Below are 56,875 nucleotides of genomic sequence, written 5' to 3'. Positions count from 1 at the left end.
TGGGCATCGCGGGCCTTCCGTTCACACCGGGTCGACGGTGCCGCGATCGTACGCGTTCCCGGGGGCCCGTGGCCATGGTCCGGGGCGGCCGTCGCGGGCGGCGCCCGCCCCAGAAAGTAGGTGAGGCTCACCTTAATTTTGCCCGTAGCCCGCCGGGATGGTTAAGGTGAGGCTTACCTATCGACCTAGCCTCTGGAGTAGTAGTAGTGAAGCGATTCCCCAAGATCGTCGCCGCGGCAGCCGCCCTGGTTCTGGCCGGCGGTGCGCTCACCGCGTGCAGCAGCTCCGACGCGCAGACCGGTGGCGCCCGGGGCGAGGGCCCGAGCAGGGTCGTCCTCACCAGCCACGCGGCGGCCGACACGCTCGCCGAGCTGGGTCTCGAGGAGCGCGTCGTGGGCCTGCCCAAGACCGGCGTGTTCCCGGCCGCGCTCGAGACCTACGCAAGCGATCAGTACACGGACGTCGGCAGCCTCAAGGAGCCGAAGATGGACGTGATCGCGGAGCTCGGTCCGGATCTCATCCTCTTCGGCGGCCGCACGCAGGCGTTGGAGCCGGAGTTCGCCAAGATCTCCGACCAGGTGATCGCGGGTGACCCCGACACCTCGGGGACGGTCGCGTCCAACCGTGCCAAGGTCGAGGAGATCGCCGCGCTGTTCGGAGCCCGGGACGAGGCGACGGAGCGGCTCGACGAGATCGACGGGAGGGTGGCCGCCACCCGCGCCAAGGCCCAGGACGCCGGGACCGCGCTGGTGCTCATGACCTCGGGCGGGAAGGTCACGGCCTACGGCCCCGGGACCCGTTTCGACATCATCTTCAACGAGCTGGGGATGGAGTCCGCCGGTGACGTCGCCGCGGAGGGCAGCCACGGCGCGCCCCTGAGCTGGGAGCAGATCGCCGAGCTCAACCCCGACCACGTCTTTGTGATCGACCGGGACGCCGCGATCGGCGCCGAGGGACAGGCGGCCTCCGCGCTGCTGGACAACCCCGTCTTCAACCGGACCTCCGCCGCGGAGAACGGCAACGTCCACATGCTCGACGGCCAGAACTGGTACCTCATCGGCGGCGGACTCGGTGTCCTGGACGCCATGATCGCCGAGATCGACTCGGCCGTCTCCTGACGGCGGAGGGGATCCGGTCGTGACCGTCTCCACGGTGGCCAGCCGGCCACGGCGCACGCTGCCGTGGCCGGCGGTCGGCATGGCCGCGCTCGTCGTGGCGCTCGTCGCCAGCGTGTTCGTCGGCGCGGCCGACATCACGGCGTGGGACGTGGCCACCGGCGGACTCACCGAGGCGCACCGCGTCTACCTCGTCGAGGCGCGGCTGCCCCGGACCGCGGCGGCAGCCCTGGCCGGGGCGTCCCTGGCGATCGCGGGGCTGCTCATGCAGTTGCTCACCCGCAACCGCTTCGTCGAACCCTCCACGGCCGGAACGGTGGAATCGGCCGGGCTGGGCCTGGTGGTGGTGGCGATCCTCGCGCCGGGGGCGCCGATCGTGGTCAAGATGCTCGTCGCCATGGTGTTCGCGCTCGCCGGGACCGCGCTGTTCCTCGCGTGCATCCGGCGGGTCGCGGTCTCGGACTCCTTCGTGGTGCCGCTCATCGGGATCATGCTCGGCTCCGTCGTGGGGGCGGTGGCGGCGTTCCTGGCGCTGTCGCGCGACCTGCTCCAGATGCTCAACTCCTGGATGCTCGCCGACTTCTCCGCGGTCCTGGCCGGGCGGTACGAGTTGCTCTGGCTGGTCGCCGTGCTCGGCGTGCTCGCCTACATCGCCGCGGACAGGTTCACCGTCGCGGGGCTGGGCGAGGACGTGGCCACCGGACTCGGCCTGGACCACCGCACCGTGGTCGCCCTGGGGATGTCCATCGTCGCCGCCGTGGCCGCCGTCGTCGTGGTCACCGTCGGCGCACTCCCGCTCCTCGGGCTCGTGGTCCCCAACGTGGTCTCCAGGGTGGTCGGGGACGACGCGAGGCGCGGCCTGCCCCTGGTGGCGCTCCTCGGCGCGATCACCGTCCTCGTCTGCGACATGATCGGGCGGTCGCTGCCGGGTCTCCTCGCCGGCGGCTCCGCCGGGGCGGGCGAGATCCCCGTGGGGACCCTGGTGGGGATCATCGGTGGGGCGGCCTTCCTGGCGATGATGCTGCGGGCGGTGCGCAATGGCTGAGGCCGTCACGCTCGCCGGCGGACCGGTGGGGCGCACGCGCGACCGGACACGGGCGGAATCCGACCACCGGCGCCGGTGGCTGGTCACCCTGGTGTGCGCGGCGGTCGCCGTCGCGGCGCTCGCCGCGCTGATCCTGACGGGTCTTCCCGAGACCGTCGGGTCCAGGGCGTGGAACTACTCGCTCGGCCGGTTGTCGCGTCACGCCGTCGCGATCGTCCTGGTGTCGGTGGCGGTGGGCGTGTCGACGGTCCTGTTCCAGACCGTCACCGGGAACCGGATCCTCACTCCGGCGCTCATGGGCTTCGACTCGCTCTACCTGCTCGTCCAGACGATGCTCGTGTTCCTCATGGTCCCGCGACCCGAGGCGATCGCCGGTGGGCTCATCAGCGGCGGGCTCACCGGGTTCCTCGGGCAGACCGCGATCATGGTGGTGGCGTCGACCGCCCTGTACCTCTGGCTGCTCGGGGGACGCCGGACCGACATCCACCTGCTGCTACTGGTGGGCGTGGTGTTCGGGGTGTTCTTCCGGTCTATCTCCTCGTTCTTCCAGCGACTCCTGGACCCGGCCGCCTACCTGCGGGTCCAGGATGCGATGTTCGCCAGCTTCCGCGGCGTCCAGCCGGACGTGCTCGTGGCGTGCGGACTCATCGTCGCCGCCTGTCTCGGCGTGGTGGCGGTGCTCGGCCGCAGGCTGGACGTGATGCTCCTGGGCCGGGACCCGGCGGTCGCGCTGGGCGTCGACCACCGGCGGGTGACGATCGTCGTCCTGGTGGTGGTGTCGTTCCTCGTCTCCGCCTCCACCGCGCTGATCGGGCCGGTGATGTTCTTCGGTCTCATCGTCGCCAACGCGGCGTACGCCCTGCTCGGCACCGCCCTCCACCGCTTCACCCTGCCCGTCGCGTCGCTGCTGGGCGTGATCGCCCTGGCGGGCGGGGAGATGGTCCTCGGCGCCCTCGGCGTCGAGTCCGCCCTGAGCGTGGTCATCGAGTTCGTCGGTGGCCTGCTGTTCCTCTTCCTGCTCCTCACCAACCGAGCACGCTGACGAAAGAAGGACGTCATGTCCCTACTGCAGTTCCGCCGCCGGTCCGACCGGATCGGTGCGCCCGGGTGGACGGCGCCGGACTCGCCCGAGTGCGGCATCGAGGTGGAGTCGGTGTGCGCGTCGTACGGCGACACCCGGGTCCTGAACGACGTCACCGCGCGCTTCGCCCAGGGTGGCGTCACGTCGCTGATCGGCCCCAACGGTGCGGGGAAGTCGACGCTGCTCGGGGTGATGAGTCGACTCCAGGCGGCCGACTCGGGGCACGTCCGGGTGGACGGGGTCGACGTCTCGGTCAGAGGCGGCCGGGAGCTGGCCCGACGGCTCGCGGTGCTGCGACAGGACAACGCGGTCTCACTCCGCCTGACGGTTCGCGAACTGGTGGCGTTCGGCAGGTTCCCCCACAACGGCGGACGACCCACCGCGGGCGACACCGAGTACGTCGACCGGGCCCTGGGCGCGATGGAGCTGGAGGATCTGGCCGACCGGTATCTCGACGAGCTCTCCGGTGGTCAGCGGCAGCGCGCGCACATCGCCATGGTTCTCGCGCAGGACACGGAGTACGTCCTGCTCGACGAACCGCTGAACAACCTCGATCTTCGGCACGCCACCTCGATCATGCGACTGCTTCGCCGGACCGCGGCGGAGCGGGACAGGACCATCGTGTTGGTGATCCACGACATCAACATCGCGGCCGCCTACTCCGACCGGATCATCGCCATGAAGGACGGGGAGATCGTCGCGGACGGGCCGCCGGCCCAGATGATGCGGACCGACGTGTTGCGGCGCGTCTACGACATGGAGATGCAGGTCGCTGAGGTCGCGGGTCGGTACGTGGCCCTGTACTTTGACGGCGAGGACGAGTCGGCAGGGGTCCGCGCGGACGCCGTCACCGCCTGACGGGCTCGCGCCCGGGGGGCACGGAGGGGAGTCGGGATGGCACCGTTGTCCGTCGTCGCGATCGTCCTGGCGGGGGGTGCGGGGTCGCGGCTGAGCGTGCTGACCCGAGACCGCGCGAAGCCCGCCGTCCCCTACGGGGCGGGATACCACCTCGTCGACTTCGCGCTGAGCAACGCCGCCAATTCCGGTCTGCGTGACGTGTGGGTGGTCCAGCAGTTCCATCCCGTCTCGCTGGGGACCCACCTGCGCAGCGGCCGCCCCTGGGATCTGGACCGGCTCGACGGTGGCCTGCTCGTCCTGCACCCGTCGCAGGGCACCGACCGTGACGGCTTCCACTCCGGCACCGCCGACGCGCTCTGGAAGCAGGTCGAGCCCCTCCGACGGTCGGGGAGCCGGGTCACCGTGGTGCTGAGCGCGGACGCGGTGTACCGACTGGACTACGACGAGGTGGTCAGAGACCACCTGGCGTCGTTCGCCGAGGTCACGATGGTCACCACCCGGGTCGACCCGGAGGATGCCGGCCGGTATGGCGTGGTCCGCGTGGCCGACGACGGCACCGTCCTGGACTACCGGTACAAGCCGGACGACCCGCAGGGCGACCTCGTCTGCGCGGAGGTCTTCGTCTTCAACACCGCGGCGCTCATCCGGCACCTGGAGGCGGCCGCGGAGGACGTGGCCTCGGCGGGCGGGCCGGCCGACCTGGGGGACATCGGGGACACCGTCCTGCCCGCGATGGTCGGGGCGGGCCACGCGCGGGAGTGGCGGCACCAGGGCTACTGGCGTGACGTCGGGACCATCGGGTCGTACTGGGCCGGGCACATGGACCTGCTCGGCGACGATCCGGTGCACATGCTCGAGAGGGCGGACTGGCCGCTGCGCACGGCGTCGTCGTACACCGGTCCGGCCAGGACGGGTCCGGACGCCGCCGTGTCCGACTCGCTCCTCGGGTACGGAGCGGTGGTGCACGGGACGGTCGAGCACTCGGTGATCGGGCCCGGTGCCGTGATCGAGCGGGGCGCGCTGGTCCGGGACAGCGTGATCCTGCCCGGCGCGGTGGTGCGGTCCGGCGCGAGGGTGGACACCGCCGTCGTCGACTCCGGGGTCGTGGTCCCGGACGAGGCCCGCATCGGCGAGAGGCAGACCGGTGCGACGGAGGCCACCGCGAGGGTGTCGCTGCTGGGGCAGGACGCGGAGGCGGCGGGGGAACGCCCCACGGGCTTCGCGCTGGCGGCCGGCGGGATCCACCCGATCGAGGACGAGGACCCCCGGGTCTGAACAGCGGGTGTCGGGTCACCCTCCCGGCGCTCTCCGGGCCCGGTCCGCCGCTAGGCTCGGCCGTATGCGCTTCGGACTGTTCCTCCCCCAGGGGTGGCGACTCGACCTGGTCGACGTCCCGCCCGCCCGCCACTGGCCGGTGATCTCCGCCCTCGCCGCGCGCGCGGACGCGGGCCCGTGGGAGTCCGTGTGGGTCTACGACCACATGCACACCGCCCCGCTCACCACGGGGGAGGCCACGCACGAGGCGTGGAGCCTCATGTCCGCGCTGGCGGCGGTCACCTCCCGCGTCCGGCTCGGCCAGATGTGTACCTGCCTGGGGTACCGCAACCCCGTGCTGCTGGCGAAGATCGCGGCGACGGTGGACCACATCTCCGGCGGCAGGGTGGAGATGGGGATCGGCGCCGGCTGGTACGAGCACGAGTGGCGCGCCTACGGGTACGGGTTCCCGTCGGCGGGTGAGCGACTGGGCATGCTCGACGAGGGGGTGCGGATCATGCTCGAGGCGTGGCGGGACGGCGTCGTCTCCCTCGACGGGGAGCACTTCCAGCCCGACGGCGCGATCGTGCAGCCGCGGCCCCTGCAGGAGGGGGGCATCCCCCTGTGGATCGCCGGGGGAGGGGAACGCAAGACCCTGCTCACCGCCGCTCGCCACGCCGACTACACCAACTTCGACGGCACTCCCGAGGGCTTCGCCCACAAATCGGAGGTCCTCCTGCGGCACTGCGCGGACGTGGGTCGGGACCCCGCCGAGATCACCCGGACGGCCAACTACAACGTGGCGATCGGGGAGACCGAGAGGGACGTCGCCGACCGGCTGGCGTTCCTCCGCGACCGGATGGCCCGCCACGTCGGGGCGGACGAGGCGGATCGCCAGCTCGGCGCGTACCGCGGGCTCCCCGCGGTGGGCACCCCGGAACAGATCGTGGACAAGCTCGGCCGGCTCAAGGCGATGGGCATGGAGTACGGGATCTTCTACTTCCCCGAGATCGCCACGGACACCTCGGGGCTGGAGCTCTTCGAGCGCCACGTGATGCCCGCCCTGGCGTGAGCCGGCCCGCCCGCCGCGGACAGTCCCGCACCATCCCCCCAAGCACAGGAGCTCGCGACCACACATGAAGAACATCGACTATCGAGAACTGCCCGCCGAGGCGATCCTCGAGCACGTGACACCGGGGATGCACATCATCTCGCCCATCCAGAACGCGGCGCCCCCGGCCCTGCTGCGCGCACTGGACGCGGGCGCCCCGGGGCTCGAGGACGTCACGATCCACCACATGGACCCCTGGGAGTCGTTGCCGTTCATGGAGGGCGCCTACCCGGGCAGGCTCCGTCACGTCGACTACTTCCTCGGGCCCGGCTCCCGGAAGAACTTCCACGCGGGCGACTGCGACCTGGTCCCGGTCGACTTCGCGCAGGTCCCGGCGACGCTGCGGGAGTTCAGCCCGCCCGGGCTGGCCATCACCGCGGTGTCGGAGATCGACGAGCACGGGTTCTTCTCGATGGGGACCAACGCCGACTACGTGGCGTCCTTCATCGGGCAGGTCCCGTTCTTCGTCGAGGTCAACGCCAACATGCCGCGGACCTTCGGGCGCAACCACATCCACATCTCCCAGGTCGTCGGGGTGACCCGCAACGACACCCCCATGATCACCTTCGACTCGCCGGTGCCGGGCGAGATCGAGAACGCGATCGCGGACGTCATCGCCGAGCGGGTGCCGGACGGAGCGTGCCTCCAGCTGGGCGTGGGAAAGCTCCCCAACGCCTTCCTCTCCCGGTTGACCGGTCACAAGAACCTCGGGATCCACACGGAGGCCCTGTCGGACGGGGTGATGGATCTGGTCAATGCGGGGGTGATCGACGGATCCCGCAAGACCGGTCGTCCGTTCAAACACGTCACGACCTTCGCGGTGGGGTCGCAGCGGCTGATGGACTGGCTCCACAACAACCCGTCGGTCGCGATGCTGCCCGTGGACATCGTCAACGATCCGAGAGTGATCGGGCAGGAGCACAATCTCTACTCGGTCAACGCCACGAGCGAGGTCGATCTCTACGGGCAGGCCGCCTCGGAGACCATCGCCGGCAGGTACTGGTCCGGCGCGGGGGGACAGGCGGACTTCGCCCGGGGGTGCACGTTCTCGCCCGGTGGCCACGGCTTCATCGTCACGCCGTCCCAGACGTCGAAGGGCATCAGTCGGATCACGCTGTCGCTGACGCCGGGCAGCCCGGTGACGACGCACAAGAACATCATCCAGAACGTGGTCACCGAGTACGGGATCGCCTCGCTGCGGGGACGGTCGGTCTCCCGGCGCGCCGAGGCCCTGATCGCCATCGCCCACCCCGATCACCGTGAGCGGCTGAGCAGGGAGGCGCGCGACGCGGGCCTGCTCCACCGGACCGTGCACTAGACGCCGCCCGGTGCGGCAGGATGAGCCGATGATCGTCACGCTCACCGGAATGGGCCTGTCGGCTGCCGCCGGGCTCAACGCCTACATCCCGCTGCTGGTGGTCGCGCTGCTGGCCAGGTTCACCCCGTTCGTGACCCTGCCGGCCGAGTACGCGTGGATGACCAGTTGGTGGGCCATCGGCACGGTCGCGGTGTTGTTGGCCATCGAGGTCGTCGTCGACAAGGTCCCCGCGGTGGACACCGTCAACGACGCGGTCCAGACCGTGATCCGCCCGCTGTCCGGGGGACTGACCTTCGCCGCCATGCAGGGGGCGGAACAACTCGACCAGTCCGCGTGGATGGCCGAGCGCCCGTGGATGGGCGTGATCCTCGGGGTGGTGGTCGCGCTGCTGGTCCACAGTGGGAAAGCGGTGGCGAGGCCGATCGCCAACACGGGATCCGCGGGGACGGCGGCCCCTGTGCTGTCCACGATGGAGGACGCGTCCTCGCTGGGGCTGAGTCTCCTCGCGGTGTTCGCGCCGGTCCTCGCGCTCGTCGCGGTGGTCTTCCTCCTCGGCGTCATCCTCTACTCCTGGTGGCGGGCCGCGCAGTGGAGGCGTCGACGCCGCGCGCGGGGAGCGGTGGCGCGCCGGAGCGAGGGGGGTTACCTTCCCCTGGAACGTGACCCCTGACACCGGAGGCGGCAATGGACCTCATCATCTGGATCATCATCGGGGTGGTCGCCGTGGTCGTGCTCGTCGCGCTCATCGCGCTGGCCACCAGGGCCAACACCAGGAAGAAGCTCGCCGCGGCCACGGAGCTGCGGAAGGACGCCCGCGCGCGGGAGCGACTGCTGGAGCGCCAGGACTCCGTGGCCCGCGAACAGGAGCACCGTGCGGGTGCCGCTGAGCAGGAGGCCAGGGCCAAGGCCGAGGAGGCAGAACGCCTTCGGGCAGAGGCCGACGAGCACCGGGCCACGGTCGACGAGCAGCTCCGGGACGTGCGGCGGATGAAGCAGCACGCGGGGGAACTCGATCCCCGACACCGCGCCGGTGATGACGGTCGCGAGGCCGACCACGCTGAGGCGGGTCGGGCGGAAGCGCCCGGTCCCGATCGCGGCGGCCGACACTCCGCTCCCGACGGGTATCCGGGGTCGGTCGACGGACCCGGCGGGGACCGCGCGGTCGACCGGGACGACCCCCCTCGACGTCGCAGCTAGTCGGCCGCGACCGGGGCCCTCAGGCCGTCACGGACGCGCGGAGCGCTCGCCGAACAGGGGACCGTACAGCGCGCCCGCGATGAGGGCGCCGACGATCGGGGCGACCCAGAACAGCCACAGCTGGCCCACGGCCCCGTTGCCGTTGAAGAACGCCACGGCGGTCGAGCGCGCGGGGTTCACCGAGGTGTTGGTGATCGGGATCGAGATCAGGTGGATCAGGGTCAGCGTGAGGCCGATCGCGGCGGGCGCGAAGCCCGCGGGGGCGCGGCGGTCGGTGGCGCCGAGGATCACCCACACGAAGACCGCGGTGAGCACGATCTCGATCACCAGGGCCGAGAGCAGGCTGTACCCGTCGGGAGAGTGGGCCCCGAACCCGTTCGCGGCCATGTGACCGGTTGCCTCGAAGCCCTCCTTGCCGCCGGCGACGAGCAGGATGAGCGCGCCGGCGACGAGCCCGCCGGCCACCTGGCTGACGATGTACACCGGCGCCTTGGCCCAGGACAGGCGGCCGGCGACGGCGGCTCCGACGGTGACCGCCGGGTTGAAGTGCCCGCCCGAGATGTGGCCGAAGGCGTACACGCCGGTGAGGACGGTGAGGCCGAAGGCCAGGGAGACCCCGAGGTAACCGACGCCGACGGGGACGTCACCGGTGTCGGCGGTGGCGACCTGGACGGCCGCGAACACCGCGGTTCCGCAACCGCCGAGCACCAGCCAGAAGGTGCCGATCACCTCGGCTGCGATGACCGCCGTGCCGGACGGGGTGGTGGACGTGTCGGACATGAGCTGACCTCCGGTCGTGTTCTCCCGAGAGCGGGGAGGTGGACGTCTCGGTGACGAGACCCTGCCGGGACGACGCTAGTGGCCCGGACCGACCCGCGGGTCGACTTGGTGCGGAGCGCGGCGCTGTCGGGTCAGGGCCGCAGGAGCGCCGGGAGGGCCTGGCCGGCCGTGGACCTGACGTGGACGGACACCTCCGGACCGAGACCGGAGGGACCGGGGTTGACCTCGACCACAGGTATGCCGTAGCCCGCGGCGAGGCCCGGGAGCGAGGCGGCGGGGTGGACGAGGCCGGAGGTCCCGACGACGAGGACCGCGGACGCCGCGGAGATCGCGGACACCGCGGCGTCCCAGGGGCCCTCGGGGAGCGCCTCGCCGAACCAGACGACCCCGGGCCGGGCCCGTCCGTCGCACCGGGGGCACGTCGGCGGGGCGAGCCGGGCCACGGGTTCGGAGGGCGGGGGCCCCACCTCCATCGGCGTCGCGCAGGCGTCGCACCGGTGCTCGAACAGGCTGCCGTGCAGGTGGTGGACGTCCGGCGACCCGGAGCGCTCGTGCAGGTCGTCCACGTTCTGGGTCACCACGACGACCCTGCGGGCCTCGGCTGCCCGGGCGATCGCGCGGTGACCGGCGTTGGGTTCGGCGTTGCAGACCAGTCGTTCGCGCCACCGGTACCAGGCCCACACCGTGTCCCGGTCCTGCTCCCACGCCCGCGGGGTGGCGAGGGCTGCCGGGTCGTAACGCTCCCACAGCCCGGTCCGGGCGTCCCGGAAGGTCGGGACCCCGCTCTCGGCGCTCATGCCGGCGCCGGTGAGAACGACGAGAGGCCCGCCGCCGGTGAGGGCGAGACGGGCCTTACTCGTGTCGGGGTGGAGCCGGGCCGGATCCACACCGCTCGGGGTCACGGGACGAGCGCGGTCCCCACGGTCGGGAAGGCGACGCAGTTGGAGGTGCCGCCGTTGGTGAGCTTGGTGGTGACGCCGCCCTGGAGGAGCATCAGGACCTGGCCGGCGCCGGTCTGCGCGGTGCCGTTGAGGGTCGCGGGCCCACCCTCGTTGATCCCGTTGTAGGTCAGGACCGTGCTGCCACGGCGACCGTTGTTGACGTTGTACCAGTCCACGGTCATGGGCTGGACCTGGTGGTCGGCCACGCCCTCGGTGCCGAGGGCGGTGAAGATGAAGCCGAGTTCACCGGCGGGGATGCCGGGCAGGGGCAGGTCGGCCTTGCCCGGGACGGCCGTGGCCGCGCCGACGGCGGTCTTCTCGCCGTCGATGCACTCCTGCATGATCGTCGGGTAGGCGAACTGCGCGATGCGCGGGCCGTTCTCCGGGAGCGGGGTCCCGGGCTCGCCGGAGCCGCGGAAGAAGCCGACCACGCGGGCGATGGTGCCCCGCGTCGATTCGGGGATCCACTGCTGCTCGGAAAGGTTTTCGATGGCCTGGAGGACAGGCTCGGTGGGGCGGCCGAGCTCGTCGAGCGACTGGGCGCTGGCGGTGGCCGGTACGGCGAGGGACACAGCCACAGCGGCTACGGCACCGAGGCCTAGGGTCCTGAACGAGTTCCTGTGCGAGTCGCGGATCACTGGCGAGTCCATTCTTCGGATGAGGCGGGCGGACCGGACGGCGGGCCGACCAGTCGACGGCTAGATGTTCTCACAACGGCCACAGGTGCGGACACTGGAGGTCGAAATACCGAGCTATATGGGGCCAGTGTGGCAGATGTGACTAGTGATGTAAATGACATCGGGCACCGCGGGTGTGAGGTTCCCGTCTCGCGATATCGATGTGGCGGCCGGTGCGGGTAATGTGGCCACGCACGCGCGCTCGACCGGACGCGCCTGTGGATCACGCGGCCCGCCCGCGGATTCCCACCACGCGCCCGGCGGCCCAGAGCCGCCCACGGCGCCGGAAGCCCCCGAGGGAGAACCCACCGTATGGCCCTGACCGAGTTCCGCAACGTCGCAATCGTCGCGCACGTCGACCACGGAAAGACGACACTCGTCGACGCGATGCTGCGCCAGTCCGGAGCGTTCGACGAACGCGCGGAACTCGTCGACCGTGTCATGGACTCGGGTGACCTCGAGCGCGAGAAGGGCATCACGATCCTCGCGAAGAACACGTCCGTGCGGCGGCACGGCGCCGGGTCGGGCGGTGCGGATCTCGTCTTCAACATCATCGACACCCCGGGGCACGCCGACTTCGGTGGCGAGGTCGAGCGGGGCCTCAACATGGTGGACGGCGTCGTCCTCCTCATCGACTCGTCCGAGGGGCCGCTTCCCCAGACCCGGTTCGTGCTGCGCAAGGCGCTCGCGGCATCGCTGCCGGTCATCATCGTGGTCAACAAGACCGACCGCCCGGACGCCCGGATCGACGAGGTCGTCGAGGAGGCGCAGGATCTCCTGATCGACCTCGCCTCCGACCTCGAGGACCCGGCCGCCCAGGCCGCCGCCGAGCACGCGCTGGAACTGCCCGTGGTCTTCGCCTCCGGGCGGGCGGGCAAGGCGTCCACCACCCAGCCGGCGAACGGGCAGGAACCGGAGGGGGAGAATCTGGACGAGCTTTTCACCCTCCTCTACGACGTCATCCCCGCGCCCCGGGGAGACGCCGACGCATCGCTGCAGGCGCACGTCACCAACCTGGACGCCTCCAACTTCCTCGGTCGTATCGGCCTCGTTCGCATCCACAACGGCCGCCTCCGCAAGGGGCAGCAGGTGGCGTGGATCCACAACCTTCCCAACGGTGAGCAGGAGACCAAGTCCGTTCGGATCTCCGAGCTGCTGGCCACCGAGGGCGTCGAGCGGGTGCCGACCGAGGAGGCCGTCGCCGGCGACATCGTCGCGGTCGCCGGGATCAGCGACATCATGATCGGCGACACGCTCGCGGACCCGGAGAACCCGGTCGCCCTGCCCGCGATCACCGTCGACGAGCCCGCCATCTCCATGACCATCGGCGTCAACACCTCGCCGCTCGCCGGCCGGAACGGCGGCAAGAAGCTCACCGCGCGGATGGTCAAGTCGCGCCTGGACCAGGAGCTCGTGGGCAACGTCTCGCTCAAGGTGCTCGACACCGAGCGCCCCGACGACTGGGAGGTGCAGGGCCGCGGCGAGATGGCGCTGTCCATCCTCGTCGAGACCATGCGCCGGGAGGGCTTCGAGCTCACCGTGGGCAAGCCGCAGGTCGTCACCCGCACCATCGGCGGCAAGATCCACGAGCCGATGGAGCACATGACGATCGACGTGCCCGAGGAGTACCTCGGCGCGGTCACCCAGCTCATGGCCGCCCGCAAGGGGCGCATGGAGCAGATGAGCAACCACGGTTCCGGGTGGGTCCGGATGGAGTTCACCGTCCCGGCCCGCGGTCTCATCGGGTTCCGCACGACCTTCATGACCGAGACCCGCGGCGCCGGGATCGCCAACTCGGTGTCCGCCGGCTACGAGCCCTGGGTCGGCGAGATCCGTTCGCGGCACACGGGCTCCCTCGTGGCGGACCGGGCCGGCAAGGCCACCGCGTTCGCCCTGCTCGGCCTGGCCGACCGCGGTGACTTCTTCATCGAGCCCGGCTCCGAGGTGTACGAGGGCGTCGTGGTGGGGGAGAACCCCCGCTCCGAGGACATGGACGTCAACATCACCAAGGAGAAGAAGCTCACGAACATGCGTGCGGCCTCCTCCGACGCGACGGAGACCCTGTCCAAGCACCGCAACCTCTCGCTGGAGGAGGCCATGGAGTTCTGCGCCGGCGACGAGTGCGTCGAGGTCGGCCCGGACGCGATCCGCGTGCGCAAGGTCCTGCTCACGGCGAACGAGCGGGCCAAGGCCCGGAGCAAGTCCAAGTCGCGCGAGCAGCAGTCGGTCAACTGACGGTGTCCCGGTGACCACGAGGGGGGCGCGGATGCGCCTGCGGGCGACCGCGGGGCTGTCCGCCGCGCTGGCCCTCGTCGTCGTCGCCGGGTGTGTCGCCGATCCTCCCCCGCCGACGGTGGTGGGGGAGGAACGGACCGACGGCGAGACCGTGGTCCTCTCCGGGAACGGCGTCCTGCTCGCCCTGGACAGGGTCGAGCCCGGGTTCAACCCCCATCTCCTCGCGGACCAGGGGGTGGACACCGACCTGGTCGCCTCGCTGCTCCTGCCCAGCGCGTTCGTCCCCGGTCCCGACGGCGATCCGGTCCTCAACGGGAACCTCCTGGTCTCGGCGGAGGTCCTCGGGGGGGACCGGAACACCGTCCGGTACACGATCGACCAGAAGGCGCAGTGGTCGGACGGCGTCCCGGTCGCGGCCGAGGACTTCGAGTACCTCTGGCGCCAGATGACCACCCAGCCGGGCGTCGTGGACCCGGCGGGGTACGAGCGGATCGTGGCGGTCCGCTCGGGTGCCGGCGGGAAGATCGTGGACGTCGAGTTCGACTCTCCTCCGCAGCAGTGGCAGTCCCTGTTCACCAATCTCGTCCCCGGGCACATCCTCAAGAACGCCCCCGCCGGCTTCCAGGGCGCGATGGCGGGCCTGCCCGTGACGAGCGCCGGACCGTTCATGATCCGCGTGGCCGACATCGGCCGCGGGGAGATCGAGTTCGTCCGCAACGACCGGTACTGGGCGCAGGCGCCCGGACTCGACCAGATCCTGGTGCGGCGGGCGACGGGGGCCGGTCAGCTCGGTGCGGCCCTGCGGAGCGGTCCCGGTGCGCTCGCGCTGGTCTCGGCGACGCCGGTCGCCGCGGATGTCGCCGGCACCGTGCCCGCGGTGCGGACGGGGCCCGTCGCGGGATCGAGCCAACTCGAGTTGGGCCTGAACACCGTCGCGCCGGCGGTCGGGGACCCCGCGGTTCGTCGTGGCGTCGCGGCGGCGGTGGACCCCGAGGTGGTCGGGCGGATCGTCACGGGTGAGTCCGCGCCCTCCGTCACGTCGTTCCCGTTCCCTCCGGCGTCCGCCACGACCCCGACCCGTGACCCCGCCGCCGTGGACCGCGCCCTCACCGGGGCGGGGTTCACCCGGCCGGGTGCGCGATGGGAGCGCGACGGCCGCCCGCTGAGCCTGACGATCGGGGTCGAGGCAGGAGAGGACCGCGCGCTCACCGCCGCGTACACGATCGCGGACCAACTGCGGCGCGCGGGGATCGGGGCCCGGGTCTGGGAACTCGACCCGGTGGGCCTCTACGCCGACGCGCTCCCGCACGGACTCGTCGACGGGGTGGTGGGGTGGCAGCGGGTCGGCGGTCACGCCGAGGCCGCGGCCGTGTCCCGCTTCGCCTGTCCCGCGGCGGCGGGAGCGGACGGGGCCGTCGAGACCACCCCGGCCCGGCCGCCGACCACGGTCGCGAGCCTCGTCCCCCCGGAACCCGATACCGGCCTCACCGTCGCCCCCTCGGCCACCGGCTCGCCCACCCCCGGCTCCGGCCCACCACCCCGCACGATCGGGGAGTCGGCCCCCGCCAGGGCCAGCGGTGTCTCGGGAGTGTGCGATCCCGCACTCGACCGCGCCCTGGGAGACGGGACGACCGGACCCGACCTGACCGTGGCCGGCGACCTGGTCGCCGACCTCGCCCTCCGGGTACCGCTCGTCCGACCGGGTCTGCTCCTCGCCGAGGACGGTGTTGACCTGACCGGGATCCGCCGGGACCGGGTCGACCCAGCGCCGATCACGGTCTCCGACGTCCTCGGCGCCGCACCGACCTGGAGGAGGTCCGGATGACCACGTCCCCGGTTCCGTCGACCCACATCGACGTCCGCGCCCTGTTCGTCCACGCCCACCCCGACGACGAGGCGATCACCACGGGTGGCACCATCGCGGTCCTCGTCGCCGCCGGGGTCGACGTCCGGGTGGTGACGTGCACTCTCGGCGAGGAGGGGGAGGTACTGGGCGAGGAGTTCGCGGGGCTGACCTCCGACCGGGCCGATCAGCTCGGCGGCTACCGGATCGCCGAGTTAAGCGCCGCCCTGCGCGCCCTCGGTGTGGACCGACCCCGGTTCCTCGGGGACGCCGGCCGGTGGCGCGACTCGGGCATGGCCGGGACACCGTCCGCGGACCACCCCAGGGCGTTCGTCGGGTCCGGGCGGGCCGCGGTGGAGGAGATGGCCGGGATCCTCGACGGGTGGCGACCGGACCTCGTCGTGACCTACGACCCTCGGGGAGGGTACGGGCACCCCGACCACGTCAGGGCCCACGAGGTGGTGCACGCCGCGCTCGGCGAGGCGGCCCACCGCCCTCGGCGGGTGGCGTGGACCGTGACCGCGCGGTCGGACGTCTCGCTCGTGCACCCCGGCCCGCCGTCCCACCTGCGCCACGCCCTCCCGGACGAACTGCCGTCGGTCCGCGACTCGCGCCTGACCCACCGCGTTCCGCTCGATCCCTCCTCCTACGCGGCCAAGCTCGAGGCGCTGACCGGGCATGCGACCCAGCTCGAGCTGGTTCCGGGCGCGGACGGCGACCCGTGGTTCCTGGCGCTGACCAACGGTGTCCTCCAGCCGGTGCCGCTGGTCGAGTGGTACATCGCGAGCGACCTCGCCGATCCGGCGGACCCCGCCGGACCCTACGTCCGGTGCGCGCCCGGGAGGTCGCACCTGCTGGACGGGCTCACGGAGGAGTCACGATGACGACGACGACGGCCGCGCCCGATCGCGCGCCCACCCCCGCCGAACTTGGTGTGGCGCTGTCCCTGCTCGCGGTGGGTGCGGCCGCGAGCTGCGTGCTCGCGGCCGCCTGGCTGACCATGTACGTCGGCACGATGCCCGTCCCGGTCACGGTCGTCGCCGCCGGCGCGTGGTCGCTGGCCCTGGTGCGCATCGCCTCGATGTGGTCGGACCGGGCGATCGTCGCCGCGTTCCCGGCGTTGGTGTGGATCCTCACCCTGATCGCACTCGACCTGGGCCCCGGCGGCGACATGCCGGTGCCGGTCGGGTTGCGGGGCCTGGCGCTCCTGGCGGCCGGGGGCCTCATCCCGCTGTGGGCGGCCACCCTGGGTCGATCACTCCGGCCGGACGCCCATCGACGGTGACACCCGCCCGTCGCCCGCGCCGTCGTGCTTCCAGACGTCGGTGATCCCCGGGGTCAACGCCTCGGCCAGGACCCACGCCTCGTCGGCGTCCATGTCCACCACCGAGTAGACGCCGCCGCCGGCGGGGGTCGCGGCCGACACCGTTGCGACGCGCGCCGAGCGCTGGAACACCGACTGGGAGACGGTCCACGCGATGATCCCGTCGGCCTCGAGAATCGTGCGCTTGGCGGCCCACGACCCGTGTGAGGTCACCAGGGTGTCGGGCAGCAGCGCGTGGCCGAGCATGCGGATCCGGTCGACGGACAGGGCGAGGAAGAACACCAGGGCGGCCGGGATCCCCCAGCGGACCCAGACGTCCGCGGACGGTCCGGAGTCGAGGCGGTACAGGATGATGAACCCGGCCACGATCCAGAACGGCAACAACCCGCGGGTGAGACGACGACGCGCGGCCTTCCACGGGTGACGCCGCAGGCCCACGGTCACCGGGGTCTCGTCGCCGAGGATGCGGATCGCCACCCGCCGGACGTCACCGATCGGCGCCTGCGGGAGCAGCGTCGACGCGGCGGCACCCTTCTTGGTGCCGGTCATGATGGGCTCGAGCCGGCCACCGCCGAGCATCCGCAGGTACACGGGCAGCCGGAGTTCGACCCCGCGGAGCCGGGCCTTGTCCAGGGCCTGGTGCTTGCGCCGCAGGATGCCGTTCTGGACGTAGAGGAGTTGCCCGTGGTCGGTGAGGGCGTACTTGCCGTAGCGGATCGCGTAGGTGATCACCGCGAGCACGCCCGCCACCATCCACACCGCGATGGCCTTGCCCACGAACGCCCACGGCGGGCCCAGGGAGTCGAGCCGGTCGACCGTCCCCTCCACCACCGCGAGATCCATGATCCGGTCGTGCATGTCGCCCATCTGCCACGTGAGGAACCACAGCGAGAAGAGCACCCCGAAGCCGATGAAGGAGAACGGGGCGAACCTCGCCCAGGTGATCCGCCACCGGGCGATGTCCTCCCCGTATTTCGATCCCCACTGCTCCTCGTCCTCCTCGCTCAGGGTGGGGTCGAGTGCGCGTCGGTGGGCCAGGAGTTCGTCCCGGAGCGGGTCGACCAGGGCGGTGTCGATCGCATTGAGGCGGAAGCGCTCGGCACCGGACTTGCCGGCGTCGGCGCGGCCGGTGCCCACCTCGAGGATCGACACCCGCATGACGCGGTGGAAGAGGTCGGACTCGGTGTCCACGCTCCGGATCCGGTGGCGGGCGACGGTGACGACCTGACGGCTGAAGAAGCCCTTCTTGAGGATGATGTGGGTTCGGCCGACCTGGTAGCTGGTCGACAACCATCGCAGCAGGCCGGCCAGGACCACCAGCGAGATGACCACGGTCTCGAACCAGTAGTTGCTGCGGTTCGAGCCCAGCCACAGGGAGATGAGGAAGAGCGGGAGGAGGCGGGTGAGTGACCCGAGCGGGTCCACCAGCAGCATCCGCCAGGACAGTCGCTGCCACGGGGCCTCCGGGTCGATCTTCTCGGCGACCGCGGGCTCGTCGGGACGGAGGACCTCCTCCGCCTGGTCGGTCCCCGTCTCGCCCGGCCCGGTCACGTCCCGTCCCCGGAATCGAGGTTGGCGATCGCGATGAGGTGTTGCGCCAGTGCCTCGGCGTCGGCGAGCGCCAGGCCCCGGATCTCGACCGTCCCGTGGGCGGACGCGGTCGACGCGTTGACCGTGGCCAGCCCCAACCATCGTTCGAACAGGGACCGGGTGGTGTAGACGGTCTGCAGCCGGGCCAGGGGGGCGATTCGGAACTGGGTGGTCCACCAGCCCTTGCGGGAACACACGGCGGTGTCGGAGACGTCCCAGCGGGCGACGACGTAGCGCCACCAGGGTGCCACCACGATGGACATGAACGCGTAGGGGAGGGTCACGGCCAGGGCCACCCAGTTCCAGAACCCCATGACGTTCTCGCCCCAGTAGTACCAGGCCACCTGCAGCCCGGCGAGGATCGCCCACGACCAGATGCCCTCGATCACGAACAGGAACGGCGTCCGCTTCTCGATCCGGTGCCGGGGCGCCGTGACCAGCACCCGGGTGGAGGTGAGGAGGCCCTGGCCGGAGTCGGACGCGGGCCCGTCGACGGGCAGCGGGCTCGCCTCCCGCAGCGCGTGGGCGCCGCCGTCGCCACGGGCGGGCACGGTCACGAGCGGGTCCCCGTTGCTACGCAGTGGGACGGAGTGATCTGGCATGCCCGCCAGCCTAGTGCGCGGGCCCCTCCGCGACGGCCGTGACCTCCGGCTGGGCGCGGTGGGGCATCATCACGGTCATGGATCTCGCCGCGCCGCCACTCGATTCCGAGCCCGCGCCGTCCGCGATGCGGCGCGCCCTGCGCCGCGCGCGGGACGGGCTGACCCTCGACGTGACCGAGGCCGCGGTGCTGCTGGCCGCCCGCGGGGAGGATCTCCGCGACCTCACGGCGCTGGCCGCCGCCCGGCGTGACGCCCGGCTCGTGGACGAGGGACGCCCCGGCGTCGTGACCTACTCCCGCAAGGTGTTCGTCCCGCTCACCCGCCTGTGTCGCGACCGCTGCCACTACTGCACGTTCGTCACGGTCCCCGGCAGGCTCCGCGCCGCGGGGGAGGGGATGTTCCTCGACCCCGACGAGGTGATCGACCTGTGCCGCCGCGGTGCCGAGGCCGGGTGCAAGGAGGCCCTGTTCACGCTGGGTGATCGGCCGGAGGACAGGTGGCCCGAGGCCGGGGAGTGGCTCGCGTCCCGTGGATTCTCGTCGACGCTCGACTACGTCCGGGCCATGGCGATCCGGGTCCTGGAGGAGACCGGCCTCCTGCCGCACCTCAACCCGGGGGTGATGTCCTGGTCCGAGCTGTCGACGCTCAAGCCGGTGGCACCGTCGATGGGGATGATGCTCGAGACCACCGCGACCCGCCTGTTCACCACCCCGGGGCAGTGCCATCACGGCAGCCCGGACAAGGACCCGGCCGTGCGGCTGCGCACGCTCACCGACGCGGGCCGCCTCGCCGTGCCGTTCACGTCCGGGATCCTCGTGGGGATCGGCGAGAACCGCGCGGAGCGGGCGGAGAGCCTGCTCGCCCTGGCCGGGCTCGCCCGCGAGTTCGGTCACCTGCAGGAGGTGATCGTCCAGAATTTCCGCGCGAAGCCGGACACGGCGATGCGCGGGGTCGCCGACGCGGGGCGGGACGAGTTCCTCGCGGCGATCGCCGTCGCGCGGCTCGTCCTGGACCCCCGGGTTGCGGTGCAGGCGCCCCCGAACCTGGTGGACCGGGGCGACGTGCTGGCCCTGCTGGACGCGGGCGTGGACGACCTCGGCGGGATCTCGCCGCTGACGCCGGACCACGTCAACCCCGAGCGGCCGTGGCCGCACCTGGACGAGCTGACCGCCGACCTCGCCGCGGCCGGGTGGACCCTGTCCGAGCGGCTCACCGCGCATCCGCGCTACGTCGGCGCGGGGGACGCCTGGATCGACCCGAGGGTGGCCGGCCACGTCCGCGCCCTGGCGGACCCGGAGAGCGGGCTCGCCGCCGTGGCCGACGACGACGAGGTGCTGCGGCCGCAGGGACGGCCCTGGCAGGAGCCGGACGACGACTGGGACTCGAGCGGACGGACCGATCTGCACACGGCGATCGACTCCGAGGGCCGCATCACGGACACCCGGTCGGACATCGGCGAGGCGTTCGGCAACTGGGACGTCATCCGGGCCCGCGCCGCCGAACTGGGTGCGGGCGCGCTCGCCCCCGAGCGGGCGGACGCCGACGTGGTGGCCGCGCTGAGGGCGGCGGAGTCCGACCCGGCCGGGCTGAGCGACGACCAGTACCTGGCCCTGGCCACGGCCACGGGCGACGGGCTGGCGGCCGTCGCCGGCCTCGCCGACCGCATCCGGGCGGACGTGGTGGGCCAGACGGTGACCTACGTCGTCAACCGGAACATCAACTTCTCCAACATCTGCTACACCGGCTGTCGCTTCTGCGCGTTCGCCCAGCGCAAGGGCGACGCCGACGCGTTCTCGCTGTCCGCCTCCGAGGTGGCCGACCGCGCGTTCGAGGCGTACGTCTCCGGCGCCTCCGAGGTGTGCATGCAGGGCGGGATCGATCCCGACCTGCCGGTGTCCGGGTACGCCGACCTGGTGCGGGCCGTCAAGGCCCGGGTGCCCTCGATGCACGTCCACGCGTTCAGCCCGATGGAGATCTCCAACGGGGCCTCCCGGTCCGGGGTGGGGGTCCGAGAGTGGCTCACCGAGCTGCGCGCCGCCGGTCTGGACACCATCCCCGGGACCGCCGCGGAGATCCTCGACGACGAGGTCCGCTGGGTGCTGACCAAGGGCAAGCTCCCGGCCTCCGAGTGGATCGACATCGTCACCACCGCGCACGAGGTGGGGCTGCGGTCCAGTTCCACGATGATGTACGGCCACGTGGACACCCCACGGCACTGGGTGGCGCACCTGCGCACCCTGCGCGGCATCCAGGAGCGGACCGGCGGGTTCACCGAGTTCGTCCCGTTGCCGTTCGTGCACCGCAGTGCCCCGCTCTACCTGGCGGGCGCCTCCCGCCCCGGGCCGACCCGCGAGGAGAACGTCGCCGTGCACGCGCTGGCGAGGATCATGCTCCACGGCGCGATCGACCACGTGCAGACGAGCTGGGTCAAACTCGGGGTCGCCGGCACCCGGACGATGCTGCGCTCCGGCGCCGACGACCTGGGCGGCACGCTCATGGAGGAGACCATCTCGAGGATGGCGGGCGCCGAGAACGGGTCGGCCAAGACCCCCGAGGAGATCGAGGAGATCGCCACCGGGATCGGCCGCCCGGTCCGGCGTCGCGACACGGTCTACGGCCCGGCGCCACGCCCGATCGGGGTGAGCGTCGTCACATAGTGAGGGCGGGTCCGGGGCGTGTGCGTCGCCGGTACGGACTGTGACATACGATACCGCCATACCGCTACGAGGAAGGTGGCTGCCGTGACCTACACGATCGCAGAGCCGTGCGTCGACGTGATGGACAAGTCCTGCGTCGAGGAGTGTCCTGTCGACTGCATCTACGAGGGCGGACGGATGCTGTACATCCACCCGGACGAGTGCGTCGACTGTGGGGCGTGTGAGCCGGTCTGTCCCGTGGAGGCCATCTTCTACGAGGACGACACGCCGGACGAGTGGACCGAGTACAACGCCACCAACGCGGACTTCTTCGTCGAACTGGGGTCGCCGGGCGGCGCCGCCAAGGTCGGGAAGGTCGACTACGACACCCCGTTCGTCAAGGCGCTCCCGCCCATGAACCAGGAGTGATCCCGGTGGTCGCACGCCCGGAGCGTCGTCCGCCCGTGCGTGCGCTGCCGGTGTTCCCCTGGGACACCCTCGCCGAGGCGAGGTCCCGGGCCGCCGCGCACCCCGACGGGTTGGTCGACCTCACCGTGGGCACCCCGGTGGACCCGGTCGCCCCGGTCATCCGGGAGGCGCTCGCGGCGGAGTCCGCCGAACCCGGTTACCCCACCACGGTCGGTCGGCTCGACCTCCGCGAGGCGATGGTCGGGTCCCTCGCCCGTCGCTACGGTGTCACCGGGCTGACCCCGGATTCGGTCCTCCCGGCGATCGGCACCAAGGAACTCATCGCGGGGTTGCCCGCGCAGCTCGGGCTCGGCCCGGGCCACACGGTGGTCGTGCCGGAGGTGGCCTATCCAACCTACGAGGTGGGGGCGCTGCTCGCGGGCGCGACCGTCGTCCGTGCCGACTCGCTCGTGCAGCTCGGGCCGTCGTCTCCCACCCTGCTCTACCTCAACTCGCCGTCGAACCCCAGCGGTAAGGTCCTCGGACCGGAGCACCTCCGCAAGGTCGTCGGATGGGCGCGTGAGCGCGGGGTGATCGTCGCCTCCGACGAGTGCTACCTCGGCCTGGTGTGGGAGGGCGAGGCGCTCTCGATCCTGGATCCGCGCGTCTGCGACGGCGACCACACCGGACTCCTGGCGCTGCACTCGCTGTCCAAGACCTCGAACCTGGCCTCCTACCGGGCCGGGTTCGTCGCCGGCGACCCCGCGCTGGTGGCCGAGCTGCTCGCGGTCCGAAAGCACGCCGGCCTGATGATGCCGCTGCCGATCCAGTCGGCGATGACCGCCGCGCTCGGCGACGACGCCCACGAGGACGACCAGCGCGAGCGCTACCGGGCCCGTCGGGCCCTGCTGCGCCCGGCGGTCGAGCAGGCCGGGTTCCGCATCGACCACTCGGAGGCGGGGCTCTACCTCTGGGCCACCCGCGACGAGCGATGCCGCGACACGGTGGACTGGTTCGCCGAGCGCGGCCTCCTGGTGGCCCCGGGCGAGTTCTACGGACCAGCCGGGGCGCGGCACGTGCGGATCGCCCTCACCGCCACGGACGCGACGATCGCGGAGGCGGTCCGCCGGCTGGCCTGACCGCCCCCGCGTGCGCGGCCGGGGCTCAGTCGTTGGCGTGGAGCGCCTCGTTCAGCCCGACGCCCTCGCGCCTCCACGGCACCGCCTCGACCGCGCCCGTGAGGGAGTTGCGGCGGAAGAGGAGGTTGTCCATCCCGGAGAGCTGACCGGCCTTGACGGGCTCGCGCTCGGCCCAGGCGCCGGCCCGGACGTCGACCTTGGTGCCGGCGGTGACGTAGAGCCCGGCCTCCACAACGCAGTCGTCCCCGAGCGAGATCCCGATCCCGGAGTTCGCGCCGAGCAGGCAACGCTCACCGATCGAGATGGTCTCCTTGCCGCCGCCGGAGAGCGTGCCCATGATCGAGGCGCCGCCGCCGACGTCCGAGTCCGCGCCGACCACCACACCGGCGGAGACGCGCCCCTCGACCATCGACGGCCCGAGGGTCCCGGCGTTGAAGTTGACAAAGCCCTCGTGCATGACCGTCGTCCCCTCCGCCAGGTGCGCCCCGAGGCGGACCCGGTCGGCGTCGGCGATCCGGACGCCGGACGGGACGACGTAGTCCACCATCCGCGGGAACTTGTCGACCCCGTAGACGGTGACGGGGCCGCGGGCGCGCAGCCTGGCCCGCACCAGCTCGAAACCCTGCACGGCGCAGGGGCCGAAGTTGGTCCACACCACGTTGGACAACGTGCCGAACAGGCCGTCCATGTTGGCGTAGTGGGGCTTGATGAGTCGGTGGGAGATCAGGTGCAGCCGGAGGTAGGCGTCGTAGGCGTCGGCCGGGGGCTGGGTGAGGTCCGAGATCTCCACGCGCACCGCCACCCGCTCGACCCCACGGTCGGCGTCGGGGCCGGTCAGGGGGGCGAGTTCCGCGGGAACCTCGTCGCCGGACAGGACGCGGTGCCCCCCGTCGGACGCGGCACCGAGTTCCGGCGCGGGATACCACACGTCGAGGACGGTGTGATCGGACGTCAGGGTGGCGATTCCGGTGGCCACTGCTCCGTGTGCACTCATGCCCCCGATGCTAGCGGTCGCCGACGGCACGCTCCGGGCACGGGCATCTAAGGTGGACGCCGTGACCGCCGCCCTCGATCTGACCGCAGACCCGGTCGACCTCGCCCGCGCCCTCGTCGACATCGCCAGCCCCTCGCGGGAGGAGGCCGAGATCGCGGGGGCCGTCCACGCCGCGCTCGACGCGGTGGTCGCCGGTCTCGCCGGCGCCGGCCGGACGGAGGTGATCCGCGACGGCAACAGAGTCCTCGCCCGCACGCTGCGGGGTCTGCCCACCCGGGTGGTCCTCGCGGGCCACCTCGACACCGTGCCCGTCGCGGACAACGTCCCCTGCCGGGTCACGGGGGCGGGGGACGAGGTGGTCCTCCACGGGTGCGGCACGGTCGACATGAAGTCGGGTGACGCCGTGTTCCTCCATCTCTTCGCGACCCTGGCGGACTCCGACGAGCTCGCGCACGACCTCACCCTGGTCCTCTACGACTGTGAGGAGATCGAGGCGACCGCCAACGGGCTGGGCGTCCTCGAGCGCACGCATCGCGACTGGCTCACCGGCGACGTCGCCATCCTCGGGGAGCCCACCGGGGGTCTCATCGAGGCGGGGTGCCAGGGGACGCTGCGGATCAGGGTGCACGCGCGGGGCGTCCGCGCGCATTCCGCGCGCAGCTGGTTGGGGGACAACTCCGTGCACCGGCTCGCGCCCGTGCTCACGGCCCTCGCCGCGTACGCGGCCCGGTCCGTGGACATCGACGGGTGCGTCTACCGGGAGGGGCTGCAGGCGGTACGGATGTCGGCGGGCGTCGCCGGCAACACCGTCCCGGACGAGGCGTGGCTCGACGTGAACTTCCGGTCGGCACCGGACCGGGATCCCGACGCTGCGCTGGAGCACGCGCTCGGGGCGCTGGGCCTCACGCGGGTCCCGAGGGTGGAGCCCGGGGAGGAACCGCCGCGCGGGCCCGGCCTGTACTGGGAACTCACCGACCTCTCACCGGGAGCCCTGCCGGGGCTCGGCGCCTCCGCGGCGGCGGACCTGGTCAGGGCGGCCGGTGGGCGGGTCCGCGCGAAGTACGGCTGGACGGACGTGTCGCGGTTCGCCGCCCTCGGCATCCCGGCGGTCAACCTGGGTCCCGGGGACCCGGGCCTGGCGCACAAGCGCGACGAACACTGCCCCGCCGCGCAGATCGTCGAGGTGACGGACCTGCTGCGCGACTACCTCACCACCCCCGGCTGAGCCCGGCCCCGACACCTCCAGGAGACTCCCGGCATGGCCCCCAACGACCCCGTACACCTGCGCGGCCCGGTCCTCGTCCGCCGCGACAAGGGCGGCGAACGCACCACCACCGACCAGCGGCTGCTGGACAAGAACCAGGACACCGACTGGCTGCACACCGACCCGTGGCGGGTCCTGCGCATCCAGAGCGAGTTCGTCAACGGCTTCGGAGCCCTCGCCGAACTCCCCGACGCGGTCAGCGTGTTCGGGTCCGCCCGCACTCGCCCGGGCGATCCCGTCTACGAACAGGCCGTGGAACTCGGCCGCGCGCTGGCGGAGGCGGGATACGCGGTGGTGACCGGAGGCGGCCCGGGGCAGATGGAGGCGGCCAACAAGGGGGCCTGGGAGGCCGACGGGCAGTCGGTGGGCCTGGGCATCGAGCTGCCCATGGAGCAGGGGATGAACAGGTGGGTGGACCTCGGTCTGCACTTCCGCTACTTCTTCATCCGCAAGACGATGTTCGTCAAGTACTCCCAGGCCTTCGTCTGCACCCCGGGCGGGTTCGGCACGCTCGACGAGTTCTTCGAGGCCATCACCCTGGTCCAGACGGACAAGATCACCAGGTTCCCGATCGTGCTGCTCGGCGTGGACTTCTGGACCCCGCTGGTCGAGTGGATCCGTGGCACCCTCGCCGGACAGGGCATGATCTCGGAGTCCGACGTCGACCTGTTCCTGGTCACCGACTCCGTCCCCGAGGCGGTGGAGTACATCCGCCAGGCACACCGCCGCGCCGCGCTCACCGCCGAGCAGCGGGAGGACCTGCTGGGCGAGGAACACCGCGGGGTGGAGCGGTGATGGCGCCGGTGGCGGGTCGCAGGGTCTGCGTCTACTGCGCGTCCTCCACCCACGATCCCCGGCTGCTGGCGATCGCCACCGAGGTGGGCGACGCGATCGCCCGTCGCGGGTGGTCGCTGGTCTCGGGCGGGGGCAACGTCTCCATGATGGGTGCGGTGGCGGAGGCGGCCCGCGCGGGCGGCGCCCGAACGGTCGGGGTGATCCCCGAGGGGCTGCGGGTGAGGGAGGTCGCCGACACCTCGGCCGATGAACTCGTGGTGGTCACCACGATGCGGGAGCGCAAGCGGGAGATGGAGGAGCGCTCGGATGCGTTCCTCACCCTGCCGGGCGGGATCGGCACGATGGAGGAGATGTTCGAGGTCTGGACCTCCGCCTCGCTCGGTTTCCACCACAAACCGGTGGTGCTCTACGACCCCATCGGCTTCTACACGCCGCTGCTGGACTGGGTCGGCGGGCTGGCGGACTCCGGCCTGGTCAAGACCCACGCCCTCGACTGCCTGGTGGTGTGCGACGACCTCGAGACGGCGCTCGACGCCTGTGGAGGACGGCGGTGACGGGCCGACCCGCGCCTCCGGCCGCCACGTTGTGCGGCCGCCCGGTGCCGGTCGAGCGTCCCCTGGTGATGGCGATCGTCAACCGGACCCCCGATTCCTTCTACGACCGCGGGGCCACGTTCACCGACGAGGCCGCGATGCGCCGGGTCGACCGGTCGGTGGGGGAGGGGGCCGACATCCTGGACATCGGCGGTGTCAAGGCAGGCCCGGGGGACCTGGTGGACACCGAGGAGGAGATCCGACGGGTCGTGCCGTTCGTCGACGCCGTGCGGGCCCGCCACCCGGACGTGCTGATCTCGGTGGACACGTGGCGCGGCGACGTGGCCCGGCTGGCCCTGGCCGCCGGCGCGGACATGGTCAACGACACCTGGGCCGGACACGACCCGGGGGTGCTGACCGCGGCGGGCGAGGCGGGAGCCGGCTTCGTCTGCTCCCACACCGGCGGCGCGGTGCCGCGGACCCGGCCGTTCCGGGTGGGCTACCACGACGTGGTCCGGGACGTGGTGGAGGAACTGTCGGCCGCCGCGGGGCGCGCCCTGGCCGCCGGGGTGCCGGCGGACGGCATCCTCGTGGACCCCACCCACGACTTCGGCAAGAACACCTTCCACGGGCTCGAGTTGCTCCGGCGGTTGGGCGAGATCGTGGACCTCGGGCTGCCCGTCCTCATGGCCCTGAGCAACAAGGACTTCATCGGGGAGACCCTCGACGCCGGGGTCGACGACCGGGCCGAGGGGACGCTCGCCGCGACCTCCGTCGCCGCGTTCCTGGGGGCGCGGGTGTTCCGCACGCACGACGTGCGCGGCACCCTCCGGTCGGTGGAGATGGTGGCCTCCATCGTGGGGACCCGCCCCCCGTCGCGGACCGTCCGGGGTCTGGCCTGACACGCCGGGGCCGGGGCGCGGTGCGTGTGTCAGACTGAAGTCCCTCAGCTCGTCACAACAGGGGAGGGCCCGTGCTCACCATCCTCATCTACGTCGTGGTCACGCTCGTGGTGGCGGCGGCGTTGTTCGCCCTGTCGGTGGTGGTCTTCGGTCGGTCGGAGCTGCTCCCCGCGGTGGCGAAGGGCCACACGCTCACCGTCCTGCCCGACGGGCCGTTCACCGGCGGCGACCTGCGCGCGGTGCGGTTCGGCATGTCCGCGCGCGGGTACACCATGTCCGAGGTCGACTGGGCGCTGGAACAGGCGGCCGCCGAGATCGACCGTCTCCGCGCCCGTCTCGACGATCCCGTCGGTGCCGCCGGGGCGTCCGGGGCGTCCGGCAAAGGGGGCCGTAAGAGCGCTCCGGCGTCCCGACCCCGTGCGACGCGCTAGAATCGACTGCATCCACTCAGCAGTACCGCACGTGGGCAAGGCTGTCCTCACCGGACGCAGCCCGCGGCCAAGGACGAAGGGAATCGACCCGATGGCGGCTATGAAGCCCAGGACCGGTGACGGACCGATGGAAGCGGCCAAGGAGGGCCGCGGGATCGTCATGCGCGTCCCTCTCGAGGGTGGCGGACGTCTCGTCGTCGAGCTGACCCCCGACGAGGCGAAGTCGCTCGGCGAGGAGCTCACGCAGGCCACCTCCTGACCGATCGCTCTGTCGACTCGACGCACCCGGCCCTCGCGCCGGGTGCGTCGAGTCGTTCTCACGGAAAGGGTTCCCCGATGACCGACCTCCCCACGCGCCCGCTGCCCGCGGTCCGGGTCGTCCCCGCCCCGGGGCCCAGCGCCGAGTGGGCGGTGGTGCCGCGGCCCGCGGAGCGGGGACGGGCACCGCGGGGACGCGCCGTCGAGGCGCGCGCGGGGGTCCGGGACGGCCTCCGGGTGATCGAGGTGGAGCTCGACGACACCGCCCCGCGCCCCGGCTGGGCGGGGTCGGTCGACGCCGGCCTGGGCCACCGCCGCGCCGGGGCCGCGGTGGCCAGGCACCTGCGTGATGCGCGGGTGGCGGCGTCCCCCGCGCTGTGCGTTCCCGGCGACGTCCCGGTCGAGAGGGTCGGCGACGTGGTCCTGGGGTACCTGTTGGGCGCGCGCGGGCAGGACGTGTTCGCCGCCGAGCCGGTGCCGGCGGCCCCGGACCTGGTCGTGTCCGTCGCCGCCGGGTCCGACGGGGGCCACGACGACGAGGCCTCCGTCGCGGCCGCCGTCGCCGCGGCCGGGGAGGCAGCCCGCGCCACCGCCTTCGCGCGCGATCTCGCCGGCGCCCCCGCGGGCCTCAAGACGCCGGAATGGCTTGTGGCCCGGATGGCGGAGTCGTTGTCCGCGGCGGGGATGCGGACGAGGGTGATCTCCGGCGACGCCCTGGCCGCGGGAGGGTTCGGCGGGGTGCTCGCGGTGGGCGGCGGGTCGGCCGCGGCCCCCCGGGTGCTGGTGGCACGTCGGCCCGGTCCGGGGACACGCGTGCTGCTGGTGGGCAAGGGCATCACGTTCGACACCGGCGGGATCTCCGTGAAGCCGGCCGAGGGGATGCACCTCATGCGCACCGACATGGCGGGGTCGGCCGCCGTGGTGGCCGCCGCCGCCACGTTCTGCGCGGACCACGCCGGGAGCTATTCCGACCTCGACCTGACCGTGGTGGTCCCCTCGGCCGAGAACATGCTCTCGGGGTCCGCGTACCGGCCCGGTGACGTCGTCACCCACGTCGGCGGCACCACCTCCGAGGTCACCAACACCGATGCCGAGGGTCGGATGGTCCTCGCCGACGCGCTGGCCTACGGGATCGCGGAATGCGACCCGGACGTGGTGGTCGACGTCGCCACGCTCACCGGGGCCATGAAGGTCGCGCTCGGCATGCGCACCGGTGCCGTCATGGCGACGGATGACGACCTGGCTGACAGGGTGTCCGCGGCGGGCGCGGGTGCCGGGGAGCGGTGGTGGAGGCTCCCGCTGCCCGAGGACCTGCGTGAGGCGGTCGCATCGGGGATCGCGGATCGTCGACAGGCACCCACGGGGCCGGGTGCGATCACCGCGGCGCTCTTCCTGGAGGGGTTCGTCGACGGACGCCCGTGGGCGCACCTCGACATCGCCGGCCCGGCCCGGTCGCCGGAGGAGATCGACGAGGTCGGTCCCGTCGCGACCGGATTCGCCACCCGGACCCTGGTGGAGCTGCTCCGCGGCCTGGTGGACCGGCCACGGCCGTGAGCGTGACCCCGGCGGCCCTCGGGCGGGCCGTGCCGTATCTGCGCTGCCCGGTCTGCGGCGGGGGACTGCGACTCACGGGCCCCGGCGTCGAGTGCGAGCGGGGCCACTCGTTCGACCGTGCGCGCCACGGCCAGCTGACCCTCCTCGGCCCGCGGGGCCGTCGGTTCCCGGGTGACTCCGCGGATCAGGTCCTCGCCCGGGAGAGGGTGCTGGCCTCCGGGGCGTTCGACGCCGTGGCCGAGGCGCTCGTCCGGGCGGCGGGGGACGCCCTCGCGGGGGTGGGCCACCCGGTGATCCTGGACGCCGGGGCCGGGACGGGGTTCTACCTCGACCGCGTTGTCGACGGGCTGGGCGACGCCCTCGGGATCGGCACGGAACTGTCGGTGGCGGCCGCGCGGCGGCTGGCCCGCGTGAACCCGGCCGTCGCGGCGCTGGTGGCGGACACCTGGGACGGGCTCCCGCTGGCGGACGGCTGCCTCGACCTCGTCCAGGTGGTCTTCGCCCCGAGGAACGCGGCGGAGTTCGCCCGCGTGCTCCGGCCAGGCGGGACGCTCGTCGTCGCGGTGCCGGGCCCGGGGCATCTCGAGCCGCTGCGGACGGAGGCCGGGATGCTCACGCCGGCGGCGGACAAGGCCGGCCGCCTGGACGCCGATCTGGCCGGGCCGTTCGCCCTGGACCGGGTCCGGGTGGTCGACGCGGTGGTCGGCGTTCCCGCATCGGTCGCCGTGGACCTGGCCCTCATGGGGCCCAGCGGCGTGCACCTGGACCGGGCCGGGGTGAGCGGGCGCGTCGGGCCGGCCGAGCGGCCGGTCCGGATCCACGTCGAGGTGCGGTCCTACCGCAGGTCCCTACAGGAGTGAGGCGTACATCGCGTGGGTCTGTTCCGCGATGGTCTGCCACGAGAACCGTGACCGGGCCCGGTCCTGACCCGCGTGACCGAAGCGCGCGGCCTTGTCCGGATCGGCCACCAGCTCGTTGACCGCGGCGGCGAGGCCTGCTTCGAACGCGGCCGCGTCCGACTCGTCGTAGTGGACGAGGGTGCCCGTCTCGCCGTCGACGACCACCTCCGGGATCCCACCGACATCCGAGGCCACCACGGCGGTGTCGCACGCCATGGCCTCGAGGTTGACGATCCCCAGCGGCTCGTAGACCGAGGGGCAGGCGAACACGGTCGCGGCGGAGAGGATCTCGATGACGTCCCGGCGCGGCAACATGTCCCGCAACCAGAAGACCCCGTCGCGGGCGGACTGCAGTTCGGCGACCAACCCCTCCATCTCGGCGGCGATCTCCGGGGTGTCCGGCGCTCCCGCACACAGCACGAGTTGGGCGTCCGGGTGGAAGTCCCGCGCCGCCCGCACCAGGTGGGGGACCCCCTTCTGCCGCGTGATCCGTCCGACGAAGGCCACGATCGGGCGCTCCGGGTCGACCCGGTGCCTGCGGAGGACCGAGTCCTGACCGGCGAACGGCTCGACGGGCGACCACACCGAGGTGTCGATGCCGTTGAGGATCACGTGGATCCGGTCCGGGTCGATCTCGGGGTACACGCGGAGGATCTCGTCCTTCATCCGCGCGCTCACCGCCACCACCGCGTCGGCGCCCGCGAACGCGGTGCGCTCGGACCAGGACGAGACCCGGTAGCCGCCGCCGAGCTGCTCGGCCTTCCACGGCCGACTGGGTTCGAGCGAGTGCGCGGACACCACGTGGGGGACGCCGTACAACCGGGCGGCCAGGTGGCCGGCCAGACCCGTGTACCAGGTGTGGGAATGGACGAGGTCCGCCCCCTCGGCCGCGACGCACATGCGCAGTCCGGCCGACAGGGTCTGGATCGCGGGATTGGCATCCGCCCCCAGCTCCGGGTCCGGCCGGAACGCTCTCGCCGTGTCACGGTCGGCTCCCATGCACAGGACGTCGACCTCGCACAGTGGCCGCAGGGTGGCCACCAGTTCGGTCACGTGGACTCCCGCCCCGCCGTAGACCTCCGGCGGGTACTCCCTCGTCATCATCGCTACTCGCACAGTGGCCAACCTAGTCGCCACGGCCGACACCGGGACCGTTGCGGGTGAACATCTCCCGATCGCGGGGTGTCGGGTCGGGGCCGGTCGGGGGCAAGTCGGGCGTTGGTCCGTGCCGCGTCCCGGGAAGTCGTTACGGTGGTGTCGTGAGGAAACAGCCGCACGTCCTAGCAATCGTTCTCGCCGGTGGCGAGGGCAAGCGCCTCTTCCCGCTCACGGCGGACCGCGCCAAACCGGCGGTGCCGTTCGGGGGGTCGTATCGTCTCATCGACTTCGTCCTGAGCAACCTCGTCAACGCCGGCTTCCACCGGATCTGCGTCCTCACCCAGTACAAATCGCATTCCCTCGACCGCCACATCTCGCAGGTGTGGCACATGAGCGGGATGGGGGGCGAGTACATCACCCCCGTGCCGGCGCAGCAGCGGCTGGGGCCGCGGTGGTACACCGGCTCGGCGGACGCGATCCTGCAGTCCCTCAACCTGGTCTACGACGAGAAGCCGGACCACATCGTGGTCTTCGGCGCCGACCACGTGTACCGCATGGACCCGCGACAGATGCTCGACCACCACATCGAGACCGGCGCCGCGGTCACGGTGGCCGGCATCCGGGTGCCACGCAGCGAGGCGTTCGCCTTCGGCTGCATCGACGCCGCCGAGGACGACCTCATCCGCGGCTGGGTGGAGAAGCCCTCCGACCCCCCCGGGACCCCGGACGACCCGGACGCGACGTTCGCGTCCATGGGCAACTACATCTTCACCACCGACGCGCTCGTCGACGCGCTCAAGGCCGACGCGGAGAAGCCGGACTCCACCCACGACATGGGCGGGGACATCATCCCGGCGCTCGTGGAGCAGGAGCGCGCCTACGTCTACGACTTCGCCCGCAACCGGGTGCCTGGCGAGACGGAACGCGACCGCGGCTACTGGCGGGACGTGGGGACCATCGACGCGTTCTACGACGCGCACGTGGACCTGGTCTCGGTCCACCCGGTCTTCAACCTCTACAACAAGCTGTGGCCCATCAGGACCCAGCAGGACAATCTGCCGCCCGCCAAGTTCGTCAACGGCGGCATGGCGCAGGAGTCGATGGTCGGGGCCGGGACCATCATCTCGGCGGCCACCGTGCGCAACTCGGTGCTGTTCAGCAACGTCGTGGTCGAGGACGGCGCGGTGGTCGAGGGGAGCGTACTCATGCCGGGGGCGCGGATCGGGCGGGGTGCGGTCGTGCGGAGGGCGATCGTCGACAAGAACTGCCAGATCGGTGCCGGCGACGTGATCGGCGTGGACCACGAACGGGACCGGCTCCGGTTTCCGATCAGCGCCGGTGGGGTGGTCAGCGTGGGCAAGAACACCGTGACATCGCTGCCCGGCTGAGCGGCGTGCTCAGAGCGTGACGACGGTGAGCCCGTCGCCTACCGGGAGCATGGTGATGTGCGCGTGGTCCGGTAGATCCGAGCCCTCCGGCAGCGGAGCGTGCTCACCGAGCAGGACCAGCGCGCCCCCGGGGCGGAGCAGCTTCTGCGCGCGCGAGACCACCCTCGACACCGAGTGGCCCGGGACGTCGGCGACGAGCAGGTCGTAGGCGCCGTCGGCCAGCTTGTCGGCGACCTCCAGGGGCCGGGCCGCGATGTAGCGGGCGGCCGAGGCCGGGTGGCCGGCCGCGCCCAGGGCGGACCGGGCGGCGTCGAGGTGATGGGGGTCCTCGGTGATGCAGGTGACCACCGTCCCCGCTCCGGGGCCCGCCGCCGCGAGGATGGCGAGGGCGGGCACGCCGGGCGCCGGGGTGAGGCATACCGCGGCGCGCGCCCCCGTCAGGCGGGCGATCAGGCGGATCGCCTCAGCGGTCAGCGGATCCGGTGAGACGGCCCCCAACTCGGCCGCGTCGGCGCGGGCGACGGCGTAGAGGGAGTCGTCGACCTGCTCGGCGCTGCGGCGGGCGAGGCCGCCCGGCCCGGAACGGTCGGTGGCGGGGACATCTGTCGAATCAGACACCTGGGCAGCGTATCGCCGCGGCCGCGCACCGCGCATCCAACGCGCGGTGATCGGATCGGTATGAGACTCTCAGGCGCATCTCAGTACGGGTATACCGTGAGGACAGGCCGATGGGAGAGGGTGGCAGCACGATGTCCCACCAGGGGGCGGCGTGACGTACCGCGCGGATCCCCATGTCCGCGCCGGAAGGCGGCGGCAGCGCATGTACTCGCAGACGGTGCACGGTTCGACGACGGTTCTCGGGCGCGACGCCGGAGAGGCGGTCGGCACCGCACGGTTCGATTCGAGTGGGGTCGCCGCCGACATGCCCACCTGGTCGGAGTTGGTCGCGCAGCACGGGGACCGGGTGTACCGGCTCGCGTTCCGGCTCTGCGGAAACGCCCACGACGCCGAGGACATCACCCAGGAGGCGTTCATCAGGGTGTTCCGGTCGCTGGACAGGTACAAGCCGGGGACCTTCGAGGGGTGGATGCACCGCATCGTGACCAACCTGTTCCTCGACATGGCCCGGCGGCGGTCCCGGATCCGCTTCGAGGCCCTCCCCGACGATGCCGAGCGCGTCCCGGGGCGGGAGCGCAGCCCCGAGCAGGTCCTGTCCGACGAGACCTTCGACCCGATCCTGCAGACCGCCCTGGACAACCTCTCGCCGGAATTCCGCGCCGCCGTGGTGCTGTGCGACATCGAGGACCTCAGCTACGAGGAGGTCGGCAGGATCCTCGGGGTCAAGATGGGGACGGTCCGCAGCCGGATCCACCGCGGGCGATCGGCGCTGCGGGCCGAGCTCGAGGCGGCCGGCGTGACCGGGGTCCACCGGCGCGTCGACTGAGCGCGGAGTCGCGGGAACCACCGGGGCTCTCCGCCCGTTGATCGCTGTGACGGGACCGGCGACGACGTCGGCAGGCGAGTAGCGAGGAGGTGCGCGGTGGATCGTCAGCACCCCGGCCACGATCACACCGGCCACGATCACCCCGGCCACGATCACCCCGGCGAGTACCGCCTCTCGCGGCGGTCGGCTCGGGAGGTGGTGGGCAGGACTCCGCCGCCACGGACCGAGCATCGTTTCCTGTCCACCGACCACCTCTCGACCGAGGCGGTGGCCGCGTACGTCGACGCCCGCCTACCGCCGACGGGTCAGGCCCGCGCGGACGCCCACCTGGCGCGCTGTCCGCAGTGCCGGTCGGACGTGGCGGCGCAGGGCGACGCCCGCCACGCGCTCCGCGGCTCCGGGCCGATCCAGATGCCCGGGGAACTCCGCGAGCGACTCCGACATCTCGGCGACGCGACCGCGCCCGAGCCGGTCCGGGCGCCGCAGCCCGCACCGCCGCACCCGTGGGCGAGGCTGCTCCGACGTCTCGGGCGGCTCGGCCGTTAAGGTGGGCCGGGTGGAGGACGAGACTGGCGTGCCGGCACCGGCGGAGCGGGGCGCGGAGCCCTATCGCCCGCTGCGCGAGCCGAGTCCACTCCACCGTCCGGTCGTCGAGACCGCTTCGGCCGCTCATTTCTCCCGACCTGCCGGGGTGACCGGGGGGCTGGATCCCCGACGCGACACCGGGACCGGCGAGGCCCCGGACGCCGCGCGCGAGCCCGACCCGGCGTTGGCGGAGGCGTTCGGCCCGACCCGATCGGGCACGGGCGGGATCGAGCGCCATCCGTCCTGGCAGGACCTGGACCACGTGCCCCCACCCCCGCAGCCCGACCCGTGGCGGAACCCCCACGCCCCGGTGGGCGTCGGTTCTCCCGCGCTGGCGCCGACGCCCGCGCCGGTACCCCACGACCTGTCCGGTGGGCACACCGACCACCCGCCCAGGCTCTCGCTCTCCGAGGCCCTGTTCGAGAGACGACTGAGCCGACAGGCCCTGCTGGGGGCGGTGGCGGCCGTCGCCGTCGTGGCGTCGGTCGGAGGCGGGGTGGGCGCGCTGGTGGCCGATTCGGCCCGCGTCCTCACCACGTCCACGGTGAGGATCGCCGACGCGCCGCAGAAGGTGATCGATTCCGGGAACCCGGTCGGCGAGGTCGCGCAGCGGGTCCAGCCCGCCGTCGTGAACATCCGGGTCTCCACGCCCTCGGCCCGGGGCGAGGGCTCCGGGATCGTGATCGATCCCCAGGGCTACATCGTGACCAACAACCACGTGGTGACCATGGACGGTGCCGCGGACCGGGCCGACATCGAGGTCGTCTTCCCCGACGGGTCCAGGGCTCCGGCGGACCTCGTGGGTCGAGACCCGGCGACGGACCTCGCGGTACTCAAGGTGGAGGACGTCCAGAACCTCACCGTCGCGGCGCTCGGCGATTCCGACCAGGTGGAGGTCGGAGAGCAGGTGATCGCGATCGGCTCGCCCCTCGGGCTGGCACGGACGGTCACCGAGGGGATCGTGTCGGCGACCCAGCGACCCATCGCGCTGGGGGAGTCGACCTCCGACGGGGACGTGGTGATCGACGCGATCCAGACCGACGCCGCGATCAACCCCGGCAACTCGGGCGGCCCCCTCATCGATACGAGGGGCGCGGTGATCGGCATCAACACCTCCATCTTCACCCAGTCGGGCGGATCCATCGGCCTCGGCTTCGCGATCCCCGTCAACGACGTGCGCGACATCGCCACGTCGCTGATGAGGGAGGGGTCGGTCCGGCACGCCACCATCGGGGTGAACGCCCGCAAGGCGGACAACGGCAACCTCGAGGGTGCCGAGTTGGTCAACGTGAGAGAAGGGTCCGCGGCGCAGGAGGCGGGGCTGCGGGAAGGGGATGTCGTGACGAGGGTCGGGGACCGCCGTGTGCGATCCTCGGACGAGCTCGTGGTCGCGGTTCGGCGAGCGGGTGCGGGCTCCGACGTCCCCGTCGAGGTGATCCGGGGCGGGGCCCGGGTCGAGGTGATCGTCCGACCCACGCTGGGGTGACAGGGGAGCCACCACCAGACCCTTGTCCCGCCCGCCGTCGCGACGACGTATCCTCGAGGGCGATGTTCACTAACGTTGGGTGGTCCGAGCTCCTGGTGCTCGGCGTGATCGCGCTGGTCGTCCTGGGTCCCGAGCGCCTGCCCGAGGCCGCCCGCTGGCTCGCCTCCGCGATCCGCAAGGTCAAGGAGTTCGCCGGGTCCGCGCAGCAGCAGTTGCGCGACGACTACGGGACGGAGTTCGAGGAGTTCCGTGAGCCGCTCAAGCAGCTCAACGAGTTGCGGGGCCTCAACCCGCGCGCGATGGTGACCAAGCACCTCCTCGACGGTGACGACTCCCTGTTCACCGGCGACTTCGGGGCCGCGGCGCCGGCGGGTGGAGCAGCGGTGGCCGGCACGCCGACCACCGGACCCCGGCCGCAGGCGGCCGGCCCCGCCGCGTCCCCGCCGCCGCAGGACCCGCGGCCGTCGGGCGCGACCCCCGAGTGGGACCCCGACGCGACCTAGGGTCGGCGATCCGCGCCGGACCGGGGCGCGCACCGCCGTATCTCGACGGTCGTCACAGGTGCCGCGTGGTGTCGATCCCCAGGTTCATCCCCGCCAGACCCCGTGGGCGCACCGCCAGGGCGTCTGCGATCTCCCGGAAGGCCCGACCGGAGGGGGACTCCGGCTCCGCCAAAACGATCGGGGTGCCCTCGTCGCCGTGTTCGCGGACGGCCTGTTCCAGCGGGACCTGACCGAGCAGCCGCACCGGCGCTCCCACCGATCGGGACAGGTTCTCCGCGACCTCGGCGCCACCGCCGCTCCCGAAGACGTCCATGCGCGTGCCGTCGGGCAGCTCGAGCCAGGACATGTTCTCGATCACCCCGGCGATCCGCTGACGGGTCTGCAGGGCGATGGACCCCGCGCGCTCGGCCACCTCCGCCGCGGCCTGTTGCGGTGTCGTCACCACGAGGATCTCCGCTGACGGGATGAGCTGGGCGATCGAGATCGCGACGTCACCCGTCCCGGGTGGCAGGTCCATGAGCAGGACGTCGAGGTCGCCCCAGTACACGTCGGCGAGGAACTGCTGGAGGGCGCGGTGCAGCATGGGCCCGCGCCACACCACCGGGGTGTTCCCCTTGGTGAACTGGGCGATCGAGATCACCTTGACGTCGTGCGCGACCGGCGGCAGGATCATCTGCTCGACCTGCGTGGGCCGGGCGTCGGTGCCGAGCATCCGGGGTATCGAGTGTCCGTAGATGTCGGCGTCGAGAACGCCCACGGACAGACCGCGGGAGGCGAGGGCGGTCGCGAGGTTGACGGTGGCGGTGGACTTGCCCACCCCGCCCTTGCCGGAGGCGACCGCGTACACCCGGGTGAGGTTCCCGGGTTGGGCGAACGGGATCACCGGTTCGGACGCGTCCCCCCGCAGGTGCTTACGCAGTTCGGTGCGTTGCGCGTCGTCCATCACGTCGAGCTGGACCACGACCTCGCCCACCCCGGGGACATCGGTCACCGCGGAGCGGACGCGGTCCGTGATGGTGTCCCGCATGGGGCACGTGGCCACGGTCAGGTAGATACCGATGTCGACGCGGCCGGTCGCGGTGTCGACGTCGACGCTCTTGACCATGCCGAGTTCGGTGAGCGGTTTACGGATCTCCGGGTCGTCCACCTTGGCCAGAGCGGCACGGATCGATTCTTCGCTGGGTGCACTCATGATGGCCCGAGTCTAGGCGGCGGGGGACGGGGTGACGATTCAGGCCGGTGGCGGAACGCAGAACGGCGGGATGCAGGGGAGACCGAACAGCGGCGGCGCGGGAGGGGCGGCCGGACCGGGGACCGTGGGCGAGGGCAGGGCCGGAGCCGTCTCGGCAGGCGCGGAGGTCGGCGGGGTCGGGGAGGTCGGGGGTGTCGACGGCGGGGTCGCCTCGGTGCAGCCCGGGACCGGGGGGGCGGGCTCACCGGGGACGGCCGGCGCGGGCGCAGCGGTGGGATCACCCTCCCAGCCCTCCGGGCAGTGCGCCGGCGGCTCGACGGTCGGCTCGGGCCGGTGGATCTCCGGAAGGTCCGCGGGCAGCGGGTAGGCGTTGACGGCGTAGCCGTGGGCCCAGGCGTTGACGTTGGCCACGTAGGCGAGGGAGTTGTTGTAGGCGAGGACCGCCCGGGTGCGTGCGGCCGGATCGCCCATCGAACCGCCCTGGTCGCACAGGAGCGTGGCGGCGGCGAGCGCACCGTCGTAGATGTTGTTGGGATCGGCCACGGAGTCGTCGTTGCCGTCGCGGCCCAGCACCGCCCACGTGGACGGGATGAACTGCACCGGTCCCACCGCGCGGTCGAACTGGTGGTCACCGTCGAACCGGCCACCGTCGGTGTCGGTGATGACCGCGGTCCCGGGCATCGACCCGTCCAGGCGGGGGCCGAGGATCCGGCCGAGGGTGTTTCCGTGGGGGTCGAACAACCCGCGGCCCTGGTTGGACTCCACCTGCCCGATCCCCGCCAGCAGCGTCCAGTCCATCTCGCACGAGGGCGTCTGGGCGTTGAGACGGTCCGTGGCGCGGTGGTAGGCGTCGAGCGCGATCCCGGGGATGCCCAGGGGGCCGTCGGGGATCGTCGCGGGCACGATGTGCGCGGCGCCGGGGTCGGTGGTCTCCGGCGGCGGCGGTGGGGCGTCGGGGGAGGTCGGGGGGACGGGCGTCTCCGTGATCGTCGGGACCGTGGTGGACGTCTCGGCGATCTGGTTGATGTCCGGGGCGCCGGTGGGTCCGGTGTTGTCGACCGAGAGCCCGACGGCGGCGAGCACGGCGATCGCGCCGGCGGTGACGGCTCCGCTCGTCAGGACACGACGATCGGTGGTGTACACGCTGTGACGCAAAGATCCCCCTACAGATTCCGGACGACGTCGGCGACCGGGTGAGCCGTCACGCCGCCGTCCGCGCTGACGCTACCCGCGGCCCTCTGGGTGTGAATCGGGTTTCCCGCCATCGGTGTTACGTCCGTCCGCTCCGAGGTCCGCGAGCAGCGTCTCGATCCGGTCCACCGAATCCCGGAGGTCGTCGAGTTCGCGTCGCAGGTAGTCGCGGGTGACGGTCTCGCCCACGGACAGCCTGACCGATGCGAGTTCGCGGGCCAGGAACTCGGTGTCGGCCTTGGTCTGGGTGGCCCGCAGTCGATCCTCCCGGACCGAGTCCTTGTCGCGGTCCTCCTGCCGGTTCTGCGCGAGCAGGATGAGCGGCGCCGCGTAGGCCGCCTGGGTGGAGAACGCCAGGTTGAGGAGGATGAACGGATAGGGGTCGAAGCGCAACGCCACCACCGCGACGTTGATGAAGATCCACACGATCACGAGGATCGTCTGGATGAGGAGGTACGTGCCGGTGCCGAAGAACCGGGCGATCCTCTCGCTGTACCTGCCGACCGCGTCGGAGTCGAAGCTGATGCGGGGTCGGCGGGAGGTGACCGGGGTGGAGAGCGAGGAGCGGATGCCGGGCTCGGTCACGGTCGCGCCTCCCTGTCGTCGTGGAGATCCATGTCCCGCCAGTCCTCGGGGAGGAGATGGTCGAGGAGGTCGTCGACCGCGACCGCGCCGAGGAGGTGGCCCTCGTCGTCGACCACGGGTCCGCACACCAGGTTATAGGTGGCGAAGAACCTGGTCACCGAGTCCACCGAGTCGGTGGGGCGCAGCGTCGACAGGCTGGTGTCCACGGTCTCGGCGACCATCGTCGACGGAAGCTCCCGCAGCAGCGCCTGGATGTGGACACAGCCCAGGTATTTGCCGGTCGGGGTGGCGGTGGGGGGCCGGACCACAAAGACGAGGCTCGCGAGGGCCGGGCTGAGATCGGGATTGCGGCAGTGGGCCAGCGCCTCGGCGACCGTCGTCTGAGGGGCGAGGATGATCGGCTCCGGGGTCATGAGACCGCCCGCGGTGTCGGCGTCGAACGTGAGCAACCGGCGCACGGGGGCGGAATCCTCCGGGTTCATCCGTTCGAGGAAGGATTCCGCGTCCTGCGCGGGCAACTCGCTGAGCAGGTCCGCCGCGTCATCGGGGTCCATCGCCTCGAGGACGTCCGCCGCCCGTTCGAGTTCCAGCCGGGTGACGATCTCCGTCTGTTCGTCGTGCGGCAGCTCCTGGAGGATGTCCGCCAACCGCTCGTCGTCCAGGGTCCGGGCCACCTCGAGGCGCCGGACCTCGGGCAGCTCGCGCAGCGCGTGCGCGACGTCGGCCGGGCGCATGTCCGCGTAGTGCTCCACGAGGCTCTCCGCGCCGTGCTCGGGTGTCCCGATGGCGTCGTCGTCCAACCCCTGGATCCGGCTCCAGGGGTAGATCGACACCGGACCCCGCCTGCCGAGGGGTCCGCGCCCGCGGCGCGGGCGGACCGCGAGCCGGGAGACCAGCCAGTCGCGGGTGCGCTGTCGTTCGATCTCCACGTCCACGACCTGGAAGCGCGTGGTGTCCGCGCCGTCAGTGGTCCCCGGGGCGGTGCGGTCCTGCTCGACCCCGATGATCGAGTCCACCAGTGCGCCCAGCACCAGGTTCTCTCCCGGTCGGGAGGTGAAGCGGTGCAGGTTGATGGTCCCCGAGACGAGGGTGACCGAGCGGGGCTCGACGGTGGCCACCCTGAGCATGGGGACGAAGATCCGGCGCCGGGTGGGCAGCTCCACCACGAGTCCGATGACCCGGGGTTGTTTGTGCCGGGTCCGCATCGTCACCACGACGTCTCGAACCCTTCCGATGTCGTCCCCGTCGGGGCCGATCACCGAGAGTCCGGCTAGCCTGGCGACGAAGGCCTTGTTGAGGTTCGCCATGCGGACCAGGCTAGTCACCGAGGGGCGGACCGTGTCCGTCCGCACCGGAGAAGAGGGAGTGCCCGCGAATGATCCCCGCCCCCCACCCGGCGCCGTCGGCGTCCGCCGCGATCGCCGAACTCCGGGCCCGTCCCCGGCGAACGGTCCTCGCCGTTCCCGGCAGCAGCGTCAAGATGATCGGCAAGGCCCGCGGGCTGCCGGTCGACGAGGTCTTCCTCGACCTGGAGGACGCGGTCGCGGGTCCGGCCAAGGCGCAGGCCCGCGAGAACGTCGTCGAGGCGCTGGTCCACGGTGGATTCACCGCGCCGACGGTGGTCGTCAGGGTGAACGCGTGGGACACCGAGTACACGGTCCGAGACGTGACCGAGGTGGTCGGTCGCGCGGGGGCCCACGTCGACGCACTGCTCCTGCCCAAGGCGCGGACGGCCGCGGAGGTCACCGCCCTGGATCTGGTGCTGACCCAGGTCGAGAGGACCGCGGGTCTGCCGGTGGGCTCGATAGGGATCGAGCCGCAGATCGAGGACGCCCTCGGGCTCACCAACATCCATGAAATCGCCACCGCCAGTCCGAGGGTCCTCACCCTGGTGTTCGGACCCGCCGACTTCATGGCCTCCGTCGGGATGCGCACCCTCACCGTCGGGGAACAGCCGGAGGGATACGAGCCTGGTGACGCCTACCATCACGTGCTGATGACGATCCTCGTCGCCGCCCGGGCGCACGGTCTCCAGGCGATCGACGGCCCGTTCCTCAAGGTCCGCGACGAGGAGGGCTTCCGACGGGCCGCGGCCCGCACCGCGGCCCTGGGCTTCGACGGGAAATGGGTACTCCACCCGGCCCAGGTGGACGCGGGGAACGAGGTGTTCAGCCCCCGCCAGGACGAGTTCGACAAGGCCGAGGGCATCCTCGCCGCGTACGCGCACTCCACGTCGGTGGAGGGTGGGGCCCGGGGCGCGGTCATGTTCGGCGACGAGATGCTGGACGAGGCCAGCCGTAAGATGGCCTCGGTGGTGTCCGCCCGCGGCCGCGCGGCCGGGATGACGGTGTCGGACGCCGGAGATCCCGACCCGGACGGGCCGGAGACGGAAGGACGCAGCAGATGACCGCACCCGTGAACCCCAGGTCCGGGCGGCGCCCCGGGGGCCAGACCCCCGGGCTGCCCACCCCGCCCACCGGCTGGGTGGTCGGGTCGTACCCCACCTACGCCCAGGCGCAGGCCGCCGTGGACCACCTCGCCGACGAGGACTTCCCCGTCCACGAGGTGACCATCGTGGGGGTGGACCTCATGCAGGTCGAGCGGGTCACCGGTCGCCTGACGTGGCCCAAGGTCCTCCTCGGGGGGCTCGCCACGGGAGCGTGGCTCGGCCTGTTCGTGGGGCTGTTGATCGGGATGTTCACCCAACCCATGTGGGGAGTGGTCCTCACCGGTCTGGTCGCGGGCTCCGTCTTCGGGGTGGTCTCTACGTCGCTGTCCTACGCGGCGACGCGCGGCAAGCGCGACTTCGCGTCGACCTCCCAACTCGTCGCCGGACGCTACGACATCCTGTGCGAGCCGGCCGATGCGGAGAGGGTCCGCGACGAGCTCGCCCGCCTCGGACTCAAGTGATGCCCGCCGGCGGCTCGGTCGATCCGTCGGCCGTCCTCGCCGCGGTGCGGGAGCACCTGGTCACCCACCTCGGTCCCGACCCGCAGGAGGCGTCGGTGACCTTCCTCGGGGCCGCCCCGATCCGGGTCTTGCGGTTCGTCGAGGTGGAGACGGGCCTGGTCCGGTACGCCTCGCTCGGGTGCTCGGCGGAACCGATGGGGGACCCGTCCGCACTCGTGCCCGACCCGACCGCCCCGCGCGCGGAGCTGTCACTCGTGCTGCGCGGCGGGGTGGACGGACTGGTCCGCGCTCTGGCCGTCCTGGCGGCGGCGCCCGCTGTCGAGGGGCTCGTCCTGACGGAGGGCGCGCTCGTGGACCTGGGCGAACCGCTGTGGCCGGGCGCGGCGTTCACCGCGGTCGTCCTCCGTGCGCCCGAGATCCCGGACGTCGAGGTGGGTGGGGACGCGGCGCCGGTCAGGGTGTTCCGCGCGGTTCCGGTGACGCACACCGAGGCCGCGTGGGTTCGCCTCAAGGGTGCCGCGGAGCTCGAGGAGGCGTGGTCGGAGGCCGGTATCGACGTGACCGACCCGGCGCGCCGCGCGGTCAACCCCGGACTGACCCGGTGACTAGAGCCAGCTGTTCTTCCGGAACAGCAGGAACAGTCCCCCGCACGCCGTCAGCATGAACCCGAGCACCAGGAAGTAGCCGTACTCCATGCGCAACTCGGGCATGTGGTCGAAGTTCATCCCGTAGACGCCCGCGATCATGGTGGGGACGGCGGCGATCGCCACCCAGGCCGAGATCCGCCGCATGTCGGTGTTCTGCCGCATCCCGACGATCGCCACGGCGGCGTGGACGAGCGAGGTGACCTGCTCGTCCAGGGTGGCCACCTGCGCAGTGACCAGGGAATGGTGGTCCTGGACGTCACGGAAGTAGTGCCGGATCTCGCTGGGAACCATGCCGAGGTGATCCCCGGCGAGCCTGCGCAGGGGCACGACGAGCGGGGAGATGTTGTGCTTCAGCTCGAGCAGTTCCCGCTTGAGGAAGTAGATCTGTTCGATGTCCACGGGGGTGCGCGGCGCGAAGACCCCGGACTCCAGCTCGTCCACATCCCGGCTCATCCCCTCCGCCGCCTCGAGGTAGCTGTCCACCACGCGGTCGGCCACGGCGTGCATGACGGCCGCGGGCCCCTGGAGGAGCCGCTCGGGTGCACGCTCGAGTTCCTCGCGGATCCCGGCCAGGCCGCCGAACTCCCCGTGGCGGATCGTCACCACGAAGTCCCGGCCCAGGACCACCATGACCTCGCCCGTGGACACGATGTCGCTGGCCTCCGTCACGGACTCGTGCGCGAGGTAGCTGACGGTCGACATGTTGAGCACCAGGATGCCGTCGTAGGCCTCGAGCTTGGGTCGCTGATCCCCGCTGGTCGCGTCCTCGGTGATCAACTCGTGGAGCCCGAACTCCCGGGACAGCGACTCCATCTGATGCTGGTCCGGGGCGTGGAGGCCGATCCACACGAAGCCCTGCCCGGTGTCGCGCACCCGTCGGATGGCCGCGCGGTGGGTGAACCTGCCCTGTTCGCGCACGCCGTCGACGTAGACGCCGCAGTCCACCACCGCACGTTCGGTGGGAACGTGGAGCCGGGAGACCGGCGGTGTCGGGGACACCGCCCCGATCCGTCGTCGTCCGATACTCGGCACGGGCGCTCCTCTCATCCTCTCGCACGACAGTATCGGTCGGTGGACCTCGGCGTGACGCGGCCTGGGTTCTGCTGGGAGACTGGCGGTCGGGTGCCGCGCCGACGGGTGCGGACGGGGTGAGAAAGGACGTGGTCGGATGCTGCGGACAGGGGCACGGGCCGGGGTGCGGGCGTTGGCTGTCTCCGGGGTCCTCGCGGTGGTGTCGAGTGGGTGTCAGGCGCAGTCGTCGATCGTTCCGGCGCACGACTCCGATCCGGTGGTGGTGATCGAGACCGCCTCGTTCGGGGAGTCGGAGATCATCGGTCACATCTACGGCAACGCCCTGACCCGGTCCGGCACCAGGGTCACGCAACGTCCCCGGTCCGGCACCCAGGCCGAGGTGGTCGAGGCGGTGACGACCGGGGACGCCACGTTCACCATCGGGTTCACCGGAGAGCTGCTCCGCATGTTCGACCCGGGTTCGACGGCTGTCGAGGCCGACGAGGTGTACGCGGCGATGATGGCGTCGCTGCCGGAGGGTGTGACCGCGGCGGACCCCGCGCCGGCGGAGGACGCGCCCGTCTACGTGGTGACCCGGCACACGGCAGAGGTGTTCGGGCTCCGGTCGATGTCCGACCTGGCCGGCCGGTGCGGCGAGTTCACCCTCGGCGCCCGCGCGGAGGCGCTGGCGGACCGGGAGCTCGCCGGCGCGGTGGGGGACACCTACGACTGTGGGTTCGGTCGACGGGTGGCCCTGGGCCCCAGCCCACGCGTGGTGTTCGAGGCGTTGCGCGCCGGCGAGATCGGGGTGGGGCTGGTCCAGTCGGCCGACCCGATCCTGGACCCGGACGACATGGTGCCGTTGGACGACGACAAGGACGCGATACCGGCGCAGAACGTCGTCCCGGTCTTCCGGAAGGGTTCACTCTCGGAGGACGGGCTCGCGCTGGTCAACAGGATCAGCGGCGAGCTGACCACCGAGGACGTGCGGGAGCTGTTGCTGGGGGTGGAGTTCGGGAGCGCGACCCCGGTCAGTCTGGCGAACTACTGGCTGGACTCGCACGGGTACTGAGACGGGCCCGTCCGCGGCGTGCGGACGGGCCCGTCATGTGCGTGGTGCCCGGACGGACCGGGCGACCGTCAGGCGAACGCCTCGTCGACCAGTGCCTTCTGCTCGACCGCGTGCACCTTGCTCAGGCCGGTCGACGTGGCGGCCATGGCCCGGCGGGAGACCCGCTTGAGCGGCGGGAACTCCGGGATGACGTCAGGCAGGTTGAGCGCGAGGAAGCTCCAGGCGCCCTGGTTGGCGGGTTCCTCCTGCACCCACCGGACTTCGGCGACGTTCGGGTAGTGCGCGAGGGCCTCGCGCAGGCGACGGAACGGGATCGGGTGGATCTGCTCGAGTCGCACGATGGCGAGGTCGTCGCGGCCCTCCTTCTCCTGGCGGGCGGCGAGCTCGTAGTAGAGCTTGCCCGACACCAGCAGCATGGTCGTGACCTTCTCCGCGTCCTTCGCGTCGTCGGCGAACACCGGGTCGTCGATCACCGACCGGAACTTGCCCGTGGTGAGCTCGGCCAGTGGGCTGACGGCCTTCTTGTTTCGGAGCATCGACTTGGGCGTGAACACCACCTGGGGGCGTTTGATGCCGTCGGTGGCGTGGCGCCGCAGGAGGTGGAAGTAGTTCGCCGGGGTGGACGGCTGCGCGACGGTCATCGACCCCTCCGCGCAGAGCTGGAGGAAGCGCTCGATGCGGCCGGACGTGTGGTCCGGTCCCATGCCCTCGTGGCCGTGCGGGAGGAGCAGGGTCACGGAGGACTTCTGCCCCCATTTGGCCTCTCCGGACGAGATGTACTCGTCGATGATGGTCTGCGCGCCGTTGACGAAGTCGCCGAACTGGGCCTCCCACATGACCAGGGCCTCCGGGTCGCCGACCGAGTACCCGTACTCGAAGCCGACCCCGGCGTACTCGGTGAGCGCCGAGTTCCAGACCTCCAGGCGACCCTGCGCGTCCTCCAGGTTCTGGAGCGGCGAGTAGGTCTCGGAGGTGGTCTTGTCCACCACCACGACGTGACGCTGCGTGAAGGTGCCGCGCTGGGAATCCTGTCCGGCGAGCCGGACGGTGCGGCCCTCGCGGACGAGTGAACCGATAGCGAGGAGTTCCGCGAACGCCCAGTCGATGTTGCCGTTGTACGCCATCTTCTGACGCGCCTCGTAGACCGGCTTGACGCGGGGGTGGATGTGGAAGTCCTCGGGGAGGTTGCCGAACGCGTCGCCGATCGAGTGGATGACCGACTCGTCCACGGCGGTGACGAGCCGCTTGGGTAGCGGCTGATCCGGCTCGATGGACTCGGAGGCCTTGACCGGGTGCTTCTCGAGTTCGCGTACCTCGTTGAAGACCCGCTCGAGCTGCCCCTGGAAGTCGCGGAGGGCGTTCTCCGCCTCCTTCTCCGTGATGTCGCCACGACCGACGAGGTCGTCCGTGTACGACTGGCGGACGCTCTTCTTGCCGTCGATCACCTTGTACATCCGCGGCTGCGTCATCGACGGGTCGTCGGCCTCGTTGTGTCCGCGACGGCGGTAGCAGACGAGGTCGATCACGACGTCCTTCTTGAACTGCTGACGGAAATCCATCGCCAGGCGGGCGACGCGGACGCAGGCCTCCGGGTCGTCGCCGTTGACGTGGAGGATCGGCGCCCCCACCATCTTGGCGACGTCCGTGCAGTACTGGCTCGACCGACCGGCCTCGGGCGCGGTCGTGAACCCGATCTGGTTGTTGACCACGATGTGGATGGTGCCACCGGTGCGGTATCCGTCGATGAGCGAGAGGTTGAGGGTCTCGGCGACCACGCCCTGGCCCGCGAACGCCGCGTCACCGTGGAGCATGAGGGGGACCACGGGGTACTCGGCCCGCCACTCGGGATCCTCGATGAGGTCCTGCTTGGCGCGCACGATCCCCTCCAGGACCGGGTCGACGGCCTCGAGGTGGGAGGGGTTCGCGGTGAGCGAGACCTTGATCTCGTTCTCGCCGAACATCTGGTACTGGATTCCCTCGGCCCCGAGGTGGTACTTGACGTCACCCGAGCCGTGCGCGGCCGAGGGGTCCATGTTCCCCTCGAACTCGGTGAAGATCTGCCGGTACGGCTTGCCCACGATGTTCGCCAGGACGTTGAGCCGGCCGCGGTGCGGCATGCCGATCACGACCTCGTCGAGGGCGAACTCGGCCGCCTCGTCGATGACCGCATCCATCATGGGGATCACGGACTCCGCGCCCTCGAGCGAGAACCGCTTCTGGCCGACGTACTTGGTCTGCAGGAAGGTCTCGAACGCCTCGGCCGCGTTGACCTTGGACAGGATGTACTTCTGCTCCGCGACCGTCGGCTTGTCGTCGACGCCCTCGAGCCGCTCCTGGATCCACTGCCGCTGCTCGTTCTCGAGGATGTGGGTGTACTCGATGCCGATCTTGCGGCAGTAGGCGGCGCGCAGCGCCGACAGGACGTCCCGGAGGCGCATCTTGTCCTTGCCGACGAAGCCGCCGACCGAGAACTTGCGGTCCAGATCCCACAGGGTCAGCTCGTGGGAGTTGACGTCCAGGTCGGGGTGGAAGGTGCGCCTGCGCTGGGCGTGCCGACCGTCGAGCGGGTCGATGTCGGACATGAGGTGCCCGCGGTCACGGTAGGCCGCGATGAGCTCGAGGACGCGGGCGTCCTTGTCCACGCGCGGGTCGGTGATGTCCTGACGCCACCGGACCGGCTCGTAGGGGATCCCCAGGACGTCGAAGATCTCGTCGTAGAACTCGTCGGCGAGCAGCAGGCGGTGGATCTCGCGCAGGAACTCGCCGGACTCGGCACCCTGGATGATCCGGTGGTCGTAGGTGGAGGTGAGCGTGGTGACCTTGCCGATGGCGTTCTTGGCCAGCAGTTCCTCGCTCGCACCCTGGAACTCGGCCGGGTACTCCATGGCCCCCACGCCGAGGATGGCGCCCTGACCCACGGTGAGGCGGGGCACGGAGTGCACGGTGCCGATGCCGCCGGGGTTGGTCAGGGAGATGGTGACGCCCGAGAAGTCGTCCATCGTGAGCTTGCCCACGCGGGCGCGGGCCACGATGTCCTCGTACGCGTCGAGGAAGCCGCGGAAGTCCAGCGACTCGCATTTCCGGATCGCGGCCACGACGAGGGAGCGACCCGACTTGGTCTTCATGTCGATCGCCAGACCGAGGTTGATCCCGGTCGGGGTGACGGTGTTCGGCTTGCCCTCGATCTCCTCGAAGTGGTTGTTCATGTTGGGGTAGGCCTTCACGGCCTGCACCATCGCGTACCCGATGAGATGGGTGAAGGAGATCTTGCCGCCGTGCGTGCGCTTGAGGTGGTTGTTGATGACGACGCGGTTGTCGATCATCAGCTTGGCCGGTACCGCCCGGACGGACGTCGCGGTGGGCAGGGACAGCGACGCGTTCATGTTCTTGACGATCGCGTTGGCGGGACCACGGAGGACCGTGTTCTGGGCCTCCTCCGGCGGCGCGTACTCGGGCCGGGTCGTCCGCCTGGCGGCGGGCGCGTCGGGCTTGTTCCGGGTCTCGGGCGTGCGCACCGGGGCGGGGACGCCCTGCCCCCGTGCCTTGCGAGCGGGAGCGGAGTCCGCCGCCGGCTTGGCCGCCACATCCGCCGCGGTGGCGTCCGGTGTGACGTCGTGCACGGTCGTCTCCGAGGTCTCGGCGGCCGCCGGGACCGGGGTGGCGTCGTCACCCCCGCGCGCCCGGGGCCGGCCGGGCGCCGTGCCGTTGGACGAACCCCCACCGGGGGGAGAGGCGGCCCCGGGGTTCGCGTCGAAGAACTCGTGCCAGGACGTGTCCACGGAGGACGGGTCCTGCGAAAAGCGCTCGTACATCTCGTCCACGAGCCACTGGTTCTGTCCGAACTGTGAGACGTTGTTGCTCACGATGCTGTGGTGCCTCTCTGATCTGTGGTGGGTTTCACACGCCGATGGACCCAGGCTAGACGCTCCGCGCGTTCTCGGCCTTGCGATCTCACCTGACAGGGGGATGCGTCACCGAGGTCCGTCCGCCCGGTCACGCGGCGGGCCACGCCTCCGGGGGTGCGCCGAAGGTCGCGTCGGCGGTGTCCACCACGACCCGCCCGAGCCTGCGGTTCCCCCAGCCGCCCACCGCGGCGCCGATCCCCGCCGGGGCGAGTTTGCCCATCGCGAGGGTGGCGCGCCTGACGGCGAACTTCCGGACGAACCGGGACACCATCCGACGGTTGACCTCCTTGAGCCCGGGGATGCGCAGTGACCGGGCGGCGAGGGAGCCGCCGGCGGTCGACCCGCCGCCCGAGCTGATCGCGTTCGACAGGATCGCCGTGCCCGAGGCGCCCAGCATGACCGTCATCACGAGCAGTTCCTCGTGATCGCCGTCGCGCACGTCCAGTCCGTGGACCTCGGCCACGGCGAGCGTGTAGAACGCAGCGGCCTCGAGGAAGACGATCGACTCGGCGCCGATCGCGCCGACCGCGACGACGGTGCCCACCCCGGGCACGGCGCCGGCCGCGCCGACCGCGACGCCGGACACGGTGACCATCGCGAGGAACCGCGAGTCCAGTGTCCTGCGGATCTGCGCGGGGCTCTGATCGGGATGGCGCTCGCGGATCAGCCGCACGTAAGCCCGGGCCACACCGGACTGGGTCCGGATGGCCCGGCGCAGGACCGCCGTGATGACCCCGGCGACGGGTCCTGCGAGCTCGGTTTCTGCGGGGGCGCGGTCGGCCATGGGGCACTCCTCGGGTGTGGTCGCGGAAGAGACCGCGTGGACGGGTGTCCTGAGCGGCCCGCGTTGTCTCACCACCGTACGGAGATCGGGGAGGCGGGGTACGTCACGGCAGCACGCGCTCGGTGTAGGTGTTGCCGAAGACGCGGTCCGGATCGAGCCGGTCCCGGACGGACACGAAGTCGCCGAAGTGCTCGATCATGTGCGACAGGTCGGCCGCGGTCCGGGTGTGCATCTTGCCCCAGTGGGGGCGGCCGCCCGCGGCGAGGAAGATCTCCTCGGCGAGCCGGAAGAGCTCCGTGTGGTCCATCAGGTGGAACTGGTGCACGGCGATGTAGCAGACCTCCCTGCGGTGCGCGGTGGAGAGCCAGACGTCGTCCGCGGCGGCGAACCGCACCTCCACGGGGAACGGCGTGACGATGCCGGAGCGGTCGATCGCCTCGCGCAGGTCCCGGAGGACGGCGGAGGCGGCGTCCACGGGCACCGCGTACTCCATCTCCCGGAAGCGGACGCGACGTGGCGAGGCGAACACGCGGTAGCTGCGGTCGGTGAAGGTCCGAGCCGACAACGCACCGGAGGCGACGCGGTTGAGCCGGGGCGTCAGCGACGGGCGTCGGGCCGCGGCGCGGCACAGGGCACCGAACACCTCGTTGGACAGCAACTCGTCACTGACCAGCTCCCGGATCCTGCCCACCGGCCTGAGGGCGGTGTCACCGGGGAGCCGGGTGTTGCGCTTGACGTTGACGGCGTCGGTGTGGGGGAACCAGAAGAACTCGGCGTGGTCGGCCGAGCGCGCGAAGCCCTCGAGGTCCTCCAGCGCGGCGGAGAGGGTCCACGGGCGTTCCTCGGCCCGCAGCGCGAACGCGGGCACGCAGTGGATCGTCATCTTGGTGATGATCCCGAGCGCGCCGATCCCGAGCCGCGCCGCCTCGAAGACGTCCTGGTGCGACGTCCTCGAACACGTGAGGGCGGTCCCGTCGGCGGTGACCAGCTGGAGCCCGACGACGGTCGCGGGGAGTCCGGGGGCGCTGCACCCCGTCCCGTGGGTGCCCGTGGACACCGCCCCGGCCAGGGACTGTTCGGCGAAGTCCCCGAGGTTGGGCTGGGCCAGCCCGAGGTCCCACAGCAGGGGGCCGAGCCTGTGCAGGCGCGTGCCCGCCCAGACCGTCACGTCGGCCCCGTCGACCCGCCCGTCCGCGTCGAGGGTGGGGACGATCGACTCGATCCCGGTGAGGTCGTCCAGCGAGACCAGGACGCCGTCGGTCGCGGCGGCCGGGGTGAAGGAGTGCCCGGCGCCCACGCACTTGACCCGGCTGCCCCGGTCCGCGGCCTCCGTCACCACCGCGGTGACCTCCGCGACCGTCGTCGGTCGGGCCCGCCCGGACGGGGAGGCGAGGACGTTTCCGGCCCAGTTCTGCCACGGTGCACTCGAGGTGGTCATGGGAGCGGAGATTACCCGCCCGGGCGGGACGAGGGGCCGCCCCGGCCGAGGGATGGCCGGTCCGGATCCGGGTCGTCGTGCGGTCGGGGTGGTCGCTGTGAACGGTGTCAACGAGGACCTCGTCGTCGTACCATGGACGGGTGACCAGACGACTTCCCGCCGATCAGCGCCGAGCGCAACTCCTCCGTGCCGCCCTCGAGATCGCCGAGCACGACGGGTTGGCCGCCGTGACCGTGCGCGGGGTGGCGGAGCGGGCCGGGGTCTCCCTCGGCGTGGTCCACTACTGCTACACCGACAAGGAGGAATTGCTGCGCGAGCTGATCGGGACCGTCAACGCCGAGGTCCACCAGGCCGCCACGGCGTTCGTCAGCGTCGACTTCGATTCGGCGGTCCGCGGCGAGGAGGGTCTGCGCCGGAGGCTCTACGACGCGATCGACCTCATCTGGGCCGTCATCACCGCCTCCCCGGACCGGCAGCTGCTCAGCTACGAGATCATCTCCTACTCCCTGCGCACGTTCGGTCTGCCGGAGCGCGGCCTGGCCCGGGACCAGCAGCACTCCAACGAGGCGATCGTCCGGTCGGTGCTCGAACGCACGGCGGAGTCCGCGGGGATGTGCTGGGCCATGGGCCTGGACGACATGGTGCGCGTGGTCATGGCCATCATCTCCGGCGTCGGACTGCGGTGGCAGATCTACCGGGACGACGACGAGGCCAACACGTTGCTCCACCGTGCCGTCGATCTGGTGGTCGCCAACGCGCGTCCGGCCGATGGCGCCTAGCGGCCGGGGTGCGCGGGTGCCGGACGTGCGGGACGCGCTCGATGCCGTGGAGTCCGCGACCGCCGGGCTCGACGCCCCCCTCGCCGCTCTCCACCTGCCCAGCCTGCGCGCGAACCTCGCCGATCTCACGACCCGCGCCGGGGGGACGAGGATCCGGATCGCCAGCAAGTCGGTGCGGTGCCGGGGCGTCCTCGAGGAGGTGCTCGGTCACGGGCTCAGCGGCGACGCCGCCGTGCGGGGCGTCATGGCCTACTCCCTCGCCGAGGCCATCTGGCTGGTGGGCGAGGGGTGCGACGACGTCCTCCTGGGGTACCCGACCGTCGACCGGGGCGCCCTCGCGGCCCTCGGGCGGGATCCGCGGGCGCTCGACGCCGTCACCCTCATGGTGGACGAGGTGCGCCAGCTGGAGATCGCCCGGGATGCGGGGGCGGGCGGTGCGCGGGTGTGCGTCGACGTGGACGCGTCACTGAGGCTCGGTCCGATCCATCTGGGCGTCCGCCGCTCGCCGCTCCGGGGACCCGTGGAGGTCGAGCCGCTGGTCCGGAGCGCGGTGGGGCTCGGCTTCCGGGTGGTCGGCGCGATGTTCTACGAGGCGCAGGTCGCCGGCGTCCCCGACGACGTCCGCGGCGTCGGCCTGGTCAAGGCGCTGTCCATGCGCCGGCTCCTCGGACTGCGGGCGGCGGTGGCCGCGACCATCACCGACCTCACCGGGCAGCGACCGGAGATCGTCAACTCCGGCGGGTCCGGCTCCGTCGCCGAGAGCGCCGCCGACCCTGCGGTGACCGAGGTGACCGCGGGGTCCGGGCTGTACGTGCCCGGGCTGTTCGACCACTACCGCTCCTTCACCCCGCGGCCGTCCCTGTTCTTCGCGCTGCCGGCCGTGCGGACCCCGGCTCGGGGCCTCACCACCTTCCTCTACGGCGGTTACGTGGCCTCCGGGGCGCCGGGCCCGGACAGGTTGCCGGTGCCGGCCAGGCCGGAAGGGCTGCGCTATCTGGGCAGGGAGGGTGCCGGAGAGGTCCAGACCCCCGTGCGCGGGGAGGTGGCGATCGGCGGCCGCGCCTGGTGGCGCCACGCCAAGGCCGGGGAGGTCTGCGAGCGGTTCGACACCATCCACGTGGTGGACCAGACTGCTCAGGGGCCGGCGGTGGTGGACCGCTGGCCCACGTATCGCGGGGAAGGGAAGTGTTTCGGATGACGGACGGCGCACCGACGACGGACGGGAGTCGGGCGCTGCTGCACGCCGAGGCCGTCTCGATCACGGCCGACCTCGTCTCCATCGACTCGACCAACACGGGCGATCCCGCCACGATCGGCGACGGCGAGACCCGCGTGTGCCGCCGGATCGCGGAGTACCTGGACGAGGTGGGGATCGCCAGCGAGTTGGTCGAGTCCGTGCCCGGGAGGGGGAGCCTGTTCGCCCGCCTCGACGGGGCGGACCCCAGGGCCGGCGGGCTGGTCGTCCACGGCCACGTCGACGTGGTCCCGGCGGTCGCCGGGGACTGGACGGTCCCTCCCTTCGCCGGCGAGATCCGCGACGGGTGGCTCTACGGTCGCGGCACCGTGGACATGAAGAACATGATCGGCATGGTCCTCGCCGTGGTCCGCCACTTCCGACGGGAGGGGATCGTCCCGCGGCGACCGCTGCTGCTCGCCTTCTTCGCCGACGAGGAGGCCGCGGGGATCATGGGCGCCAAGTGGGTCGTGCGGGAACGGCCCGAGATCTTCGACGGCATGACCCACGCCCTGAGCGAGGTCGGGGGGTGGTCCGTCCCCGTCGCCGGGCGTCGCCTCTACCCGATCGCGATCGCCGAGAAGGGCGTCGCGTGGGGCAGGATCAGCGCCCACGGCACCGCGGCACACGCCTCGCGCCCCACACCGGACAACGCCGTCGCCGCGATCGCCGGAGCCGTCCACCGCGTCGCCAGCACGGACTTCCCCGTGGCGCCGACCGAGGCGAACACCGCCCTCGCCCGGGTCGTCGGCGAGATCGCGGGGGTGAGCGGGGAGGTGGCCGACCTCCCGCGACACCTGGGGGTCCTGGGGCACTTCGGCCCGCTCGTCGCCGCGTCGCTCTCGCACACGGCGTCGCCGACGATCCTGTCCGCGGGGTACAAGACCAACGTCATCCCGGCCGAGGCGTTCGCGGAGATCGACTGCCGCGTCCTCCCCGGCGGCGAGGACACCTTCCGCGCCGAGATCGAGGCCGAACTCGGTCCCGACGTCTCGGTCGACTGGATCTGGGAACCCCCGATCTCGGCCCCCGCCGACGACCCCCTGGTCGGCGTCATCCGGGAGGCGGTCCGAGACGTCGACCCGGACTCGCTCGTCGTGCCGTACCTCCTTCCGGCCAGCACGGACAACAAGCACCTCGCGCCGCTGGGCATCGACGGCTACGGCTTCGTCCCGCTGCGGGTCCCCGACGACTTCGACGTGTTCGGCCACTTCCACGCCGTCGACGAACGGGTCCCGGTGGACGCGCTGCACTTCGGTGCGGACGTGCTCGCCCGCGTCCTCGGATCGGCGTGAGGGGCCCGCTCACCGGTAGTCCGCAGTCGACCTCACGGACCGGGCTGCCGGTCGACGTCTGGGTGCTCGTCGCGGCGGCCTTCGCGGTCGCGGTCGGCTACGGCCTCGTGGCACCCGTGCTCCCGCAGTACGCCAGGAGCTTCGACGTCTCGGTGACCGCCGCGTCGGTGGTGGTCAGTGCGTTCGCGTTCTTCCGGCTGGTGTTCGCGCCCGCGGGCGGTTTCCTGGTCGACAAGATGGGGGAGCGCTGGGTCTACATGACCGGGCTGCTCATCGTGGTGGTCTCGACCCTGGCCACCGGCCTCGCCCGGGACTACTGGCAGTTGCTGGTGTTCCGCGGCCTGGGCGGGCTCGGCTCGACCATGTTCACCATCTCGGCGATGGCACTGCTCACGCGCCTCTCGCCGCCCGGGGCCCGGGGGCGGATCGCGGGCCTGTACGCCACCGCGTTCCTCATCGGCAACATCGGCGGGCCGGTGATCGGTGGTCTGCTCGCGGGGTTCGGGATGCGGGTGCCGTTCTTCGTCTACGCGGGCACGCTGCTGGTGGCGACCGGGGTGGTCGGCATCTTCCTCCGCGGCGGGGGCAGACCGACGCCCGGCGACCGGACCGAGGGGCAGGAGGCCCTGCCCGTCGCCGAGGCGCTGCGGCACAGCGGGTATCGCGCCGCACTCGTATCGAGCTTCGTCAACGGCTGGAGTTCCTTCGGGGTGCGCGTGGCGATTGTCCCGCTGTTCGCGGCCGCCAGCTTCGACGCGGGGGCGGGGATAGCGGGCACGGCCCTCGCCTCGTTCGCGGTGGGAACCGCGAGCGTCGTGTCGATCGCGGGCTGGCTGTCCGACAGGTACGGCCGCCGACCGCTGGTGATCGGCGGGTTGGTGGTCTCCGGTTTCTCCACCCTCGTCCTGGGCTGGTGCGACACCGTTCCGCTGCTGGTGGCCGCGTCCGTCGTGGCGGGAATCGGGGCGGGGGTGCTCAACCCCGCGCAGCAGGCGGCGGTCGCCGACGTGGTCGGTGCCGATCGGGCGGGGGGGAAGGTGCTGGCGACCTTCCAGATGGCCAGCGACTCGGGTGCGATCCTCGGCCCCGTCCTGATCGGGCTGGTCGTGGATCTGGTCGGTTACACCGCGGGTTTCGCGCTCTCGGGTGCTCTCCTGTTGGCCGCCGTGGTGCCGTGGCTGTTCGCCAGGGAGACGCACGACCGCCCGAACCGGGTGGCCCCGGGGGAGTGACCTGCGTCGTCGTGTCGCGTGCGGGGCCTTCGACGCCGTAGCATGGGGCACCTCATGAATAATGAAAACGAGGACCGTACCGCCACCGCTGGCGACGAGGTCGACACCGCCGCCAGTACCCCCGATGTGACCGTGACCGAGGAGCAGGGTGACGGTTCCCCTTCTCCCGAGCCCGCCGCCGAGAAGCCGGAGCTCGCCGCCGAGCCCACCGCCGAGAAGCCGGCGCCCGCCGCCGAGAAGCCGGCGCCCGCCGCCGCGGTGCGCGAGCCGGTCGTGGCGCGGCCGGACGAGACCGACCCCCCGGCCCCGCCG

At 71.9% G+C, this 56,875-nt stretch carries 54 protein-coding genes and 1 pseudogene (1 of these 55 cut by a window edge); 38 read left to right on the top strand and 17 right to left on the bottom strand.

Annotated elements, in window-relative coordinates; genetic code table 11:
• Positions 1-7, bottom strand: partial view of a protein-L-isoaspartate O-methyltransferase gene (locus tag Q0444_RS03980; protein WP_291085861.1) — the 5' end (the start) only. The gene continues 560 nt to the left of window position 1, outside the view; the window shows 7 of its 567 coding nt (coding positions 1-7); the start codon lies at positions 5-7; its stop codon lies beyond the left edge, outside the window.
• Positions 8-206: 199 nt separating this feature from the next.
• Here Q0444_RS03980 and Q0444_RS03975 point away from each other — a divergent pair, with 199 nt between their 5' ends.
• The 9 genes from Q0444_RS03975 (at position 207) to Q0444_RS03935 (ending at position 8,979) form a co-directional block, all read left to right on the top strand.
• Positions 207-1,118, top strand: coding sequence for a siderophore ABC transporter substrate-binding protein (locus Q0444_RS03975; RefSeq protein ID WP_291085858.1), 912 nt, complete (start codon positions 207-209; stop codon positions 1,116-1,118).
• 19 nt (positions 1,119-1,137) lie between these two features.
• Entirely contained in the window at positions 1,138-2,160 is a 1,023-nt protein-coding gene (locus Q0444_RS03970; RefSeq protein ID WP_291085855.1) for an iron chelate uptake ABC transporter family permease subunit, read from the top strand.
• Entirely contained in the window at positions 2,153-3,202 is a 1,050-nt protein-coding gene (locus Q0444_RS03965; RefSeq protein ID WP_291085852.1) for an iron chelate uptake ABC transporter family permease subunit, read from the top strand. Before Q0444_RS03970 ends, Q0444_RS03965 begins: the two co-directional genes overlap by 8 nt.
• Positions 3,203-3,217: 15 nt before the next feature.
• Positions 3,218-4,099 carry an ABC transporter ATP-binding protein gene (locus Q0444_RS03960; protein ID WP_299021590.1) on the top strand — a complete coding sequence of 294 codons (882 nt, stop codon included), beginning with the start codon at positions 3,218-3,220 and terminating at the stop codon, positions 4,097-4,099.
• A 36-nt stretch (positions 4,100-4,135) separates the two neighbouring features.
• On the top strand, positions 4,136-5,374 hold the full coding sequence (locus tag Q0444_RS03955; RefSeq protein WP_299021588.1) for a glucose-1-phosphate adenylyltransferase family protein: 1,239 nt from the start codon (positions 4,136-4,138) through the stop codon (positions 5,372-5,374).
• 64 nt (positions 5,375-5,438) lie between these two features.
• Positions 5,439-6,425, top strand: a complete 987-nt coding sequence (locus tag Q0444_RS03950; RefSeq protein ID WP_299021586.1) for an LLM class F420-dependent oxidoreductase — start codon at positions 5,439-5,441, stop codon at positions 6,423-6,425.
• Positions 6,426-6,489: 64 nt separating this feature from the next.
• Positions 6,490-7,782 carry an acetyl-CoA hydrolase/transferase family protein gene (locus Q0444_RS03945; protein WP_291085835.1) on the top strand — a complete coding sequence of 431 codons (1,293 nt, stop codon included), beginning with the start codon at positions 6,490-6,492 and terminating at the stop codon, positions 7,780-7,782.
• Between the two features lie 28 nt (positions 7,783-7,810).
• The gene (locus Q0444_RS03940) at positions 7,811-8,452 is read left to right on the top strand and encodes a DUF4126 domain-containing protein (protein WP_291085831.1); all 642 of its coding nucleotides are present in this window, start codon (positions 7,811-7,813) and stop codon (positions 8,450-8,452) included.
• Between the two features lie 14 nt (positions 8,453-8,466).
• Positions 8,467-8,979, top strand: coding sequence for a hypothetical protein (locus tag Q0444_RS03935; RefSeq protein WP_299021583.1), 513 nt, complete (start codon positions 8,467-8,469; stop codon positions 8,977-8,979).
• 27 nt (positions 8,980-9,006) lie between these two features.
• Here Q0444_RS03935 and aqpZ read toward each other — a convergent pair whose 3' ends face one another.
• The 3 genes from aqpZ to Q0444_RS03920 all read right to left on the bottom strand — a co-directional run bounded on the left by aqpZ (position 9,007) and on the right by Q0444_RS03920 (position 11,272).
• On the bottom strand, positions 9,007-9,759 hold the full coding sequence (gene aqpZ, locus Q0444_RS03930) for an aquaporin Z (RefSeq protein WP_299021582.1): 753 nt from the start codon (positions 9,757-9,759) through the stop codon (positions 9,007-9,009).
• Positions 9,760-9,890: 131 nt separating this feature from the next.
• The gene (locus Q0444_RS03925) at positions 9,891-10,661 is read right to left on the bottom strand and encodes an NAD-dependent protein deacylase (RefSeq protein WP_291085821.1); all 771 of its coding nucleotides are present in this window, start codon (positions 10,659-10,661) and stop codon (positions 9,891-9,893) included.
• On the bottom strand, positions 10,658-11,272 hold the full coding sequence (locus Q0444_RS03920; RefSeq protein ID WP_299021579.1) for a hypothetical protein: 615 nt from the start codon (positions 11,270-11,272) through the stop codon (positions 10,658-10,660). The genes Q0444_RS03925 and Q0444_RS03920 overlap by 4 nt, the downstream gene beginning before the upstream one ends.
• Positions 11,273-11,689: 417 nt before the next feature.
• Between Q0444_RS03920 and typA the strand changes: the two genes are divergently transcribed.
• Genes typA through Q0444_RS03900 form a run of 4 tightly spaced genes read left to right on the top strand, consistent with a single transcriptional unit; the run spans position 11,690 to position 16,740 of the window.
• Complete coding sequence (gene typA / locus Q0444_RS03915) at positions 11,690-13,612, top strand: translational GTPase TypA (RefSeq protein WP_299021577.1); 1,923 nt, start codon at positions 11,690-11,692, stop codon at positions 13,610-13,612.
• A gap of 10 nt (positions 13,613-13,622) precedes the next feature.
• Entirely contained in the window at positions 13,623-15,437 is a 1,815-nt protein-coding gene (locus tag Q0444_RS03910) for an ABC transporter family substrate-binding protein (RefSeq protein WP_291079608.1), read from the top strand.
• On the top strand, positions 15,434-16,339 hold the full coding sequence (mshB, locus tag Q0444_RS03905; protein WP_291079606.1) for an N-acetyl-1-D-myo-inositol-2-amino-2-deoxy-alpha-D-glucopyranoside deacetylase: 906 nt from the start codon (positions 15,434-15,436) through the stop codon (positions 16,337-16,339). The genes Q0444_RS03910 and mshB overlap by 4 nt, the downstream gene beginning before the upstream one ends.
• A complete protein-coding gene (locus Q0444_RS03900) occupies positions 16,336-16,740 on the top strand; it encodes a hypothetical protein (protein WP_291079604.1) in 405 nt (134 codons plus the stop codon). The genes mshB and Q0444_RS03900 overlap by 4 nt, the downstream gene beginning before the upstream one ends.
• On the opposite strand, the gene Q0444_RS03895 is transcribed toward Q0444_RS03900, so the two are convergent.
• A complete protein-coding gene (locus tag Q0444_RS03895) occupies positions 16,711-18,330 on the bottom strand; it encodes a PH domain-containing protein (protein WP_291079602.1) in 1,620 nt (539 codons plus the stop codon). The two genes, Q0444_RS03900 and Q0444_RS03895, sit on opposite strands and share 30 nt — an antisense overlap.
• Complete coding sequence (locus Q0444_RS03890; RefSeq protein WP_291079600.1) at positions 18,327-18,971, bottom strand: PH domain-containing protein; 645 nt, start codon at positions 18,969-18,971, stop codon at positions 18,327-18,329. Before Q0444_RS03890 ends, Q0444_RS03895 begins: the two co-directional genes overlap by 4 nt.
• A 77-nt stretch (positions 18,972-19,048) precedes the next feature.
• Here Q0444_RS03890 and Q0444_RS03885 point away from each other — a divergent pair, with 77 nt between their 5' ends.
• From Q0444_RS03885 to dapC, 3 genes are all read left to right on the top strand, one after another.
• Entirely contained in the window at positions 19,049-21,628 is a 2,580-nt protein-coding gene (locus Q0444_RS03885; protein WP_291079598.1) for a bifunctional FO biosynthesis protein CofGH, read from the top strand.
• 84 nt (positions 21,629-21,712) lie between these two features.
• Positions 21,713-22,036 (top strand): ferredoxin, encoded by a 324-nt coding sequence (gene fdxA / locus Q0444_RS03880; protein ID WP_291079597.1) that lies wholly within the window; start codon positions 21,713-21,715, stop codon positions 22,034-22,036.
• Between the two features lie 5 nt (positions 22,037-22,041).
• Positions 22,042-23,154: a succinyldiaminopimelate transaminase gene (gene dapC, locus Q0444_RS03875; RefSeq protein WP_291079595.1), complete on the top strand. Its 1,113-nt coding sequence runs from the start codon at positions 22,042-22,044 to the stop codon at positions 23,152-23,154.
• A 25-nt stretch (positions 23,155-23,179) separates the two neighbouring features.
• Here the strand turns inward: dapC and dapD are convergent, their stop codons facing one another.
• On the bottom strand, positions 23,180-24,148 hold the full coding sequence (dapD, locus tag Q0444_RS03870) for a 2,3,4,5-tetrahydropyridine-2,6-dicarboxylate N-succinyltransferase (RefSeq protein ID WP_291079593.1): 969 nt from the start codon (positions 24,146-24,148) through the stop codon (positions 23,180-23,182).
• A gap of 7 nt (positions 24,149-24,155) precedes the next feature.
• Between dapD and dapE the strand changes: the two genes are divergently transcribed.
• The 8 genes from dapE (at position 24,156) to Q0444_RS03830 (ending at position 30,745) form a co-directional block, all read left to right on the top strand.
• The gene (dapE, locus tag Q0444_RS03865) at positions 24,156-25,373 is read left to right on the top strand and encodes a succinyl-diaminopimelate desuccinylase (protein ID WP_299021620.1); all 1,218 of its coding nucleotides are present in this window, start codon (positions 24,156-24,158) and stop codon (positions 25,371-25,373) included.
• A gap of 33 nt (positions 25,374-25,406) precedes the next feature.
• Complete coding sequence (locus Q0444_RS03860; RefSeq protein ID WP_291079592.1) at positions 25,407-26,207, top strand: TIGR00730 family Rossman fold protein; 801 nt, start codon at positions 25,407-25,409, stop codon at positions 26,205-26,207.
• Positions 26,204-26,761: a TIGR00730 family Rossman fold protein gene (locus Q0444_RS03855; RefSeq protein WP_291079590.1), complete on the top strand. Its 558-nt coding sequence runs from the start codon at positions 26,204-26,206 to the stop codon at positions 26,759-26,761. The genes Q0444_RS03860 and Q0444_RS03855 overlap by 4 nt, the downstream gene beginning before the upstream one ends.
• A gap of 68 nt (positions 26,762-26,829) precedes the next feature.
• Positions 26,830-27,642 carry a dihydropteroate synthase gene (gene folP / locus Q0444_RS03850; protein WP_299021618.1) on the top strand — a complete coding sequence of 271 codons (813 nt, stop codon included), beginning with the start codon at positions 26,830-26,832 and terminating at the stop codon, positions 27,640-27,642.
• Positions 27,643-27,713: 71 nt separating this feature from the next.
• Entirely contained in the window at positions 27,714-28,073 is a 360-nt protein-coding gene (locus Q0444_RS03845; RefSeq protein WP_299021568.1) for a DivIVA domain-containing protein, read from the top strand.
• A 91-nt stretch (positions 28,074-28,164) separates the two neighbouring features.
• Positions 28,165-28,332 (top strand): DUF3117 domain-containing protein, encoded by a 168-nt coding sequence (locus Q0444_RS03840; RefSeq protein ID WP_007629831.1) that lies wholly within the window; start codon positions 28,165-28,167, stop codon positions 28,330-28,332.
• Between the two features lie 77 nt (positions 28,333-28,409).
• On the top strand, positions 28,410-29,885 hold the full coding sequence (locus Q0444_RS03835; protein WP_299021557.1) for a M17 family metallopeptidase: 1,476 nt from the start codon (positions 28,410-28,412) through the stop codon (positions 29,883-29,885).
• Complete coding sequence (locus Q0444_RS03830; protein WP_299021554.1) at positions 29,882-30,745, top strand: putative RNA methyltransferase; 864 nt, start codon at positions 29,882-29,884, stop codon at positions 30,743-30,745. The genes Q0444_RS03835 and Q0444_RS03830 overlap by 4 nt, the downstream gene beginning before the upstream one ends.
• On the opposite strand, the gene glgA is transcribed toward Q0444_RS03830, so the two are convergent.
• Positions 30,734-31,900, bottom strand: a complete 1,167-nt coding sequence (glgA, locus tag Q0444_RS03825; protein ID WP_299021551.1) for a glycogen synthase — start codon at positions 31,898-31,900, stop codon at positions 30,734-30,736. The genes Q0444_RS03830 and glgA overlap by 12 nt on opposite strands.
• A gap of 143 nt (positions 31,901-32,043) precedes the next feature.
• Here glgA and glgC point away from each other — a divergent pair, with 143 nt between their 5' ends.
• On the top strand, positions 32,044-33,270 hold the full coding sequence (gene glgC, locus Q0444_RS03820; RefSeq protein ID WP_291079466.1) for a glucose-1-phosphate adenylyltransferase: 1,227 nt from the start codon (positions 32,044-32,046) through the stop codon (positions 33,268-33,270).
• A gap of 9 nt (positions 33,271-33,279) precedes the next feature.
• Here the strand turns inward: glgC and Q0444_RS03815 are convergent, their stop codons facing one another.
• On the bottom strand, positions 33,280-33,888 hold the full coding sequence (locus Q0444_RS03815; RefSeq protein ID WP_291079465.1) for an O-methyltransferase: 609 nt from the start codon (positions 33,886-33,888) through the stop codon (positions 33,280-33,282).
• 202 nt (positions 33,889-34,090) lie between these two features.
• Here Q0444_RS03815 and sigE point away from each other — a divergent pair, with 202 nt between their 5' ends.
• The 4 genes from sigE (at position 34,091) to tatB (ending at position 37,288) form a co-directional block, all read left to right on the top strand.
• Entirely contained in the window at positions 34,091-34,714 is a 624-nt protein-coding gene (gene sigE / locus Q0444_RS03810; RefSeq protein ID WP_291079464.1) for an RNA polymerase sigma factor SigE, read from the top strand.
• 96 nt (positions 34,715-34,810) lie between these two features.
• A complete protein-coding gene (locus Q0444_RS03805; protein ID WP_291079463.1) occupies positions 34,811-35,260 on the top strand; it encodes an anti-sigma factor in 450 nt (149 codons plus the stop codon).
• 10 nt (positions 35,261-35,270) lie between these two features.
• Complete coding sequence (locus tag Q0444_RS03800; RefSeq protein ID WP_299021546.1) at positions 35,271-36,785, top strand: S1C family serine protease; 1,515 nt, start codon at positions 35,271-35,273, stop codon at positions 36,783-36,785.
• A gap of 62 nt (positions 36,786-36,847) precedes the next feature.
• Positions 36,848-37,288: a Sec-independent protein translocase protein TatB gene (tatB, locus tag Q0444_RS03795; RefSeq protein ID WP_291079461.1), complete on the top strand. Its 441-nt coding sequence runs from the start codon at positions 36,848-36,850 to the stop codon at positions 37,286-37,288.
• Positions 37,289-37,340: 52 nt separating this feature from the next.
• Here the strand turns inward: tatB and Q0444_RS03790 are convergent, their stop codons facing one another.
• The 4 genes from Q0444_RS03790 to Q0444_RS03775 form a co-directional block, all read right to left on the bottom strand.
• The gene (locus Q0444_RS03790; RefSeq protein WP_291079460.1) at positions 37,341-38,480 is read right to left on the bottom strand and encodes an Mrp/NBP35 family ATP-binding protein; all 1,140 of its coding nucleotides are present in this window, start codon (positions 38,478-38,480) and stop codon (positions 37,341-37,343) included.
• A 39-nt stretch (positions 38,481-38,519) separates the two neighbouring features.
• Positions 38,520-39,623, bottom strand: coding sequence for a lytic transglycosylase domain-containing protein (locus Q0444_RS03785; RefSeq protein WP_291079459.1), 1,104 nt, complete (start codon positions 39,621-39,623; stop codon positions 38,520-38,522).
• An 81-nt stretch (positions 39,624-39,704) separates the two neighbouring features.
• The gene (locus tag Q0444_RS03780) at positions 39,705-40,256 is read right to left on the bottom strand and encodes a DUF1003 domain-containing protein (protein ID WP_291079458.1); all 552 of its coding nucleotides are present in this window, start codon (positions 40,254-40,256) and stop codon (positions 39,705-39,707) included.
• Positions 40,253-41,563, bottom strand: coding sequence for a magnesium transporter MgtE N-terminal domain-containing protein (locus Q0444_RS03775; protein WP_291079457.1), 1,311 nt, complete (start codon positions 41,561-41,563; stop codon positions 40,253-40,255). Before Q0444_RS03775 ends, Q0444_RS03780 begins: the two co-directional genes overlap by 4 nt.
• Positions 41,564-41,631: 68 nt before the next feature.
• On the opposite strand from Q0444_RS03775, the gene Q0444_RS03770 reads away from it, so the two are divergent.
• The 3 genes from Q0444_RS03770 to Q0444_RS03760 are packed head-to-tail and all read left to right on the top strand — an operon-like array spanning position 41,632 to position 43,771.
• A complete protein-coding gene (locus Q0444_RS03770; protein WP_291079456.1) occupies positions 41,632-42,663 on the top strand; it encodes a CoA ester lyase in 1,032 nt (343 codons plus the stop codon).
• The gene (locus Q0444_RS03765) at positions 42,660-43,166 is read left to right on the top strand and encodes a general stress protein (protein ID WP_291079455.1); all 507 of its coding nucleotides are present in this window, start codon (positions 42,660-42,662) and stop codon (positions 43,164-43,166) included. The genes Q0444_RS03770 and Q0444_RS03765 overlap by 4 nt, the downstream gene beginning before the upstream one ends.
• Positions 43,166-43,771 (top strand): suppressor of fused domain protein, encoded by a 606-nt coding sequence (locus tag Q0444_RS03760; RefSeq protein ID WP_291079454.1) that lies wholly within the window; start codon positions 43,166-43,168, stop codon positions 43,769-43,771. Before Q0444_RS03765 ends, Q0444_RS03760 begins: the two co-directional genes overlap by 1 nt.
• Here Q0444_RS03760 and Q0444_RS03755 read toward each other — a convergent pair whose 3' ends face one another.
• Positions 43,772-44,845 (bottom strand): magnesium and cobalt transport protein CorA, encoded by a 1,074-nt coding sequence (locus Q0444_RS03755; RefSeq protein ID WP_291079453.1) that lies wholly within the window; start codon positions 44,843-44,845, stop codon positions 43,772-43,774. It abuts the gene before it with no gap.
• Positions 44,846-44,981: 136 nt separating this feature from the next.
• Here Q0444_RS03755 and Q0444_RS03750 point away from each other — a divergent pair, with 136 nt between their 5' ends.
• Positions 44,982-45,896 carry a glycine betaine ABC transporter substrate-binding protein gene (locus tag Q0444_RS03750; protein WP_291079452.1) on the top strand — a complete coding sequence of 305 codons (915 nt, stop codon included), beginning with the start codon at positions 44,982-44,984 and terminating at the stop codon, positions 45,894-45,896.
• 68 nt (positions 45,897-45,964) lie between these two features.
• On the opposite strand, the gene Q0444_RS03745 is transcribed toward Q0444_RS03750, so the two are convergent.
• From Q0444_RS03745 to Q0444_RS03735, 3 genes are all read right to left on the bottom strand, one after another.
• Complete coding sequence (locus Q0444_RS03745) at positions 45,965-49,762, bottom strand: multifunctional oxoglutarate decarboxylase/oxoglutarate dehydrogenase thiamine pyrophosphate-binding subunit/dihydrolipoyllysine-residue succinyltransferase subunit (RefSeq protein ID WP_299021616.1); 3,798 nt, start codon at positions 49,760-49,762, stop codon at positions 45,965-45,967.
• Between the two features lie 127 nt (positions 49,763-49,889).
• The gene (locus Q0444_RS03740) at positions 49,890-50,585 is read right to left on the bottom strand and encodes a hypothetical protein (protein ID WP_291079448.1); all 696 of its coding nucleotides are present in this window, start codon (positions 50,583-50,585) and stop codon (positions 49,890-49,892) included.
• A 103-nt stretch (positions 50,586-50,688) separates the two neighbouring features.
• Positions 50,689-52,023: a D-arabinono-1,4-lactone oxidase gene (locus tag Q0444_RS03735; protein ID WP_299021534.1), complete on the bottom strand. Its 1,335-nt coding sequence runs from the start codon at positions 52,021-52,023 to the stop codon at positions 50,689-50,691.
• 140 nt (positions 52,024-52,163) lie between these two features.
• On the opposite strand from Q0444_RS03735, the gene Q0444_RS03730 reads away from it, so the two are divergent.
• The 5 genes and pseudogenes from Q0444_RS03730 to Q0444_RS03710 form a co-directional block, all read left to right on the top strand.
• Complete coding sequence (locus Q0444_RS03730) at positions 52,164-52,802, top strand: TetR/AcrR family transcriptional regulator (protein ID WP_291079446.1); 639 nt, start codon at positions 52,164-52,166, stop codon at positions 52,800-52,802.
• 25 nt (positions 52,803-52,827) lie between these two features.
• Positions 52,828-54,000, top strand: a complete 1,173-nt coding sequence (locus Q0444_RS03725) for an amino acid deaminase/aldolase (RefSeq protein WP_299021614.1) — start codon at positions 52,828-52,830, stop codon at positions 53,998-54,000.
• Positions 53,997-55,331, top strand: a complete 1,335-nt coding sequence (locus Q0444_RS03720; protein ID WP_291080522.1) for a M20/M25/M40 family metallo-hydrolase — start codon at positions 53,997-53,999, stop codon at positions 55,329-55,331. The genes Q0444_RS03725 and Q0444_RS03720 overlap by 4 nt, the downstream gene beginning before the upstream one ends.
• Positions 55,328-56,563 carry an MFS transporter gene (locus Q0444_RS03715; protein ID WP_291080524.1) on the top strand — a complete coding sequence of 412 codons (1,236 nt, stop codon included), beginning with the start codon at positions 55,328-55,330 and terminating at the stop codon, positions 56,561-56,563. The genes Q0444_RS03720 and Q0444_RS03715 overlap by 4 nt, the downstream gene beginning before the upstream one ends.
• A gap of 54 nt (positions 56,564-56,617) precedes the next feature.
• Positions 56,618-56,875: pseudogene (locus Q0444_RS03710) on the top strand (hypothetical protein); the annotation flags it as partial.

The organism is uncultured Dietzia sp. (genome assembly GCF_937873725.1).
Taxonomy (GTDB): domain Bacteria; phylum Actinomycetota; class Actinomycetes; order Mycobacteriales; family Mycobacteriaceae; genus Dietzia.
Note: the sequence above shows the minus strand (reverse complement) of the source record. Positions and strands in the feature narration are given on the sequence as shown.

Excerpts from the sequence above, each read along its gene's own strand:
- Q0444_RS03965 (WP_291085852.1), top strand. The coding sequence starts at position 2,153 with ATGGCTGAGGCCGTCACGCTCGCCGGCGGACCGGTGGGGCGCACGCGC.
- Q0444_RS03890 (WP_291079600.1), bottom strand. The coding sequence starts at position 18,971 with ATGCCAGATCACTCCGTCCCACTGCGTAGCAACGGGGACCCGCTCGTG.
- dapE (WP_299021620.1), top strand. The coding sequence starts at position 24,156 with ATGCTAGCGGTCGCCGACGGCACGCTCCGGGCACGGGCATCTAAGGTG.
- Q0444_RS03765 (WP_291079455.1), top strand. The coding sequence starts at position 42,660 with ATGACCGCACCCGTGAACCCCAGGTCCGGGCGGCGCCCCGGGGGCCAG.
- Q0444_RS03940 (WP_291085831.1), top strand. The coding sequence starts at position 7,811 with ATGATCGTCACGCTCACCGGAATGGGCCTGTCGGCTGCCGCCGGGCTC.
- Q0444_RS03840 (WP_007629831.1), top strand. The coding sequence starts at position 28,165 with ATGGCGGCTATGAAGCCCAGGACCGGTGACGGACCGATGGAAGCGGCC.
- dapD (WP_291079593.1), bottom strand. The coding sequence starts at position 24,148 with ATGAGTGCACACGGAGCAGTGGCCACCGGAATCGCCACCCTGACGTCC.
- sigE (WP_291079464.1), top strand. The coding sequence starts at position 34,091 with ATGTACTCGCAGACGGTGCACGGTTCGACGACGGTTCTCGGGCGCGAC.
- Q0444_RS03790 (WP_291079460.1), bottom strand. The coding sequence starts at position 38,480 with ATGAGTGCACCCAGCGAAGAATCGATCCGTGCCGCTCTGGCCAAGGTG.
- Q0444_RS03770 (WP_291079456.1), top strand. The coding sequence starts at position 41,632 with ATGATCCCCGCCCCCCACCCGGCGCCGTCGGCGTCCGCCGCGATCGCC.
- Q0444_RS03945 (WP_291085835.1), top strand. The coding sequence starts at position 6,490 with ATGAAGAACATCGACTATCGAGAACTGCCCGCCGAGGCGATCCTCGAG.
- Q0444_RS03740 (WP_291079448.1), bottom strand. The coding sequence starts at position 50,585 with ATGGCCGACCGCGCCCCCGCAGAAACCGAGCTCGCAGGACCCGTCGCC.
- Q0444_RS03955 (WP_299021588.1), top strand. The coding sequence starts at position 4,136 with ATGGCACCGTTGTCCGTCGTCGCGATCGTCCTGGCGGGGGGTGCGGGG.
- Q0444_RS03900 (WP_291079604.1), top strand. The coding sequence starts at position 16,336 with ATGACGACGACGACGGCCGCGCCCGATCGCGCGCCCACCCCCGCCGAA.
- Q0444_RS03835 (WP_299021557.1), top strand. The coding sequence starts at position 28,410 with ATGACCGACCTCCCCACGCGCCCGCTGCCCGCGGTCCGGGTCGTCCCC.
- Q0444_RS03935 (WP_299021583.1), top strand. The coding sequence starts at position 8,467 with ATGGACCTCATCATCTGGATCATCATCGGGGTGGTCGCCGTGGTCGTG.
- Q0444_RS03735 (WP_299021534.1), bottom strand. The coding sequence starts at position 52,023 with ATGACCACCTCGAGTGCACCGTGGCAGAACTGGGCCGGAAACGTCCTC.
- Q0444_RS03960 (WP_299021590.1), top strand. The coding sequence starts at position 3,218 with ATGTCCCTACTGCAGTTCCGCCGCCGGTCCGACCGGATCGGTGCGCCC.
- Q0444_RS03720 (WP_291080522.1), top strand. The coding sequence starts at position 53,997 with ATGACGGACGGCGCACCGACGACGGACGGGAGTCGGGCGCTGCTGCAC.
- Q0444_RS03775 (WP_291079457.1), bottom strand. The coding sequence starts at position 41,563 with ATGGCGAACCTCAACAAGGCCTTCGTCGCCAGGCTAGCCGGACTCTCG.
- aqpZ (WP_299021582.1), bottom strand. The coding sequence starts at position 9,759 with ATGTCCGACACGTCCACCACCCCGTCCGGCACGGCGGTCATCGCAGCC.
- typA (WP_299021577.1), top strand. The coding sequence starts at position 11,690 with ATGGCCCTGACCGAGTTCCGCAACGTCGCAATCGTCGCGCACGTCGAC.
- mshB (WP_291079606.1), top strand. The coding sequence starts at position 15,434 with ATGACCACGTCCCCGGTTCCGTCGACCCACATCGACGTCCGCGCCCTG.
- Q0444_RS03950 (WP_299021586.1), top strand. The coding sequence starts at position 5,439 with ATGCGCTTCGGACTGTTCCTCCCCCAGGGGTGGCGACTCGACCTGGTC.
- Q0444_RS03860 (WP_291079592.1), top strand. The coding sequence starts at position 25,407 with ATGGCCCCCAACGACCCCGTACACCTGCGCGGCCCGGTCCTCGTCCGC.
- folP (WP_299021618.1), top strand. The coding sequence starts at position 26,830 with ATGGCGATCGTCAACCGGACCCCCGATTCCTTCTACGACCGCGGGGCC.
- Q0444_RS03750 (WP_291079452.1), top strand. The coding sequence starts at position 44,982 with ATGCTGCGGACAGGGGCACGGGCCGGGGTGCGGGCGTTGGCTGTCTCC.
- tatB (WP_291079461.1), top strand. The coding sequence starts at position 36,848 with ATGTTCACTAACGTTGGGTGGTCCGAGCTCCTGGTGCTCGGCGTGATC.
- Q0444_RS03885 (WP_291079598.1), top strand. The coding sequence starts at position 19,049 with ATGGATCTCGCCGCGCCGCCACTCGATTCCGAGCCCGCGCCGTCCGCG.
- Q0444_RS03760 (WP_291079454.1), top strand. The coding sequence starts at position 43,166 with ATGCCCGCCGGCGGCTCGGTCGATCCGTCGGCCGTCCTCGCCGCGGTG.